We start from the raw sequence: 54883 nt of genomic DNA on the forward strand, positions 1-54883 counted from the left end.
GGGTCGCGTCCCGGTCGAACGACACCGGGCTGAACCGCTCCACCAATAGAGGATGAACTCCGTCGGCCGCGCCATTCTCACACTCGGTCACACCAGCATCATGAGCGGAAACACCTTGTTTCACAACCAATGTGGGCGTGTCTCAAACTATTGGTGCCCGCGCGAGCCGTTGGGCGAGATTTCGTCCTGGTATTCCTTGAGGGCGGTGAGTGCCTTGTGCTCGGCGGCGTGTTTGGCGTCGGCGAGGGCGGCTTGTTCGACGGCGGAGTCGGCGAACAGGAAGCTGCCGGTGCCGGGCGAGCCGGCGGAGCCGAGCTTGTTCATGCGCTTGGGCAGTGCGGCACCCTGGTATTCCAGCGGGATGGGGTGGCCGTGGTCGTCGACCGGTCCCAGGGGCTGGTGCAGTTCGACGTAGGCGCCGTGCGGCAGTCGCTTGATGATGCCGGTCTCGATGCCGTGCTCGAGGACGGCGCGGTCGCTGCGCTGCAGGCCGACGCACCAGCGGTAGGTCAGGTAGTAGACCACTGCGGGCAGGACGACCATGCCGATGCGGCCGATCCAGGTGGTGGCGTTCAGGGAGATGTCGAACTTGAGCGCGATGATGTCGTTCATCGCGGCCAGAGTGAGCACCATGTAGAACGCGATGGCCATGGCACCGATGGCGGTGCGGACCGGCACGTCACGCGGACGCTGCAGCAGGTTGTGGTGCGCATGATCACCCGTAACCCTGGCCTCGATAAAGGGATAAGCGATGAGCAACGTGAAGACCAGACCCATGATCAACGCCACCGCGACCACAGCGGGGATGGTGTGGCCGAAGGGGTAGAACTCCCAGGCCGGCCAGATACGGGCAAGGCCTTCGGTCCACATCATGTAGAAGTCGGGCTGGCTACCGGCGGACACCTGCGAGGGCTTGTAGGGGCCCAGTTCCCAGATCGGGTTGATCTGCAGCAGACCACCCATGATGCCGAGAACTCCGGTGACCATGGCGAAGAACGCGCCGGATTTGAAGGCGAAGACCGGCATGACGCGGACGCCGACGACGTTCTTCTCGGTGCGGCCGGGGCCGGGGAACTGGGTGTGCTTGCCGAACCACAACAAGATCAGGTGCGTGGCCACAAGGCCCAAAATGATTGCGGGAATGATCAATACGTGGAGCGCGTACATCCGTGGGATGATGGTCTGGCCGGGGAAGTCCCCGCCGAAGAGGGCCCAGTGCATCCAGGTGCCGATGACCGGAATGCCCAGGGTGATCGAGGACAGCGCGGCGCGCAGACCGATACCCGAGAGCAGGTCGTCGGGCAGCGAGTAGCCGAAGTAGCCCTCGAACATGGCCAGGATCAGCAGCAGCGCACCCGTCACCCAGCTGGCTTCCCGTGGCCGACGGAACGCACCGGTGAAGAACACCCGCGCCATGTGCACCATGATCGACGCGGCGAACATCAGCGCGGCCCAGTGGTGAATCTGACGCACCAGAAGGCCGCCGCGGACCTCGAAGCTGATGTCGAGTGCGGACTCGTAAGCGCGCGACATCTGCACACCGCGCAGCGGCTGGTAGACGCCGTTGTACGTGACTTCAGCCATCGACGGGTCGAAGAACAGCGTCAGGTAAACGCCGGTGAGCAGCAGGACCACAAAGCTGTACATGGCGATCTCACCGAGCAGGAAGGACCAGTGCGTCGGGAAGACCTTGTTCAGTTGCCGACGCACCGCCGCGGACGGGTGGTACCGCGAGTCGATCGCAGTCCCCTGGGCGGCGGCGCGATTCGACGCTGGCATGTGTCGTGGAGTTCGCGTGACCGTACCGGCCTTCATGTCCTGCCTCCTTTGATGAACGCCTTACCTCTGAGATGCATCTGGAGCCCGTTTTGTGACAGGTCCACAATGTGACGTGCATCACAAAGTTGGAGGCGCTACTTCTCGGCGAGCTGCTTGAAGTTGAGTAGCTGCCGTCGGGCCATCACGAGATCCCCCACACTGAGTAGGGGAGCGGCGAGCCGCCACGACTGTGGCGCAGTCACTTTCAGTACCAATCGAGTTCTGTGGTCGTCTAGCGGGGTGAGCCGATAGGACATGTGAGCGCCCATGATCTGCGCCGTCAACTGCGCTTGGTGGTCCACCGAGAGCACCTTGCCCAATGGCCGGCCGGCACTGGCGGTGAACGGATCACCGGGCCGGGGATCGTTCAGGTTGTGCAGCTTGCGCGGTGACTCCCGGCCCAGATTGTCGATCCAGTCGTAGGAGTACGGTGCCAGGCGCACTTGAACAACCCACGGCCACAACCGATCTGGTAGGGTGTTGACGGTGACTCCGCGCCACGCCTCGAGCGATGGGCTGGCGACGTAGCTGTCGCAGTCGTATCGCGCCATGGTTTCGGCGTCGGTGACGCCCCAGCGGTCACCGATCATCGGATGACCACCTTGTTCATCAGGTATGGAGCGGCCGTGCGATGGATGGGGCCGATGGCCCGCCAGATCACCGCCGCAGGCCGCTGCTGTTTGTAGTGCAGTGCGGTGATGAGTTGGCCTGTCGAGGCATCGACTCGCCGGAGGATCAGAGTTCCGTCCATCAGCGGCGATTCGGCCTCCAGGTGAACCGCATCGGGAGTCGACACCGCGATGCGCCAGCCGAGGATATGCTGCGGTGAGTCCGCCGGCCCGAGCCGGAATCGCAGTAACGCCTTGTGGGCGAACCGGATTCCCTCGCGGAGGGCTGGACTGGATTGTTCGAGCGCCTGCCGTGCCAGCGTTTCGGGCGTACGCGCGTCAGATTCAGCGACGGTGACTTCGAAGACGTCGAGGTAGTCAGCCTGCCGGAGGCTTGGGGGCAGAGCGGCGCTTGCCAGGCTCACCTGGCGCGCATGCCCAACTGCCAACTCCGTCGCCATGACTACGAGGCTAGGTACTCATTGGCCGCTTGTCAGGGGCCAGTTTCGTGGCGGAACCGGGTACCACTCGGGTGGGCACCGCGCTCTCATGGCAAGTTCAACGAGCGTCGGGACGGCGAGACGGCGGCGACCGCCGCGTGTGGTCCGGTGTGTAGACGCTTTGAGTCGGCAACGTCTTGCGGCATTGCAAAATTCGGAACGCGATGTACCAGGATCTTGGTGGCAGTTCTGTGGTTTTGGGACGGTGATGATCGCGTTGCCGGCTGTTGACGATCAAAACCGCGTCGTCCATCGCTCCTTTACGCAAGGTGTAGAACGACTTTCGGCATTGTCGTACTCGTCGCAGAATGCCGAGCTCCCCACGGGACGCATCAGGTCACCCGATGGGCTTCACCACGATCAGCCGCACTGTCACCGGTGTCCTGATGTAGGCCGAAAAACTCCTTGCTGTTCGAACATGTGTTCGATACAATTGGGCATGGGAATCACACCGGATCTCAACGCTCTTCTCGATCACCTGCGTGGCGTGGCCGTCCCCGACGACATGTCCCGGGACGACGCGGTGGCGGCCATGACGTGCGTGATGAAACTGCGCAATGTGATCGATCATCTGGCGGCGATGCTGACCGGGGTGTTGGACCGCTGCGGGGTGGCGGCCGCGCAGGGGCGGACGCCGCGGGAGTTGTTGATGGCGTTGGGGTGTGCGCCATCGGTGGCCGAGCGCTTTATCCGGGTATCGGGAGCCTTGTCGGCGTTGCCCACGCTCGCGGCGCATGCCGCTGATGGGGCGATCTCCGGGGAGCATGTGGATGCGATCGTCAAAGGCATCAACCACATCCGAGCCCGCGCACCCGGTGAGGTAGACGAGGAGACCCGGTTCGGGCAGGTGACCGATCTGTTGGGGCAGTTCTTCTCCGGCGCCACCCCCGCAGACATCGGGGCCCGCGCCCGCCGGTTGGGCAACCGGCATGCGGCCGCCGAAGGTGGCCTGCCGGCGGCCGAGGACCGGTCGGTCAACACCGCCGACCACCGCGTCACCAGCGACGGGCGGGTCCAGATCCGGGCGGACCTGGACGCCGAAGTCGGGGCCAAGTACATCGCGGCGATCGAACAAGGATCGGCGCCGCGGCCCGAACCCGACGGCAGCCCCGACACCCGCACGGCGGGCCGGCGGCGGGCCGACGCGCTGGAAGCGGTGCTGGACATCGCCGCCCGCGGCGGCGACACCGCTTACGCGCCGCGCACGCAGCTACTGGTGACCGTGCCCGCCGACGCCCCGGACCTGGCGGCGTTGGAATTCATCGGGTCGATCAGCACCATGACCCTGGAACGAATCTGCTGCGACACCACCGTCACCACCATGATCGTCGACGGCGAACACGTACCCCTCGATATGGGGCGGGAGAAACGTTTGTTCCCGGCGCACCTGCGCAAAGCGCTGTATTTGCGGGATCAGTGCTGCATCAAATGCGGCGCCCCACCCGGACGCACCCACGCCCACCACATCATCCACTGGACCCACCACGGTCAGACATCACTAGCCAACGGGTGCCTGCTGTGCCCGGCCTGCCACGCCAACGTCCACCACGACGGCTGGGACGTCGTCATGGGACTGGACAAACACCCCTGGCTCATCCCACCCGCGGCCGTCGACCCACACCGAAAACCCATCCCCGCCCACAACCGCCGCACCATGCGCCTCGACACAGCCGCCTAACACCTAAAGCATTGCGCACCTTGACAACTCAACAGTGTTCGGGGCCGGGTGTCGGCCCGCAGCCGGCCGCGGCGGCCCGGCCGTTGGTCAGCCACTCACCGCAGGAACTGACCCGCGTGGTTGGCCAGGTCGAGCACCGGCTGCGGGACGGCGCCCAGCGCCAGCGTCACAAAGGCGGTGAGCCCGATCATCGCGGTGCTCAGACTGCCCGACTGAACTTGCGGGCCGTCCTCGACCGCATCAGTGAAGAACATCAGGACGATCACGCGGACGTAGAAGTACGCGGCGACGGCGCTGACGATCACACCGATGACGACAAGCGATGCGGCACCACCTTCGGCTGCGGCTTTGAAGACGGCGAACTTGCTGACGAATCCACTGGTCAGGGGAATGCCGGCGAAAGCAAGCAAGAACAACGCGAACACGACACCGAAGAATGGATGCCGGCGTCCGAGTCCGGCCCACCGCCGCAGGTCATCTTCCTCGTCCCCGTCGGCGCGGCGCACCACACTCACGACCGCGAATGCGCCGAGCGTGCTGAAACCGTAGGCGAACAGGTAGAACAACGACGCCGACAGTCCGTTGTCGTTGAGCGCGATCACGCCGGTGAGGATGAAGCCGGTATGTGCCACCGAGGAGTACGCCAGCATGCGCTTGACGTAGTTCTGCGCGATGGCGATCACCGTGCCCACCGCCATGGACAGCACCGCGATGATCGACAGCACCGGCCGCCAATCATTGGCCAGCGCCGGCAGCGCCACGTAGCAGACCCGCAGCAGCGCGCCGAAGGCGGCGATCTTGGTGGCCGACGCCATGAAGGCCGTGACTGGTGTGGGTGCCCCTTGATAGACGTCGGGCACCCACGAATGGAACGGCACCGCACCGACTTTGAACAACAGGCCCACGCACAGGAGCGCGATGCCGATGAGCCCGAGGGAGGCCGGGCCGCGGCCGGCAGCGACGCCCGAGAGGCTCAGGCTGCCGGAGTAGCCGTAGAGCATCGCGACACCGAAGAGGAAGAACGCCGACGAAAATGCCCCCAGCAGAAAGTACTTCAGTGACGCTTCCTGCGACAGCAGCCGATTCCGGCGGGCCAGACCGCACATCAGGTACAGCGGCAGGGACAGCACCTCGAGCGCGACGAACATCGTCAGCAGATCATCGGACGCGCCGAACAGCATCATGCCGCCGAGCGCGAACATCGCCAGCGGGAACACCTCGGTCTGGGCGACACCGGTCTTGAGGGCGATCTGCTCGGCGGCGCTACCGGGCACTGTCGCGGCCTGCGGGGTGAACGCGGCCAGCCCACTGCCGTCCGAAACCCGTTGTGCCATCAGCAAGGTGGCCAACAGGCTGACCCCCAGCAGAGTGCCCTGCAGGAAGAGCGCCGGGCGGTCGATGGCGATGGCCCCGAGGACTGCAGGCCGGCCGATCGCCGAACCCAGGTGCAGCGCTTGGGAAACCACGGCCACCAGGGCCACCGCCTGGCCACCGATACTCAACACCACTTGGGCGCGGTACCGCGCCGGGCGCGGTGCGAAGGCTTCCACGAGCACACCTGCCAGCGCGATGCCGAACACGATCAGCATCGGCGACAGCAGGCCGTACTCGACGGACGGCGCGGGGATGGGCGTCACCGGGCGACCCCCTGGGCGGTACTCGACGAGGTATGTCCGACAGCCGGATTGATGACGTCCAACGCGGGCTTGGGGTAGACGCCGAGCACCAGCAGCAGGGCGACCAACGGCACGACCACGGCCAGTTCCCGCGGTACGAGGTCGCGCAGCTTGTCATTGCCGTCGGCGACGGGGCCCGTCATCATCCGCTGATACATCCACAGGATGTAGAGCGCGGAGAGCACCAGGGCCGTGGCCGCGACGGCGGTGACGGCCGGGTAGTGGATGAATGTGCCGACCAGAACCAGGAATTCGCTGATGAACGGTGCCAGGCCGGGCAGCGACAGCGTCGCGAGTCCGGCGATCAGGAACGTGCCGGCCAGTATCGGTGCGACGGTCTGCACACCGCCGTAGTCGGCGATGGCGCGAGACCCGCGGCGGGACACCAGGAATCCGGCGATCAGGAACAGCGCGGCGGTCGAGATGCCGTGGTTGACCATGTACAGCGCGGCGCCGGACTGCGCCTGCTCGGTCATCGCGAAGATGCCCAGAATGATGAAGCCGAAGTGCGAGATCGAGGTGTACGAGATCAGGCGCATGACGTCCGTCTGTCCGATGGCGACGATGGCCCCGTAGACGATGCCGATAACGGCCAGCGCAATGATCAAGGGCCGGAATGTCGCTGCGGACGACGGGAACAGCTGCAGGCAGTACCGGAGCATGCCGAATGTGCCCACCTTGTCGACGACAGCCATCATCAGGACAGCCGTGGCCGGCGTGGCGTGCACCGCCGCGTCGGGCAGCCAACGGTGCAGGGGCCACAGAGGTGCCTTGACTGCGAACGCGAACATGAACCCACCGAACAGCGCATTGGCTATCCCCGGGCTGATGTTGAGGGTGCCGTAGCGCACAGCGTCCGCGACGGCACGGAAGTCGAAGGAGCCGTGGTTGAAAGCGGGACTGTTGGCGGTGGCAACGTACAGTCCGATGACCGCGGCCAGCATGATCAGGCCGCCGAACAGGTTGTACAGCAGGAACTTCACCGCTGCTTTGGACGCGGCGGGCCGGTCCGCGCCGAAACCGCCGATGAGGAAGTACATCGGGATCAGCATGGCTTCGAAGAACACGTAGAACAGCAGGATGTCCAGTGACACCAGGGAGATCAGCACCATCGATTCGACGGCGAGGATCAGCGCGAAGTAGGCGTGGGTCGACTTGGCCTGCGCGCCGGCATCATTCGAGTCGCCGTCATTCCAGCCGGCGATGATCAGCAGCGGTACCAGGACAGCGGTCAGTGCGACCAAGACCAGGGCCACGCCGTCGACCCCGAGGATGTAGCCGGTGCCGAACGACGGTATCCACGGGTGGTTCTCGACGAACTGGTAGCGCGCCCCGGCCGGGTCGAAGCGCAGCGCCAGCACCAGCGCGATGACGAGCACCACCAGCGACACCGCCAGGGCCCCCCAGCGGGCGAAAGCCCGTGCGCCGGCGGGCAACAGGATCACTGCCGCACCGCCTGCCATCGGGACGGCCCACAACGCTGTCAGCCACCACATTCCGGTCACCACACCCTCACCGTGAGAATGGCGGCCGCAATCAATGCCGCTCCGGCCAACATGGACAGCGCATACGACCGGGCAAACCCGTTCTGCCAGCGTCGAAGATCCTGCGACCCGGTGCGGACCAGCGCGGCGAGCTCACGGGTGACGCCGTCGACCGCGACGTCATCGAAGTCGACAAGGTTCTCGGTGAGCCGCCGGCCCGGCACCATCAGCGCCCGCTCGTTGAACGCATCGCCGTACAGATCGTTGCGCGCGGCGACCGTCAACCCGGAGACGTTGACCGGGGCGCTGATCGGGACGGGTTGGCGCGCATACATCCGGTAGGCGATCGCGACGCCGACGCCGACCACCGCGAGCGTGACGACCGTGAGCAGCCAAGCGGGCACCGTATGCTCGGGCTCGTGGAAGCCGACGACCGGTTCGAGCCAATGCTCCAACTTCCCACCGACGGCGAGAAGCGCGCCCGCACCGATCGATCCGGCGGCCAGCACCACCATCGGCCAGCCCATGACCGACGGCGACTCGTGGGGATGCGCCTCGGCACGCCAGCGCTTTTCGCCGAAGAACGTCATCAGCATGACGCGGGTCATGTAGAACGCCGTGATGCCCGCGCCCAGCAGGGCGGCGCCGCCGAACAGCAGACCCTTGGCGCCGCCGGCCGCGAACGCGGTCTCGATGATGGGGTCTTTCGAGAAGAACCCGGACAGCGGCGGGATACCGACGATCGCGAGGTAACCCATGCCGAACGTGGCGAACGTGACGGGCATGGCGGTGCGCAGCCCGCCGTAGCGGCGCATGTCGGTCTCGTCGTCCATGGCGTGCATCACCGAACCGGCACCGAGGAACAGGCCGGCCTTGAAGAAACCGTGCGCCAGCAGATGCAGGATCGCGAGCGCGTAGCCGGCGGGTCCGAGACCCGCGGCCAGCATCATGTAGCCGATCTGGCTCATGGTCGACGCCGCGAGGGACTTCTTGATGTCGTCTTTGGCGCAGCCGATCACCGCGCCGAACAACAGCGTGACGGCCCCGACGACGGCGACCGCCAACCGGGCGTCGGCGGACTGGTTGAAGATCGGAGCCGACCGCACCACCAGGTACACGCCGGCCGTGACCATGGTGGCCGCGTGGATCAGCGCCGACACGGGGGTCGGGCCCTCCATCGCATCCCCGAGCCACGATTGCAGCGGTACCTGAGCGGACTTGCCGCACGCCGCCAGCAGCAACAGCAGACCGATGAGCGTGGTGGTCGCCGCTGGAAGAAGCGGCGCCTGCGCGAAAACACCCGTGTACGAGAGGGTTCCGGTGTGCGCGAACATCGCCGCCAGGGCCAGCGCCAGGCCGATGTCACCGACCCGGTTGACGACGAACGCCTTCTTGGCGGCCGTCGCCGCCGACGGCTTGTGCGACCAGAACCCGATCAGCAGGTACGACGCCAGGCCGACGCCTTCCCACCCGACGTACAGACCGAGATAGTTGTCGGCCAGCACCAGCAGCAGCATGGCCGCGACGAACAGGTTGAGATAGGCGAAAAAGCGCCGCCGGGCCGGGTCGTGCGCCATGTAGCCGATCGAATAGATGTGGATCAGCGCGCCGACCCCGGTGATGAGCAGGACGAAGCACACCGACAGCTGGTCCAGACGCAAGCCGAAATCGACCTGCAGTTGGGCCACCGGAACCCAGGAGAACAGCGTCTCGTGCACCAACCGGACGTCGTTGTCGCGACCGGACATTGCCGCGAACTGCGTGGCGCCGACGAGGAAGGCGCCGACCACCGTGGCGCAGCCGAGCAGATGCCCCCACGCGTCGGTGGCCTTGCCGCCGAGCAGCAGTATCGCCGCGCCGGCCAGCGGCAGCGCGATCAGCAACCACACCGATGTCGTCATGGTCACTGCTTCAACAGGTTCGCGGCGTCGACCGACGCCGATCGCCGGGTCCGGAATATGGTCATGATGATCGCCAGTCCCACCACCACCTCACACGCCGCCACGACCATGGTGAAGAACGCCACCACCTGACCGTCGAGCTCGCCATGCATCCGGGAGAACGTGACGAACGCCAGATTGGCCGCGTTGAGCATCAACTCGACGCACATGAACATGACGATGGCGTTGCGGCGCACCAGCACACCGGCTGCGCCGATGGTGAACAGCAGAGCCGACAGATACAGGTAGTTGGTGGGATTCACGAGATGTTCCCATCGTTGGTCGAGACACTGCGCCGCGGCAGGATGGCGCTGACGGACATGTCGGCGTCCGAGCCGTCGGGCAGCTTCGCCGGGATGTCGACGGCGTTGTGCCGCGCGTACACCCCGGGGTTGGGCCGTGGTGTCGGGTGCCCGCCGCCGGCGAACCGCTCGATTGCCAGCTCGCGCTGGGTCTTTCGGCGCTCGAACCGTTCGCGGTGGGTCAGCACCATGGCACCCAGCGCCGCGGTGATGAGCAGCGCGCTGGTGACCTCGAAGGCCCACAGGTAGCGCGTGAAGATCAGCACCGCCAGGCCCTGGACGTTGCCGGCCCGGTTGGCGTGCTCCAGCCCGACGAAGTTGGCCCCGAGGCTGCCGATCCCGGCGATCACCGCGATGCCGAATCCGATACCGGCCACGACGGCGGCAACGCGTTGTCCCCGAATGGTTTCGATCAGCGAGTCCGCCGAATCGACACCGATGAGCATGAGGACGAACAGGAACAGCATCATGACCGCACCGGTATAGACCACCACCTGCACGACGCCGAGGAACACTGCGTCCTGGGCGATATAGAGCACCGCGAGGCTGATCATGGTGCTGGCCAGGAACATTGCCGAGTACACCGCTTTGGGGGCGGCCACCATGGCGATGGCGCCGAGCACCGACACGGTACCGAGCACCCAGAACGTCACGGCCTCTCCGGTCACTTGGCCGCCTCGCGCCGCTTCAGGCCGTCCGCGGTGATGTTGCCGCGGTAGTAGTCCTCGTCGGTGCTGCCCTCGGCCATGGCGTGCGGCGGCGCGGTCATGTCGGGTTTCAGCGGCGCCAGGAGCTTGTCCTTGCCGTAGATCAGGTCGGACCGGTTGTCGTCGGCCATCTCGTAGTCGTTGGTCATGGTCAGCGCGCGCGTCGGGCAGGCCTCGATGCAGAGCCCGCAGCCGATGCACCGCAGATAGTTGATCTGGTACACCCGGCCGTACCGCTCGCCGGGCGAGAACCGTTGTTCCTCGGTGTTGTCGGCGCCCTCGACATAGATCGCGTCCGCGGGGCAGGCCCACGCGCACAGTTCGCAACCGATGCACTTCTCGAGGCCGTCGTCGTACCGGTTGAGCTGATGCCGGCCGTGATAGCGCGGAGCGACCGGACCGGGCTCCTCGGGATACTGCTCGGTGACCGGTTTCTTGAACATGGTCCCGAAGGTGACGCCGAAACCGGCGATGGCGTCGATGAACTTGGGCCTACCGGGCATGGTGAACCTCCTTGGCCGGGATGGGCGGCACCGGGAACGCGCCGGGCTGTGGTTCGGCGGCCGGGGCACTCGTGCGAGCCGACCTGCGCCGCACGGTATTCCACAGCGCGCCGGCGATGGCGACCACGGCGACGGCGCCGGCGATGGCCAGCACGACGGGCCAGCTGTCGTGACCCTGCAAACGCAGCGTGCGCACGATGCTGACGAGCATGATCCACGCCAGCGAGATCGGGATGAGCACCTTCCAGCCCAGCGCCATGAACTGGTCGTACCGCAGACGGGGCAGCGTGGCACGGAGCCACATGAACAGGAACAGGAACGCCCACACCTTGCCGACGAACCACAGCAGTGGCCACCAGCCGGTGTTGGCTCCGGGAATGAGGCTCAGCGGCCAGGGCGCCTGCCAACCACCGAGAAACAGCGTGGTGGCGAGGGCGGAGACCGTCGTCATGTTGACGTACTCCGCGAGCATGAACATCGCGAACTTCAGCGACGAGTACTCGGTGTGGAAACCGCCGACCAGCTCGCCCTCGGCTTCGGGCAGATCGAAGGGCGCCCGGTTGGTTTCGCCGACCATCGAGATCACGTAGATCAGGAATGACGGCAGCAGCAGGAAGACGTACCAGCGGCCCTGTTGTGACGCGACGATCTGCGACGTCGACATGGTGCCCGCGTACAGGAACACCGCGGCGAACGACAGGGCCATTGCGATCTCGTACGAGATGACCTGAGCGCTCGACCGCAACCCGCCGAGCAGGGGATAGGTCGAGCCGGAAGCCCAGCCCGCCAACACGATTCCGTAGACCCCGATCGAGGTGACCGCAAGGACGTACAACACCGCGACCGGCAGGTCGGTCAACTGCAGCGGCGTCTCGTGCCCGAAGACGTGGACCAGCGGCCCCATCGGGATGACGGCGAACGCCATGATCGCCGGGATCACCGAGATGATCGGCGCCAGCAGGTAGATCGGCTTGTCCACCCCGGCCGGGACCAGCCCTTCTTTGAGGGCGAGCTTGATGCCATCGGCGAGGCTCTGCAGTAACCCGAACGGCCCCACCCGGTTCGGCCCGATGCGCATCTGCATCCAGCTCAGGACTCGTCGTTCGAGCAGGATCGCGACGAGCACCGTCAGCACCAGGAACACAAAAATGCCAAGGGCTTTGGCGAGGACCAGCCACCACGGGTCCAGGCCGAACGAGGAGAGGTCGGGATAGTTCACGTTGCCGCCCCGCTGATCGAGACGACCGCGCCGGGGGCGACGCCGAGCGTGGCATGGACGGGCGAACCCGGCGAGTTCAGCGGCAGCCACACCACGCCGGTCGGCATGTCGGTGATCTCGAGCGGCAGGGTGATGCTGCCGCGATCGGTACTGACGGTGAGGGTTTCGGACGCGCCGACGCTCGCGGCCGTGTCGGGCGACAAGCGGGCCACCGCCGGACGCGCCGTGGCGGCCAGATGGGGTTCGCCGTCCTGCAGCCGGCCGGCGTCCAGCAGCATCCGCCAGCCGGCAAGAACCGCCTGACCGGGACCGGGCACGGGGTTCGGGGGCGCGGTGAATTCCGGTGCGGCGGGCCGTGGTCCGGTCCAGCACCCCAGTCGGTTCATCTCGTTGCGCACGGTCGCGACATCGCGCAGACCCAGATCGATGCAGTGCTCGTCGGCGAGCGCGGCCAGCACCCCCATGTCCGCTCGCGTGGCGGGCGGCAGCGCCGCGCCGAATGCGCGATGTCGGCCTTCCCAGTTCACGAAGCTGCCGGCTTTCTCGACGACGGGTGCCACCGGGAACACCACGTGCGCGAGATCGGTGACGGCGCTGCGACGTACTTCCATGCTCACCACGAACTTCGCGGCGCCGAGCGACTGCTGCGCCAGTGCTGGGTCGGGTAGATCGGCCAGCTCGACACCGGCGACCAGGACAGCCTCGAGCTCGCCGTCGGCTGCGGCGGCGAGGATCCCGGTGGTGTCGCGGCCCGGAGCGTCGGGCAGTTCGTCGACGTGCCAGGCGACGGCAACTTCCGTGCGTGACGGCACATCGGTCACCAAACGACCGCCGGGCAACAGATTCGGGGCCGCACCGGCTTCCAGTGCACCGCGCTCGCCGGCCCGCCGTGGTACCCAGCCGACGGCCGCGCCGGTCCGCTCGGCCAACCGGGCCACAGCGGAGAACCCGCCTGGGATACCGGCCAGCCGCTCACCGGTGAGGATGACCGAACCGGGCGGCAACACCTCGACGGCGTCGAGGGCGCGGGGTTCGCGGCCGGGTGCGGCGGAGATGAGGGTGCCGCCCATCTTCGCCAGACCGCGGCTCGCGAACGGCGCCACCGCAACAACTTTCAGACCGTGCTTGCGGAAGGCCTTGCGCAGCCGCAGGTAGATGATCGGCGATTCGTCTTCCGGCTCGAACGCGACGAGCAGCACGACGGGCGCCTGCTCCAGGTCGGCGTACGTCACCCGCATCGGCTGACCCGCGACGGACGCCGCCAGGAACTGGGCTTCCTCGTCGCTGTGCACCCGGTTGCGGAAGTCGATGTCGTTGGTGCCCAGCACAATCCGCGCGTACTTGGCATACGCATAGGCGTCTTCGGTCGTGAGTCGTCCGCCGACCAGCACGCCGGTCCGGGCCCCGGCCGCCGACAGGCCGCGCACCGCGACGGCGACGGCCTCGGGCCACGACGCCGGGCGCTGGGTGCCGTCGGCCTCGCGGATCAAGGGTGTGGTGATCCGGTCACCCTGCGTGGCGTAGGTGAAGGCCCACCGGCCCTTGTCGCAGTTCCACTCTTCGTTCACCTCGGGATCGTCACCGGCCAAGCGGCGCAACACCGTTCCGCGGCGATGATCGGTGCGCTGCGCACAGCCCGAGGCGCAGTGTTCGCAGACGCTGGGGGAGGAGACCAGGTCGAAAGGCCGGGCCCGGAACCGGTACGCAGTCCCGGTCAGCGCGCCGACGGGACAGATCTGCACGGTGTTGCCGGAGAAGTAGGAGTCGAACGGGTCATCGCCCCCGATACCGACCTGCTGCAGTGCGCCACGTTCCAGCAGTTCGATGAACGGGTCGCCGGCGACCTGATTCGAGAACCGCGTGCAGCGCGCGCACAGCACGCAGCGTTCCCGGTCGAGCAGGACCTGCGCCGACAGGTTGATGGGTTTGGGGAAGGTGCGCTTGACGTCCTCGAAGCGAGAATCGGCGCGGCCGTTGGACATCGCCTGGTTCTGCAGTGGGCATTCGCCGCCCTTGTCGCAGACGGGGCAGTCCAGCGGATGGTTGATCAGCAGCAGTTCCATCACGCCGTGTTGTGCCTTGTCGGCGGCCTCCGACGTCACCTGGGTACGCACGACCATGTCCGGGGTGACCGTGGTGGTGCACGACGCCAATGGTTTCCGCTGACCCTCCACCTCGACGAGGCACTGCCGGCAGGCGCCCACCGGGTCGAGCAGGGGGTGGTCGCAGAACCGGGGAATCTGCACCCCGATGAGCTCGGCCGCACGAATCACCAACGTGCCCTTGGGCACACTGATCTGCTGGTCGTCGATGGTCAGCGCCACCATCTCGACCGCGGCCGCGTCCTTCGCCGGCTCGGTGACCGTCATGCGCCCGCTCCTTCCGTGGCGAAGAGCGTGGCGGCGTGCGGGTCGAAGGGGCAGCCGCCATTCAGGTGCGCGACGTACTCGTCGCGGAAGTATTTGAGCGAGGACATGATCGGGCTCGCCGCGCCGTCGCCGAGGGCACAGAACGACTTGCCGAGGATGGCGTCGGAGATGTCGAGCAGTTTGTCCAGGTCGGCGGCGTGGGCCTGTCCGTTCTCCAGCCGGGCATAGATCTGTGCCAGCCAGTAGGTGCCCTCGCGGCACGGCGTGCACTTGCCGCAGGACTCGTGCGCGTAGAACTGGGTCCACCGGCGGACGGCCCGCACCACGCAGGTCGTCTCGTCGAAAATCTGCAGTGCCTTGGTGCCCAGCATCGAGCCGGCCCCGGCCATGCCTTCGTAGTCCAGCGGGACGTCCAGGTGTTCGGATGTGAGCATCGGCGTCGACGATCCGCCCGGCGTCCAGAACTTCAACTGGTGCCCGGCCCGCACCCCGCCGGCGTATTCCAGCAGTTCGCGCAGCGAAATCCCCAGGGGTGCCTCGTATTGTCCCGGCCGGGTGACGTGACCCGACAGCGAGTAGAGCGTGAAGCCGGGCGACTTCTCCGACCCCATGGACCGGAACCAGTCGACCCCGCCGCGGATCACCGACGGGACACTGGCGATCGACTCGACGTTGTTGACCACGGTCGGGCAGGCGTACAACCCGGCGACCGCGGGGAACGGCGGACGCAACCGGGGCTGGCCGCGCCGGCCCTCCAGCGAGTCGAGCAGCGCGGTCTCCTCGCCGCAGATGTACGCACCCGCCCCGGCGTGCACCACCAGATCCAGGTCGTAGCCGGTGCCGGCGATGTTGGTGCCGAGATAGCCGTTCGCGTAGGCCTCGGCGACCGCACCCTGCAGCCGGCGCAGCACCGGAACCACCTCACCGCGCACGTAGATGAATGCGTGGCGGGCGCCGATGGCGTACGACGCGATGATCGCGCCTTCCACCAGCGCGTGCGGCGAGGCCAGCATCAGCGGAATGTCCTTGCACGTCCCGGGTTCGGATTCGTCCGCGTTGACGACCAGATAGTGCGGACGGCCGTCGTCGGGGGAGATGAACGACCATTTGGTCCCCGTAGGGAAACCCGCGCCACCGCGTCCGCGCAGTCCGGAATCCTTGACCAGCGCAATGACTTCGGCGGGTTGCATCCGCAACACCGCCCGCAGCGCCTGGTAGCCGCCCTGCCGGACGTAGCTCTGCAGCGTCCACGACTGCGGCTCATCCCAGTGTCTGCTCAGCACCGGCGCGAGTGTCATTGCGGCGCCTCCATCCCGCGCTCCTGCGCGACGCGCAACCCGGCGAGGGTGGCCGCGCCCGGTTCGGAGTCGTTGCTGCCGGGGCGTTCATCGGGGAAGCCGGCGAGGATGCGTGCGGTGTCCTTGAAGGTGCACAGGGGCGCGCCCCGGGTCGGGGTGACCGGCTCACCGGTCCGCAATGAGTCGACGAGATCACGTGCGGAACCGGGTGTTTGGTTGTCGAAGAACTCCCAGTTCACCATGACCACGGGTGCGTAGTCGCAGGCGGCGTTGCATTCGATGTGCTCCAGCGTGACCCGGCCGTCGGCAGTGGTCTCGCCGGCGCCGAGACCCAGGTGGTCCTCCAGTGATTCGAGGATGGCGTCGCCGCCCATGATGGCGCACAGCGTGTTGGTGCACACCCCGACGAGGTACTCGCCTGTCGGGGTGCGGCGGTACATCGAGTAGAACGTCGCGACCGCGGTGACCTCGGCAGTGCTGAGGTCCAATTGCGCAGCGCAGAAAGCGATTCCGGCAGGGGTGAGGTAGCCGTCCTCGGATTGGACGAGATGCAGCAGCGGCAGCAGCGCGGAGCGGGCACTGGGGTAGCGGGCGATGATCGTCGCGGCGTCGGCGGCCAGGCGCTCGGTCACGTCAGGCGAATACGACTGCGGCCCTTGGCTGATCGGTGGGCCGGGCTCGTCCGGACGCGGCCCGAGACGCAGTTCGATAGCGGTCACCTGTCCACGCCTCCCATCACCGGATCGATCGATGCCACCGCGGCGATGGCGTCAGCGACCATGGAGCCCTCGCACATCACCGACACCGCTTGCAGATTGGTGAACGAGGGGTCGCGGTAGTGCACCCGGTAGGGCCGGGTGCCACCGTCGGACACCATGTGCACACCCAGCTCGCCGCGCGGCGATTCGACGGCGACGTACACCTGCCCGGCGGGCACCCGGATGCCTTCGGTCACGATCTTGAAGTGGTGGATCAGGGCCTCCATCGACGAGCCCATGATCTTGGCGATGTGTTCCTTCGAATTGCCCAGGCCGTCGGGGCCGAGCTTCAGGTCCGCGGGCCAGGCCAGCTTCTTGTCGGTGATCATCACCGGCCCGGTGACCTTGCCGAGCCTCTCGACACACTGCTCGACGATCTTGATGGACTCGTGCATCTCGCGGACCCGAATGATGTAGCGGCCGTAGGCATCACACTGGTCGTCGGTGATGACGTCGAAGTCATACGACTCGTATCCGCAGTACGGCTGCGCCTTTCGCAGATCGTGCGGCAGCCCCGTCGAACGCAGCACCGGTCCGGTGATGCCCAGCGCCATGCACCCGGTCAGATCCAGGTAGCCGACCCCCTGCGTGCGGGCCTTCCAGATGTAGTTCTCGTTGAGCAGATTCTCCATGTCGCGTAACCGCTTGGGCAGCAGCTTCAGCAGTTCCCGCAGTTGCGGCAGGGCCTCGTCGGGCAGGTCGGCGGCCAGGCCGCCGGGGCGGATGTAGGCGTGGTTCATGCGGAGCCCGGTGATGGTCTCGAAGATCGACAGCACCAGTTCGCGTTCCCGGAAGCCGAAGAACATGGCCGACATGGAACCCAGCTCCATACCGCCGGTCGCCAGCGCGACCAGGTGTGACGAGATGCGGTTGAGTTCCATCAGCAGCACCCGGATGATGCTCGCGCGCTCGGGAATGGCGTCGGTGACGCCGAGCAGCTTCTCGACGCCGAGGCAGTACGCCGTCTCGTTGAAGAAAGGCGACAGGTAGTCCATGCGGGTCACGAAGGTGACGCCCTGCGTCCAGGTCCGGTATTCGAGATTCTTCTCGATTCCGGTGTGCAGGTAGCCGATTCCGCACCGGGCCTCGGTGATGGTCTCGCCGTCGATCTCGAGGATCAGGCGCAGCACGCCGTGGGTGGACGGATGCTGCGGGCCCATGTTGACCACGATGCGCTCGCCGGCCACCGCGCTCTCCCGCGCCGCGGCCACGACGTCGGCCCAGTCTTGACCGCCGACGGTGACCACGCGTTCGCGGCCATCGGGTTCGTTGTCCTGAGTCATCAGTTGTAGGCCCGCCGTTCGTCCGGGGGCGGGATCTTCGCACCGTGGTACTCGACCGGGATTCCGCCGAGCGGGTAGTCCTTGCGCTGCGGGTGGCCCACCCAGTCATCGGGCATCTCGATCCGGGTCAGGGCGGGGTGGCCGTCGAAGATGATGCCGAAGAAGTCGTAGGTCTCCCGCTCGTGCCAGTCGGTCGTCGGGTACACCGAATACAGCGACGGCACATGCGGATCGGCGTCCGGGGCGCTCACCTCGACGCGGATGCGGCGGTTGTGGGTGATGGACATCAGCGGGTAGACGGCGTGCAACTCGCGACCGGTGTCGTCGGGGTAGTGCACCCCGGACACGCCCAGACACAGCTCGAATCGCAGCTGGTCGCGCAGTGCCTGGGCCACCGCGACCAGGTGTTCGCGGCGCACCTCGAGGGTCAGTTCGTCGCGGAAGACCACGACGCGCTCGATCGCGGCGCCGAACTCGTCGGGACCGAGGGTCGCCGCCAACGTGTCGACGACGTCGTCGAAGTAACCGCCGTAGGGCCGGGGTGAGCTGCCGGGCAGCGCCACCTCCCGGACCAACCGGCCGTAGCCCGACGTGTCGCCGCTGCCGCGCACACCGAACATGCCGCGCCGCGTCCCGATCACCTCGGGTCCCGTCTGGTCCGGCGCGTCCGTCATGACCGCAGCAGTCCCTTCAGCTCGATGGTGGGGCGGGCCTGCAGGGCGGCTTCCTCGGCCGCGGCGATCGCCTCAGCCCGGTTCACGCCCAGCGGCATCTCCTGAATCTTGGCGTGCAGCTTGAGGATTGCGTTGAGCAGCATCTCGGGCCGCGGCGGGCAGCCGGGTAGGTAGATGTCGACGGGCACGATGTGGTCGACGCCCTGCACCACCGCGTAGTTGTTGAACATGCCGCCGGAGGAAGCGCACACGCCCATGGCCAGCACCCATTTGGGTTCGGCCATCTGGTCGTACACCTGACGCAGCACCGGCGCCATCTTCTGGCTCACGCGGCCCGCGACGATCATCAGGTCGGCCTGGCGCGGCGTCGCAGAGAACCGCTCCATGCCGAAGCGCGCGATGTCGAAGCGCGGGCCCGCGGTGGCCATCATCTCGATGGCGCAGCAGGCCAGGCCGAACGTGGCGGGCCACAGCGACCCCTTGCGTACGTAGCCTGCGACCTTCTCGACAGTGGACAGCAGGATGCCGCCGGGCAGGCGTTCTTCGAGTCCCATGGGTCTGCCCTCAGTCCCAGCTCAGTCCGCCGCGTCGCCAGATGTATGCGTAGGCGACGAACACCGTCAGCATGAACAGCAACATCTCCACCACGGCGAATACCCCGAGCGATTCGAAGGAAACGGCCCAGGGATACAGGAAGACGATCTCGATGTCGAAGACGATGAACAGCATGGCGGTCAGGTAGTACTTGACCGGGAACCGCTGCCCGGTGGTCTCATGCCCGGGGGAGCCTGGGGCCATCGGCTCGATGCCGCATTCGTAGGCCTCCAGCTTGGCCCGGTTGTACCGGCGGGGGCCGATGACCAGCGCGATTCCGACCGAACCCACCGCGAACGCCGCGGCGATCGCGCCGAGTACCAGGATGGGGATGTAGACGTTCATGCGTTCGTCATGCCCTGTGTGGCTCCCTCGTCGAGCTGTCGATGTGAGCTGGCCCACAGCTTAGCTCGGTTAACGGAACGGCCGCCGCATTTTGGCTAGGATCATGATCAGTTCCTGACGTTCCCGCGTCTCATCGCCGCTGACGCGAAGAGTGAACGGCCACAGGCCATTTCGTGCTGGTTAACGCACGGTTTCACCGCTGTGGAGACAGCACCGCCACCACGGCCTCGCCGAGCCGGATCGGGTCGATCGGATGGGGCACTGCAGCCTCCGCGCGCGACCAGGAGGCCAGCCAGGCGTCGTCCGGGCGGCCGGTGAGCACCACGATCGGCGGGCAGTTCGCGACCTCGTCCTTGAGTTGCTTGGCGAGCCCCATCCCGCCGGCGGGTGTGGCCTCGCCGTCCAGGATCGCCAAGTCGATCCCGCCCGCGTCGACGGAACTCACCACGACGGGCGCCGTCGCCACGTCGAGATACGTCAGGTCGGGCAGGTCCGGGTGGATGCGCCGTCCCAGCGCCGTGCGCACCTGGTCACGGGTGTTCGGATTGTCGCTGTACACCAGGATCTTGAGCGCGGAGTCGGCCACGTGCTCAGGCTACGACAGTACGGCGATCAGGTAGGCCGGGTTCGGCTACTCGTCGGCATAGCCCGGATGGGCCACGTCCAGCCGATGCCGCACGAGCGCCCGCAGCACGGGCTCGAGTTCGGGGCCACGGTCGTCGAACTCCCCGTCGCGTATCGCGCGCGCCAGGGCCTGCTCGTCGTCGAATCCCAGCAGCCCCGGTTCTGCGCCGTCCTGAGACAGCTCGCGTTCGACGATCCGCAGCGCGTTCGCGGCCACGCGGGCATGGAAGTTCACCGCGCCATCGGTGGCCGCGCGTACCTCGGTCTCCAGGAACTCGGCCACGGCGGCGACCAGTTCAGCGGCGGTGGGACGGTAATGGCTCATCGGGCCGCCACGAGGTTGAGCAGGTCCCATTCGGTTTCACACACCCGCCGGCCGATGGTCGCCAACTCCACCGACCTGGCCTGTCCGGACAGGTGGCGCTGCGCCTGATACCGGCAGATGATGCCCCAGCGCAAGGTGGCGGACACCAGCCACCAGTGAAAGGCCTTGCGGTCCAGAGTGATTCCGCTGGAGTGCTCATAGGCGGTCAGGAAGTCCTCGATGCGGCCCAGGCCGCCGGCGTCCAGCGTCCGCGGCGCCCCGAAGCGCCAGGCCCGAATGCAGAACCAGGCCAGGTCCTCGGCGCGCGAGCCCAGATGGGTGAGCTCCCAATCCAGCACTGCCGCCAGCCGGCTGCCGTCGACGATCAGGTTGCCCATCCGGAAGTCGCCGTGCACCAACACCGCACCGCCGGTGTCCGCCGGCTGGTTGCGCGCCAACCAGCGGAAGGCCCACTCGAAAGTGGCTGTGGTGTCACCGATCTCGTCGAGTTCGCGCCGCCATGAACTCAGTTGGTCTTCGCTCGACAGCCCGATGCCGGTGGGGTCGGCGCGGTGGATCGCCGCCAGCGCTGCGGCGCATTGCCCGAGAAGGGTGGTCCGGCCGTCGTCGTCGAGTGCGCGCTGGATCTTGCGGACGATGGTCTCCCCGGGTACGAAATCGCACACCAGGAACGGACTGCCGAGGGCCTCCGGTGAGTTGCTGGCCGCCAGCACCCGGGGCACGGGCGCGCCCGTGGCCGCGGCCCGGGACAGCGCGGCGGCCTCGAGCTCCATGCCGGCGTGGATTTCGTCGGGCGGTCCGACCCGCAGGATCAATGGGCGGGCGTCGGCCGCGGTGGTCGCCGCGAACGCCCACGTCGCGCGGCTGGCACCGCCGGTGAGTTCCCGCAGGTTCTCGACGCTGACCTCGCCGAGCTCCGGTTCGAGCACCGCGGCGAGCGCTCGGGCCAATTCCGGCGCGTCGATCACTTGCGCCCGAACTTCAGCATCCGCTGCGCCACCCGGCGAATCTGAATCTCTTCCGCCCCTTCGGTGATCCGGTAGCGGCGGTGGTGCCGGTAGATGTGCTCGAACGGCTCGTGCCGGCTGTAGCCGACGCCACCGTGGATCTGCATGGCTCGGTCGGCCGCCTCGCATACCAGTCTGTTGGCGCGGTAATTGGCCATCGACACCTTGTCGGAAACCTCCATGTGGTGATCCCGATCGAGGTGCCAGGCGGCGTAATACACCAGCAGCCGGACCATCTGGGCCTCGGTCTGCAGCTCGGCCAGCGGCCACTGCACGGCCTGGTTCACCGCCAGGGGCTTACCGAAGACGACGCGCTCGCCGGCGTACTGCGCGGCCCGGTCGATGCAGTACTGCGCGGCGCCCAGACTGCTGGCGGCCTGACGGATGCGGTTCTCGTGCAGGAACGTCTGGCCGACCTCCAAGCCGTGGTCCACCTCGCCGAGCACCGCATCAGCCGGCACCCGAACATCGTTCAGTTCGACCTCGCCGTGGTCGCTCGGCATGTTGAACGTCCACCAGTAGTACGGCACGGTGAAACCGGGGGTGTCGGTGGGCACGAGGAACGCGGTGATACCGACCGCCTGCCCGGGATCCCCCGACGTGCGGGCGAAGATCAGGTCGTGGGTGGCGCGGTGCACTCCGGTGTTCCAGCGCTTGCGGCCGTTGATGATCCACCCGTCACCGTCCCGGACCGCCGTGGTCTCGAGCCAGGTGGCGTCGCTGCCGTGGTCGGGTTCGGTGAGCCCGAACGCCATCGACCGTTCACCGGTGATCATGGCCTCGACCCATTCGGCTTGCTGCGCCGGGGTGCCGAACCGGCTCATCATGATGACCTGCGGGAAGTTGCCGACGATCGATGACTCGTCCTGCAGGTCGTTGTGCAGGCCGAGGCCCTTGTGCGCCAGGTGTTCCCGGATGACGGCCATGTCCAGATTGGTGCCGTCGCGGCCACCGAACTCGCTGGGCAGGCCGTAGCGCAGCCATCCGGCTGCGTCGGCACGGCGGCGCATCTCGTCGAGCAGATCCTCCCATTCCCGGGTGGGCACACCGCCGTTCTCGAGGTCCGTACGGGCGAATTCCCGGCGCCGGTCGAAGTACTGCAGGTTCTCTCGTTCCAGCGGTTTGATCTCCGCCTCGATGAAGGCATCCATCTCTGCCAGCAGGCCCGGAAGGTGTTCCGGTAGAGCGAAATCCACGGTGATCTCTTTCGTCGGTCAGAAGCCGTACAGGGTTTTCTTCCAGATGGTCGACAGGGTGGTGATGGCGTCCTCGTCGCTGATCTGCAGCCCGGAGTCCGGGTTGCCGACCACCACGACGGTGAAGTTCTCGAACAGCAGCGAAATCGCCGCGGCGATGTGTTCGGGATCGAGGCGCTGCCCGGGGTGGATGCCCTGCGCATGGCCTTGCTCCGTGGCGTGGCGGACCGAATCGGCGACCAGGTCCATCCCGAAGCGCCGGAACTCGTTCTGTACCTTGGCGAAGCGCGGCTGCGTGGCGCCCAGCTGGGCGACCGCGATCATGATGCCGATGTTCTGCTTGAAGAGGTTCCAGTACCCCGTCACCACGGTGGTGAAGTACTCGGTGTCCTCGGGGGACTCCGGCAGCGGCACACTCATCCCCGACGGGGTGACGATGTCGTGCAGGAAAGACTCGGCCAGCTCGGCCAGCAGGTCCTCCTTGTCGTCGAAATAGCGGTAGAACACCGCCGACGACTTTCCGGCAGCCGACGTGATGTCGGCCAGCGTGGTGCCGTGAAAGCCCCGCTCGGCGAACAGCTTCCGGGCGGCGAGTTCGATGGCCTCGCGGGTCTGTCGGCCCTTGGCGGTCAAATTTGCGGTGGGCATGCTCAGCCCAGCAGCCGGTCGCCGGCGCGCAGCAGGGCGCTGGGCAGCTCATGGCCCACAACACGCTGCGCCACCATGGCCGCGTCGATCGCCAGGTCCAGGTCGATGCCGGTGTCGATGTCGCTGTCCCGCAACAGGTAGACCAGGTCTTCGGTCGCGATGTTGCCGGTCGCGCCGGGTGCGAACGGGCAGCCGCCCAGGCCGCCCACCGACGCGTCGAGTCGCGTCACACCGGCCTGCACGGCGGCGTAGGCGCTGGCCAGGCCGGAGCCCCGCGTGTTGTGGAAGTGCGCGCCGAGCGGCAGGTCTCCGATGACCGGGCGGACGCGGCTGATCAGGTCGCTGACACGCCGCGGGGTGGTGGTGCCGATGGTGTCGGCGATGGCCACCCGATCCGCCCCGAATTCCATTGCTGCCGCGGCGATATCGACCACCCGGCCCGGGTCGGTCGGTCCGTCGAAGGGGCAGTCCCAGGCGGTGGCGATGATGACTTCGGCGCTGGCGCCGCTGTCGTGGGCCAGGCCGACGATGTCGGAGATCAGGGCCGTCGAATCGGCCGTCGAGCGCCCGACGTTCGCCCGGCTGTGCCCGTCCGCGGCGGACACCACGTATTCCAGCGACCGCATGCCGGCCGCCAGCGCACGGCCGGCGCCGCCGGCCCCCGCCACGAGCGCGGAGAACTCGACGTTGGGAAAAGCGTCCAGCGCCGCGGCCAATTCGGCGGCATCGGCCAGTGCGGGCACCTTGGACGGTGAGACGAATGCGGTGGCCTCGACCTCCTGCACACCGGTGGCAACGATGGCCTCGAGCAGTTCGAGCTTGGCGGACAACGGAATCGGGTCTTCGAGTTGCAGGCCGTCGCGCAGGCAGACCTCGCGGACGGTCACGTGGGCCGGCAGGTCGGTCACAACACACCCTCCTCGCGCAGTGCCGACAACTGCCCGGCATCGAGACCGAGGAGACGGCCGAACACCTCCGCGTTGTCCTGGCCTGGCCGCGCCGAGCCACCGTTGCGGATGGTGCCGGGCGTGTCCGAGAGCACCGGGACGACGCCGGGACCCTTCACATTGCGTTGCACCCGTTCGTCCCAGTGGTCGGCAATCATGTTGCGTGCCTGCAGTTGTGGGTCTTGTACCACCTCGGCGACAGTGTTGATGGGCCCACTGATCACGCCGGCCTCCGACAGGGTGGCGATGATGTCGTGGGGCTCCCGCTGCGCTGCCCAGTCGCCGATGATCTTGTCGAGTTCGTCCTGGTTGCGGCCACGCGCCAGATGGTCGGCGAACCGTTCGTCGGTCGCCAGTTCGGGCCGGTCCATGGCCTGACAGAGCCGCCGGAACACCGTGTCCTGATTGGCCGCGATCACCACCCAGCTGCCGTTCGCGCTCTGGTAGATGTTCGACGGCGCGATACCTTCGAGCCGGGTGCCCGACGGTCCGCGCACCACGCCGCCGATGTCGTAGTCCGGAATGGTGGATTCCTGGATGGCCAAACAACTTTCGGTGAGTGCCGTATCCACGACCTGGCCCTCGCCGGTGACACTGCGCCGGTACAGTGCGGCGAGCGCGCCTTGCGCGGCGAACATGCCGGCGAGGCTGTCGCCCAGCGACAACGCGAGTCGCGGCGGGGGACCGCCGGGGAAACCGTTCATGTGCCGCAGCCCGCTCGCCGCCTCGGCGACCGACGCGTAGCCGGCCTTCCCGGCGTCGGGACCCGTCTGGCCGTAGCCCGACACCCGCACCAGGATGATGCCCCGATTGCGTTCGCGCAGAACGTCGTAACCCAGGTTCCATTTCTCGAGCGTGCCGGGCCGGAAATTCTCCACGATCACATCGGACTGCTCGACGAGGTCGAGGAACAGCTCCCGGCCGCGCGCGGTGCGCAGGTCGAGCGTCACCGCTTTCTTGTTGCGCGCGTGGACCGTCCAGAAGAACCGGTGGCCGTCGAGCTCGGCCTGGCCCCAGGTCCGGAGCGGATCGGGGGCCGACGGCAACTCGATCTTGAGGACCTCGGCGCCCATGTCGCCGAGCAGCCGGCCGGCGAACGGACCGGAGATCAAGGTGCCGAGTTCGAGCACCCGGATGCCGTCCAGAGCACCCGTCGTCACAGCGAAAACCCCCGCTGGTGCAGCCAGTCCGTGCAGATGCCGACGGCCTGCCGCAGCGTGCCGCGCTGATCCGGTCCGGAGTAGTAGTGGTTGGCGCCGGGAATCTCGTGCATCTCCTTGTCCGGATGCCCGATCGCCTCGTAGAGCCGCCGCGTGTGGCTGGGCGTGCAGGCGTCGTCGGCGAGGTTGCCGATCACCAGTGTCGGCACCGCGATGTCCGGACCCGCCTTCACGGCGTCACCGTTGGCGTCGTCGTAACTCCACTGCGACAGCCAGCTGCGCAACGTACAGAATCGGGCCAGGCCGACGGGGCTCATGTTCACCACTCGAGGATCCCCCAGATAGCACTGTCCCGGGGTGCGTTCGTTGGGATCGACCGTCGGGTCGAGCCAGCGCGGGTCGGCCATGGTGCCGTGCACGACGAACGCGAACTCGTCATCGGGCCGCCCCGCCGCCTTGAGCTCGGCGAGCTTTTCCTTGACCCACTTGGTGATTCGCCGGTTCCGGGCGATCTGTGCCTCGTGGTACCGCTGCAGGAACTCGGGGGAGTACGGCGGTTGGTTGGGGTTGTCCGGGTTGTAGAGATCGAGTTCGGGATCGCGCTTCGACGGGTCGTTCTCATCGAGGATCGAGGCGTCCATCCACTCGGTCATGGTGCCGTGGCGGCTGATGTGGGCGGCCAGCAGCATGAGACCGTCCGCCGGGATCAGGCCCAGCTTCGTCAGGTCCGGCCCGTCCCCGGAGGGACTGGCCGTCACCGTCGGGTGCTGCGCCTGCTGCTGGTAGAAGACCGACAGCGAGCCGCCGCCGCTCCACCCGGCGAGGACCACCTTCGCGTAGCCCAGCCGGTTCTTGGCATCCTTGATGCACTCACCGAGATCCTCGACCACCTTCTCCATCAGCAATGCCGAGTCGGTGCCGCGGAAGCGGCTGTTGCAGTAGATGACGTGGTGGCCGGCGCGCGCCAGTGCGTTGATCATCGGCAGGTAGGCGCCGCCCCCGATGGGGTGCATGAACACCAGCACCGTGTCACTCGGCTTGGCTTTCGGCTTCAGCAGGTAGCTTTCCAGCACCACCAACTCCGCCACGCCGCCGTACACATCGCGCACTGCCGAGTTGTTCTGGTACGCAACCAGATACGGGATGCGGTCGTAGTCGTGCTTGACGGGTGCTTCGGCGGTTGTCATCAGTGCTCTCTCTTCTTCGCGCAAGCGCTCATCAGTGCTGCCCCAGATCATTGGCAAGGATTTCGGCGGAGGGTGTGAGACGTCGGCGCGTATCGATGGCGATCACCGACCAGTCGACGCGGTCGTACTGGTCGAACTTGCGGCGGGCGCGCTCCCGCGCCGCTTCCGGTGCGCCGTGGTGAACACCTTGGGGCGCATGGGAGATCAGGCCCGGCGGCATCGGGATGCCGTACAGCGAGCCGGAGTGGAAGAACGCGATCTCGTCGTAGTCGACGTTGCGGTGGTACCAGGGGGTGCGCTCGGTACCCGGCACGCTCTCGGCCGGCTTGGGTAGGAAGTTCATCACGTAGACGCCGGTCGCCTGCATGAACAGGTGCACGGTCGGCGGCAGGTGCACGCTCTCGGACGTGATGACGGTGTAGTCCTCGATGTTGAAGGTGAACGGGAAGTTGTCGCCCCGCCAGCCCTCCACATCGAGCGGATTGTGTTGGTAGATGAGCGAGGTGGTCCCAACCCCATCGACCGGGGCGTGGTACATCCGCACCTCGTACTCTCCGTCTTTTTGCGGGCCGTCGCCAGTTTCAAGCGGCTCGGGTTCGGGGATGGTGACCTGCGCCGGGTCGAACGGGAAGTGTCGTCCCAAGGTCCCGGCCGGCGGCACCCGGAAGTCATCGGTGGCCTGGATCATGAGCCACGTCGACTCGTCATCCGGCACCTGCCGGAACGTGCACGCCTTCGGGATGTAGACCCAGTCGCCCTCGCGGTACCGCAGCGGCCCGAATTCGGTCTCCAGCAGCCCGGAACCCTTGTGTACGAACAGGAGTAGATCACCGTCGACGTAGCGGACGAAGAACGGCATCTCGGTGCTCCGCCGGCTCAGCAGCACCTGGCAGTCGGCGTTGGAGAACATCAGCAGGGGAGCGCCCGCCGCGTCGGTCGCATCCGAGGGCTTCAATTCGGAGGACAGCACGTCTGTGGGCCGGAGCGGGCCGACGGTGCGGTATGCGGTGGGGTCGTTGCGCCGGTACATGTTCGCGGTACGCCCGACGAAGCCGCCGCGCCCGAGTTCGTCGTCCTTGAGCCCATCGAGGTCGGCGTGCACTCGCTTGGGAGTTTTGCCTTTGCGCAGGTGGACGAATGATTCCATGCTTGCTCCTGTACGTGGCCCTGGAACTAAAAATAACGTTAGTTTTACTTATGGACCGATGTCAATGACCCGACGGAGATTGGCGCGGCCTAACCGTCCAGGTCGACGCGCACGGTCAGCAGGTTGGTGCCGAACGTGCGTACCCCGAAGCTGTTGAACTGCGGCAATTCGCGAAGTCGCGCGGCCGCGTCATCGTCGGGTACCAGGTGCGCAGTCCCGCTGTGCCATCTGCCATGCAACCGCACCCGAACCCGGGGATCAGCCTGGATGTTGCGGATGTACTGGGACTTCTCACCGAATTCCGAGACGAACCAGAACTGCCCGTCGACGATCTTGCCGCCCAGCGGAGTGCGACGGGGTTCACCGGACTTGCGCCCTGTGGTCTCGAGTAGCGTCTGAAACGGCAACCGCCGCATGACGGGATTGGCGATCCGCTTCTGGAAGAAGTTGGTGAAAGCGGGCTGTGGGTTTGGCATCTGGCTATTTCACACCCTCGTGTTCATCAGATCATCGACGTCCGCGGGATCTTCATCCCGAGCGTGAGTGCGCCGGCCAGTTCCCGGCTGGTGTCGTAATCGAAGACGACGTGCCCGGCCAACACGTCGACGTCGCGCTTGAACCGCTGCATCGGGCTGGCCAGGAAATGGATGCTGGCTCCGCCGGCGCCCATCAGGTCACCGATCACCGCCCGCGATTCGGCCACGATGTGCGCGGCCGTCAGCCGGGCCTGTGCGCGCACCGGCTTCTCCACGGGATCGCCGGCGACGACGATCTCCTCGATCTCCCCGACGGTGTCGGCGAGCAGTGCGCGCAGTGACCGCAACCGCACCTGTGCTCCGGCCAAGTGCGCCTGGGCGATTGGCTTGTCCTTCTGCATGACGCCCTCGTACGGCAGCACCCGCTCGGCCAGCCGTTGCGCGTAGTTCTCGGTGACCCTCTCGGCGCTGCCCAGGGCGGGCATGGCGGCGAGCAGGGCCAGCGCCGGCACCATCGGCCAGCGGTAGGTGGCGCTGTCATGCAGTCCGGCGCCGGGCGCGGTGCCGGCGTAGATGTCGGTCACCTTGACCAGTCGGTGCTCGGGCACGAAGACGTCCGTGGCGACGACGTCGTTGGATCCGGTGGCTCGCATGCCGTCGGTGTGCCAGACGTCCTCGACGGTGATGGCACTGATCGGCAGGAGCGCCAGGGCGGGGTAGATGCCGTCATCGGGCCCGCAGAGCGCGGCGACGATGATCCAGTTGCCGTGCATCACCCCGGTGGCCCAGGACCAGCGCCCGGACAGTCGGATGCCGCCGTCGACCGGCAGTCCTCTGCCGGTGGGGGCCAGCGGTGCGGGCGCCAGGAAGGGGCGGCTCTCGAACGCCTCCTGCTGGGCCTGCTCGCCGAACAGCGCCAGCATCCAGTTGTGCAGTGTGAGGAAGCCGATGGTCCAGGCGCTCGAGGTGCAGCCGTGGGCAAGTCGGCGTACCGGGTCGAGGATGTCGGGGAACGGCGCCTGCTGTCCGCCGAAACGCGCGGGCACCAGAAGTTCGGTGAACCCGGACGCGATCAGGTCGCGCACGGTGTCGTCCGGAAGGCGCCGGAGTTTTTCGGCCTCGGCGGCGCGTTCGCCGAGCGCGGTCACGAAGCCATCGGTTATGCCGGCCTGCGTACTCAACATGAGCGGACCGTACCATACCTTTTGGTATGGAGATCAGGTCGCGAGCATCAGGTCGAGGAATCGTTCGCTGCGGGCGGCCAACCGCGGATGGGGGGAGTCGCCGGAGAGGTGTAGGAACCCGATGCCGACCGCGAAGGTGGCGTCGGCCCGCAGCTCCGCCTCGTCGCCGTCGAAGCCGTAATCCTCGAACGCGCGCCGAACCGCGGCGAGAATGCGCCGATCCGCGGCGCGCACACTCTCGGCGACCGCCTCATCCGAGCGCGCCCACTCCCGCATGGCCCGCTCCAGCGTCCAGTGCCGGGGGCTGACCAGCGAGTTCATCATCTGGATCAGTCGGTCCCGCGGCGGCAGGGCGCCGATTTCGTCGATCTGGCTGCGGTCGGCGTCACGGAGCTCGCCCCAGCCCTGGACGAGGGCGGTCCGGTAGGCGGCGATGTTGGCGAAATGCCAGTAGAAGCTGCCTTTCGTGACGTTCAACCGGGCGCACAGGCGATCGATCTTCAGCGCCTTCAGGCCCTCTTCCGCCAGGATCGCGTAACCGGCCGCGCGCCAGTCGTCGATACCCAACCGGCTGCCCGGCCGGGTGTCCGCCAGGTCGTCGACGTCGTTCCGATCGCTCGTCACAAACGGCAGCCTACGGCCGGATGAACGGCTCCCAGCAGAGCCGCCGGGTGATAGCTGAACGATACGAAGTCCGCAACAACCTGGTCTCAAGCGCGATTCGGGGGTTCCTCGGCGTGTCGGGTGCGTGTTTTACTGCCCACAGACAACTGAATCATTCGGTGTGTTCAGTTCCCGTACCAGGCTGAGCTCACCGCACGCGGCTGCGGGAATCGCGGCCGTGCCACCAACGCCATCCGATCGCGTGGAGTGGGCACTTTACCCGGTACCCGACACTGAAATGGGATTGTGAATGTTCGTTGACAAGATTCGCGGCCGTTGGGCACGCAGGGTCGCCGGCGCCGTCTCGGCCGCCGTCCTGCTCCCCGGTCTTATCGGACTTGCCGGCCAGACAGCGACCGCCGGCGCGTTCTCGCGCCCCGGCCTGCCGGTCGAATACCTCCAGGTCCCGTCACCTGCCATGGGACGCGACATCAAGGTCCAGTTCCAGAGCGGTGGTAACGGGTCGCCCGCGGTGTACCTGCTCGACGGCCTGCGTGCGCAGGACGACTACAACGGCTGGGACATCAACACCGCCGCCTTCGAGTGGTACCTCAACTCCGGTCTGTCGATCGTCATGCCGGTCGGCGGCCAGTCCAGCTTCTACAGCGACTGGTACAAGCCGGCGTGTGGCAAGGCGGGCTGCTCCACCTACAAGTGGGAGACCTTCCTGACCCAGGAGCTGCCGCAGTGGCTGGCGGCCAACCGCGAGGTCAAGTCGACCGGGATGGCGGCAGTCGGTCTGTCGATGGCTGGTTCGTCCGCGATGACCCTGGCCATCTGGCACCCCGAGCAGTTCATCTACGCCGGTTCGATGTCGGGCTTCCTGAACCCGTCCGAGGGCTGGTGGCCGTTCCTGATCAACGTCTCGATGGGTGACGCCGGCGGTTACAAGGCCGACGACATGTGGGGCTCGACGGGCGACCCGAACAACGCCTGGCAGCGCAACGACCCGATGGTCAACATCGGCAAGCTGGTTGCCAACAACACCCGCCTGTGGGTCTACTGCGGTAACGGCAACCCGAGCGAGCTCGGCGGCGACAACGTGCCGGCCAAGTTCCTCGAGGGCCTGACCATCCGCACCAACCGCACCTTCCAGGACAACTACCTGGCCGCGGGCGGCAACAACGCGGTGTTCAACTTCCCCGACAGCGGCACCCACGACTGGGGCTACTGGGGCCAGCAGCTGCAGGCCATGAAGCCTGACCTGCAGCGCGTGCTGGGCGCGAACGCCTCCTCGTAACCACGACAGCAAAAGGCCCCGGGAGCAATCCCGGGGCCTTTTGCTTGTCACGGTGCCGGCGGAGCGCCCGTCACTTGAGCTGTGCCGACGACAGGCCCAGCAGGCGTCGCGCCACAACGAGCTGCTGAATCTGCTGCGTGCCCTCGAAGATGTCGAGAATCTTCGAGTCGCGGGCCCACTTCTCGAGCAGGGTCTGCTCGGAATAGCCAGTGGTACCGGCCAATTCGACGGCCTTGAGGGTCACGTCGGTGCCCATGCGCCCGGCCTTGGCCTTGCTCATGGACGCTTCCTTGGAGTTCGGAATCTTGTTGTCGGCCTGCCAGGCGGCGCGCAGCGACAGCAGGTACGCGGCCTCCCAGTCGGACTCCATCCGCAGGAACTCGGCGGCCGGTGCGCTCTGGGCGTGGGCCGGCTTGTCGTACGAGATCTCGATGCCCGCGTCGGTCAGGATCGCCCGCAGCTCCTCCAGGGCGGCACGGCCCACGCCGATCGCCATGGCGGCCACCATCGGACGGGTGTTGTCGAAGGTCTCCATGACCCCGCCAAAGCCCTTGTCCACCTTGACCTCCGGATCACCGAGCAGGTAATCCTTCGGGACCCGGCAGTTGTCGAAGCGGATGACCGCGGTGTCGGAGGCCTTGATGCCCAGCTTGTGTTCCAGGCGCTCGACGATGACGCCGGGGTGCTCGCGCGGCACGACGAACGACTTGATGGCGGCCCGGCCGAGCGACTTGTCGACCGTGGCCCACACCACGATGTGGGTGGCGCGCGAACCGGCGGTGACGAAGATCTTCTCGCCGTTGATGACGTACTCGTCACCGTCGAGCACGGCGGTGGTCGTGACCGCCGCGGAGTCGGAACCGAAGCTCGGCTCGGTGATGGCCATGGCGGCCCACACCTTGCCCCACTTGGACAGCTGTTCCTTGGTGGCGACCGCGGAGATGGCGGCATTGCCCAGGCCCTGGTAGGGCACGGTCAGCAGCAGGGCGACGTCGCCCCAGCTGACCTCGAGCGCGTTCAGCAGCGCAGACATGTTGGCGCCGTTGACGTTTGCGTGCTTGCTCTTGGACTCGTTCGCCGAGAAGCCGGCGCCGGCCACCGAGACGGTGTTCGACTCCTGCACGCCCTCGAACAGGCTGGCAAGGGTGTCGAGTTCCGACGGGTAGGCGTGCTCGGCGAGGTCGTACTTACGGGAGATGGGGCGGAGCATCTCGGCGGCGCCCTGATGTCCCTTTTCCGCGACAGCCTTCAGCTTGCGGGGCAGTTCCAAATTGATTGCCATGATTGGTCTTTCGGGTGAGTGGGAAGAGTTCTGCGATTCGGGCGACTACAGGACGACAACACCCTCGGCGACGCCGAGTGCCCGCAGATCGCGGTACCAGCGCTCAACCGGGTGTTCCTTGGTGTAGCCGTGGCCACCGAGCAGCTGCACGCCGTCGAGGCCGATCTGCATGCCCTTGTCGGCGGCGAACCGCTTGGCCAGCGCGCCTTCCCGCAGGAAGGTCATGCCCTGCTCGGCACGCGACGCACCGCGCCAGACGATCAGGCGCAGGCCGTCCAGTTCGATGGCGATGTTGGCGCACATGAAGGCCACCGCCTGGCGGTTGGCGATCGGCTCACCGAACGCCTGGCGCTCCTTGACGTAGGGCACCACGTAGTCGAGCACCGCGTGCGAGGTGCCGACTGCCAGTGCGGCCCAACCCAATCGGGACAGCGCGATGGCTTCGGAGTAGTCGTTGTCGGTCGCTTCGTCCTCGCCGAGGCGGTTGGCGAGCGGGACTGCGACGTTGTTCAGCTCGATCTTGCCCAGGGCCGCGGCACGGATGCCCATGCTCGGGTCGGCCGTGATCGACAGTCCCTCGGAGCTGGACTCGACGATGAACAGCGCCGGCTTGCCGTCGAGCTGCGCACCGATGATGAACAGCTCGGCGTCGGCAGCGGCCGGAACCAGCGACTTGACGCCGTTGAGGCGGTAACCGCTGGGGGTGCGGACCGCAGTGGTCCGCAGCGCGGTCGGGTCGAACAGCGCGTGCGGCTCGGCGATCGCGACGCACGCCTGCGGGACGTTCTCACCGGCGAACGACGGGAGATACGTGGCCTGCTGACCGGCGCTGCCCCAACGGGTCAGGGCCGACGCCACGCCGCCGGGCGCCAGGATCGGCAGGGCCAGACCCATGTCGCCGTACGCCAGGGCCTCGGCGACCAGTGCCGTGGTGACGGTGTTCTGAGAGGCGGCGATGCCGTCGAACTCCTCGGGCACGTTGATGGCGGTGATGCCGAGTTCGGCGGACTTGGCGATCAGGTCGGCCGGGTAGGTCGCGGCGGCGTCGGCGTCATGTGCGGCCGGCCGCAGGATCTCCTCGGAGAACTCGCGGACGGTCTCCACGATCATCTGCTGGTCTTCGTCCGGGTTCAGGTCGAAGTAGTCCGAGCCGCCCGGCTTCAGGCGGGTCGGGGCGCCGTTGATCCCGGGAATGCGCTTGAACGTCCGGCCCGCGGCGCCGGCGGTGGAGAACGCCGTCTTGATGCCGTACTTCAGGCCGCGGTTCATTGGATCCCGCAGGTTGTACTTGTCCAGGAACTCCTGGCCGACAAAAGGCGTGATCAGCGCCAGACCGATGTCGGTCGCTGTCCGCTTGTGTCGCTGGAGTCCGATGGCGCTCTCCGGGCCCTTGCGCACAGGGCGCTGGGCGGAGCCGGCTTTTGTGCCGTTCTGAGGAAGGGTGTTGGTCATTTCGACAGCCTCGCGTCGTTGGGGCAGTGCGCTATGACCGTATCTTACTCCGGAGTAAGGTACGACGCTCGTGTTATCAACTTCACATTCGAGGACTCGGTGGCTGATGCACGAAAACCCGCGCTGAACGCGGGTTTTCGGGCACAGATTCCGTAATCAGGAGAGGGCGGCGAGCACTTTTTCGTGCAATAGACCGTTGGTCGCGACCGCGCTGCCGCCGTGCGGCCCGGGTGTGCCGGCCAGGTTGGTGAACGACCCGCCGGCCTCCCGGATGACGACGTCCAGCGCCGCCAGATCCCAGAGCTTGACCTCCGGTTCGACGGCGATGTCGACCGCGCCCTCGGCCAGAAGGCAGTAGGACCAGAAGTCGCCGTAGGCCCGCACCCGCCACACCGCATCGGTCAGTGCGACGAACGCGTCGCGCCGGTCTTCCCAACCGGTGGTCAAATCCGAGTAGGACAGGCTCGCGGCGTCCAGTGCGTCGACGCCCGACACCGAGATGGGGCGCGTCCGCCCGCCGAACGAACTGAACGCACCATCGCCGGTGCCGGCCCACCACCGGCGTCCGAGGGCCGGGGCGCTGACGACACCGACGACCGGCACACCGTCCTCGAGCAACGCGATCAACGTCGCCCACACCGGCACGCCACGGACGAAATTCTTGGTGCCGTCGATGGGGTCGATCACCCACTGCCGGCCCGCGAAAACCGCTGTGCCCCCGTACTCTTCGCCCAGCAACGCATCGTCCGGCCGGGCCGCCGCCAGCGTCTCGCGCAGCACCCGTTCCACGGACTGGTCGGCATCGGTCACCGGCGTCAGATCCGGCTTGGTCTCGATGCGCAGATCCAGCGCGCCGAAGCGGTCCAGCGTCACGGCATCGGCCTGATCGGCCAGGGCCAAGGCCAAAGTGACGTCGTCTCGGCGGGACGCGCAATCCGCTGCGCTACTTGCTTGGGTGGCACTCATGAGTGCAGTCCTACCATGAGTACGTGTGGGAATTCGTCGTGCTCATCGTCTTGCTCGGAGCGCTCGTGTTGCTGGCCGCCCCATGGCTGCGGCGGACGCGGAGCGGGGAGAGCGGGACGTTGTTGATCACCGGCGTCAGTCCCCGCCCCGATGCCACGGGGGAGCAGTTCGTCACCGTCGCCGGCGTCATCAACGGCCCCAGTGTCAACGAGCATGAGGTGTACGGCCGGATCGCCATCGATGTGGCCGAGTGGCCCGCGGTGGGTCAGTTGGTGCCCGTCGTCTACTCGCCCAAGAATCCCGACAACTGGAACTTCGCGCCCCACGCTCCGCAGGCGTAGTCCGCCGGCCTGCCGGCCCTGTCCCTCATAACGGTCCGGCCGTTTGCTCAGCTTCGGCTGAAATTTCCGGCGATTGGGCCATTTCGGGTATTTCCCTGTGCTAATAGATTCACTGTGCGATGGGCCAGCTATCGCATCGAGCTTGCTGGGCTAGTGGCGCACAGCGCTCGGATCCGACCATCGGACAGAGTTTTCCGCAGAAGGGGACCAGAACGCACATGCCCGAGTCTCAGATGTTGTCGACCGGTAGCGCCATCAAGATGATCGGGGTGGGCCTGGCGGCGGGCGGATTGATGCTCCTCGCGCCGGCCGGCCTGGCATCGGCCGACGGCGGGCCACTCGACGGGTTGGGTGGCGCGCTGACCAACGAGGTCGGTTTTGCCCAGCACTTCACCACCCACAACATCGGGGGACTCGAGGGCATCGCCGCGATCAACGCCGGCGGACTGCAGGCCGGCGTGGGGTCGCTGAGCTCGGGCGTGCTGTCGGGGTCGACGGCCACGTCGTCCCTGCTCAATTCAGGCGGCAACCTGACGACATTCGCGGTGCAGGGCATCCTGCGGCCCGGCCACTAGGCAGCCGGGGGAGCGCAGCGGAAGCGCACCGCTGGTCAGCCGTGCGCGACCCGCAGCATGTGGGCCACATCTGTCAGCTTCACCCGCGGCCGGTTCTGGCCTTCGCCGGCCGACCGTTCGTGCGCGTCGATCAGGCGCCAATGGTCGTTGGTCACCAACGCGGGCTGCCGCGACAGGAACCAGGCCTCCAGATCCTCGGTGTGCGTGGACCCGAAGTCGGCCAGCTCGGCGCCGCAGATGTCCGCGATCAGGGTGTTGACGGTGTCCTGCGAGTCCTTCTTGTTGCTGCCGATCACACCCGACGGCCCGCGCTTGATCCAGCCGACGACGTACTCGTTTCGGCTGCCCTCGACCCGGCCGTCGGTGTGCGGGATGGTCGCCGCACGCTCGTCGAACGGCAGGCCCGCGGTCGGGACGCCGCGGTAACCCACGGCACGCACCACCAGCTGCGCCGGCAGTTCTTCGCGATGACCGCTGTCCTTCGCGACGATCCGGCCGCCTTCGTCGACCAAGTCGTTGTGGCCCAACACGATCGACTCGACACGATCGGTGCCCTTGATCTCGATCGGCGACGTCTGGAACTTGAACACGATGCGGCGCTCGCGCCCGAGGGCCCCGCGTTCGGCGTAGCCGCGCAGAATCTTGATGTTCTGCCGCACGGTCTTGCCTGCCGCCTCCAGGTCGGCGTCGGTGATGCCGTCGACATCGGCCGGATCCACGATCACGTCGACGTCGGCCATGGCTGCCAAATCACCGAGCTCACGCAGTTCCAGCGTCGTGAACGGAGCCTGCAGTGGGCCACGCCGGCCGATGATCACGACCTCGCGGACGCCGCGGGCACCGAGGGCCGTCAGCGCGTGGTCGGCGATGTCGGTGGCCGCCAGCTCGCCGGGATCGCTGACGAGGATGCGGGCCACGTCCAGCGCCACGTTGCCGTTGCCGACGACCACGGCCCGGTCCTGCGTGACGTCGGGGTTCATGGCCGCGAAATGCGGATGCGCGTTGTACCAGCCGACGAAATCGACGGCGGCCACGCTGCCTTCCAGTTCCTCACCGGGGATGCCGAGCGGCCGGTCGGACTGGGCGCCGATGGCGTAGATGACGGCGTCGTACCGCTCCGAGAGCTCGGTGGCCTGCACGTGCTCACCGACGGTGATGTTGCCGAAGAAGCGGAACCGCGGGTCGTCGGCGATCTTGTCGAACTGCGCCGTCACCGTCTTGATCTTCGGGTGGTCCGGAGCCACGCCGGAGCGCACCAGACCCCAGGGGGTGGGCAGCATCTCGAGCATGTCGATGCGCACGTCGACCGGATCATCGGCGGCGGCCTTGGCATCGGCGAATTTCAACAGTGACGCGGCAGCGAAAAACCCTGACGGGCCGGATCCGACAACCGCCACATGGTAAGGGCGCATATGTATGGTTTGCCTTCTTGTTCTGCTCAGTGCGCGCAAGGGGCTGTCGCGACGCGGCCGAGCGGGCCTACAGGGCGATGCTAAACCGGTCTAAGCGATCAGGGCTCGCAATGTGAAAGTCCGTCTCACTGGTCGGTACCCTCATCCTTTGTGGACCTCGACCGTCAAGCCGACATTGCCGCCCTCGACAGCACCCTGACCACTGTGGAGCGGGTGCTCGACGTCGAAGGTCTGCGCGCGCGAATCGCCAAACTCGAAGACGAGGCGTCTGACCCCAAGCTGTGGGACGACCAGGCCAACGCCCAGAAGGTGACCAGCAGCCTGTCGCACGCACAGGGTGAGCTGCGCCGGGTCGAGGAGCTGCGCGGTCGGGTCGAGGACCTGCCCGTGCTCTACGAGCTGGCCGAGGAGGAAGAAGGCGCGGCCAAGACCGACGCCATCGCCGACGCCGACGCCGAACTGGCCAAGTTGCGTGAGGACATCGAGGCGCTCGAGGTTCGAACGCTGCTGTCGGGGGAATACGACGAGCGGGAAGCTGTCGTCACCATCCGCTCCGGCGCCGGTGGCGTCGACGCTGCCGACTGGGCCGAGATGTTGATGCGCATGTACATCCGCTGGGCCGAGAAGCACGGGTATCCGGTCGAGGTTTTCGACACGTCGTACGCGGAGGAGGCGGGCATCAAGAGCGCGACGTTCGCGGTGCACACCCCGTTCGCCTACGGCACGCTGTCGGTGGAGCAGGGCACCCACCGTCTCGTGCGGATCAGCCCCTTCGACAACCAGAGTCGCCGTCAGACGTCGTTCGCCGACGTCGAGGTGCTGCCGGTCGTCGAGACCGCCGACTCCATCGACATCCCCGAAGGCGACGTCCGGGTCGACGTCTACCGGTCCAGCGGCCCGGGCGGTCAGTCCGTCAACACCACCGACTCGGCGGTCCGGCTCACGCACATCCCGACGGGCATCGTCGTGACCTGTCAGAACGAGAAATCGCAGCTGCAGAACAAGGTTTCCGCGATGCGAGTGCTCAGCGCCAAGCTGCTGGAACGCAAGCGCCAGGAAGAGCGCGCCGAGATGGACGCGTTGAAGGGCGACGGCGGCAGCTCCTGGGGCAACCAGATGCGCTCGTACGTGCTGCACCCCTACCAGATGGTGAAAGACCTGCGCACCGAGTTCGAGGTCGGTAATCCGGCCGCGGTGCTCGACGGCGACATCGACGGCTTCCTCGAAGCCGGGATCCGCTGGCGCAACCGAAAAGAAGATGACTAACTTTTTCTCTCTCCAAGCCGCGAGCCAACCGCAATCGCTCGGTTGGTGGGCGCAGCAATGGCATGACTTCTGGCGCGGCTCGATCGGCGAGTGGATCATCACCCGCGGGCTGCGGATCGTCATGCTCGTCATCGCGGCGATGCTCATCGCGCGGTTCGTCGGCTGGCTGACGCACCGCGTCACCGCCCGCATCGACGAGCGTTTTCAGGAGAGCGACGCGCTGGTCCGGTCGGAGACCACCAAGCACCGGCAGGCCGTCGCCTCGGTGATCTCGTGGGTGACGATTGCGCTGGTGTCGGTGGTCGTGTTGGTCGACGTCATCGAAATCCTCGGCATCCCCATCGGTTCGCTGGTCGCGCCCGCCGCCGTGCTGGGCGCCGCGCTCGGCTTCGGTGCGCAGCGCATCGTGCAGGACCTGCTGGCCGGGTTCTTCATCATCACCGAGAAGCAGTACGGGTTCGGTGACCTGGTGTCGCTCACCGTCACCGGCATCGCGGTGCCGGCCGAGGGCACCGTCGAGGACGTGACGCTGCGCGTCACCAAGCTGCGCTCCAGCGACGGCGAGGTGTACACGATTCCCAACGGCCAGATCGCCAAGACCGTCAACCTGTCGAAGGACTGGGCGCGTGCGGTCGTGGACATCCCGGTGCCCACGACAGCGGACCTCGGCAAGGTCAACGACGTGTTGGGCCGGGTGTGCGAACGCGCGATGGAGGACCGCCAGCTGCGCACGCTGCTGCTCGACAAGCCCCAGCTGATGGGTGTGGAGAGCATCGAGCTGGACACCGTGAACCTGCGGATGGTGGCGCGGACGCTGCCCGGCAAGCAGTTCGAGGTCGGCCGGCGACTGCGCGTGATGGTCGTCTCCGCGTTCGGACGGGCCGGCATCGAGAGTCCTGCCGACCACGAGCCCGAAGTGGAGGCCATGGTGCATCCCGCCACGGTCGGCGGCGCCGCGGAACAGACCCAGGGTCCGGGGGACGAGCAGTGATGAACGCCCTCTCCCGTATCGCCGTCAAACGCGCCGACCGCTCCTGGCCCACCTACATCCTGGGCCGGGTCCGGACGTCCACGGTCGGCCTGATCGTGGCGTTCTTCGTGGCGTACTGGCTGCACCAGACCTACGCGCCACCGCCACCGCCGCCCCCGCAACAGCCCGCGGTGGTGCCGCCGGGCTTCGTGCCCAACCCCGAGTACACCTGGGTGCCGCGTACCGACGTGAACACCCGACCGAAGACGACGTACCGGCCGACGCCGACGGAGACCACCGAGACGCCGACGACCACCACGACCACGACCTCGAGCACGCCGACCACGACCACGACGACGGCGCCGCCCACCACGACGGTCATCACGCCGGCGCCGGGCCTGCCGCCCGTCACGCTGCCGTTGTTGCCCGGCATGGCCCCGGCACCGACGCCGGCACCCGCGCCGTCCCCGCCACCGGGACCGCTCCCGGCCGCGGCACCGGCGGATGGCCCGGTCACGACCACGATCATTTCGCCCGGCGCGGCACCCGCGCCGAGCTAGCGGCATCAGCCTCAGCCGTCACACCTGAGCGTCCGACTACACTGGCGTGCCGTGATGATCACCCTCGACCACGTGAGCAAGAACTACAAGTCTTCGGCACGCCCAGCCCTGGACAACGTGTCGCTCAAGATTGACAAGGGTGAGTTCGTCTTTCTCATCGGTCCGTCCGGTTCCGGGAAGTCGACGTTCATGCGTCTGCTGCTCGGTGCCGAGGTGCCGACCTCGGGCGACATCCGCGTCTCGAAGTTCCACGTCAACAAGCTGCCCAGCCGGCACATCCCGAGCCTGCGCCAGGTCCTCGGCTGCGTGTTCCAGGATTTCCGGCTGCTGCAGCAGAAGACGGTGTTCGAGAACGTGGCGTTCGCGCTGGAGGTGATCGGCAAGCGCCCGGACACCATCAACCGCATCGTGCCCGATGTGCTGGAGATGGTGGGCTTGTCGGGCAAGGCCAACCGGCTGCCCGGCGAGTTGTCCGGTGGCGAACAGCAGCGGGTCGCGATCGCCCGGGCCTTCGTCAACCGGCCGCTGGTGCTCCTTGCGGACGAACCCACCGGCAACTTGGACCCCGAGACGAGCAACGACATCATGGACCTGCTGGAGCGGATCAACCGCACCGGTACGACGGTCGTGATGGCCACCCACGACCATCACATCGTCGACTCGATGCGTCAGCGCGTCATCGAACTCGAACTCGGCCGCCTCATCCGTGATGAGCAGAGCGGCGTCTACGGAATGGATCGCTAAGTGCGCTTCGGCTTTCTCGTCAATGAAGTCCTGACTGGATTTCGTCGCAACGTCACCATGACGGTCGCCATGATCCTGACGACCGCCATCTCCATCGGCCTGTTCGGCGGTGGTCTGCTGATCGTCCGCCTGGCCGACCAGTCCAAGCAGATCTATCTGGACCGCGTGGAGAGCCAGGTCTTCCTGACCGACGACGTCTCGTCCAACGACCCCAACTGCGACGCCGACCCGTGCAAGTCGCTGCGCAAGCTGATCGACGACCGCAAGGACGTCAAGTCGGTGCGGTACATGAACCGGGACCAGGCGTACGACGACGCCGTCCGGCGCATCCCGGCGTTCAAGGACTACGCGAGCAAGAAGGCGTTCCCGGCGTCGTTCGTCGTCAAGCTCGACAATCCCGAGCAGCACAAGGGATTCGAGGACGCGCTGCGCGGCCGTCCGGGCGTGCGCCAGGTGACCGATCAAAAGGAACTGGTCGACCGGCTGTTCGGCATCCTCGACGGCATCAGTGCGACAGCCTTCGCGGTGGCGCTCGTGCAGGCCATCGCCGCGACCTTGTTGATCGCCAACACGGTGTTGATCGCCGCACGCACCCGCAGCACCGAGATCAGCATCATGAGGCTGGTGGGCGCCACCCGGTGGTACACCCAATTGCCGTTCTTCGTCGAAGCGTTGATCGCCGCGTTGGTCGGTGTGGTGCTTGCCGTGGTCGGGTTGATCATCGTGCGGGCGATGTTCCTCGAGGACGTGCTCAACCAGTTCTATCAAGCCGGCCTGATCGCCAAGGTCGACTACGCCGACGTCCTCGTGTTCTGCGCGCCGTGGATGCTGCTGCTGGGGCTCGGCATGGCGGGCCTCACCGCGTACGTCACGCTGCGCGCGTACATCCGGCGGTAGCGATGGCAAAGAAGAAGGACGACAAGGACAAGTCGGGCAACAACTCCGTCGTCGCCACCAACCGCAAAGCGCGACACAACTATTCGATCATCGACACCTACGAAGCCGGCATCGCGCTGGTCGGCACCGAGGTGAAGAGCCTTCGCGAGGGCCTGGCATCGCTGGCCGACGCGTTCGCCACCGTCGACGACGGCGAGGTGTGGCTGCGCAACCTGCACATCGCCGAGTACCACCACGGCACCTGGACCAACCACGCGCCGCGACGCAACCGAAAGCTGTTGTTGCACCGCAAGCAGATCGACACGCTGGTCGGCAAGCTGCGCGACGGCAACTTCACGCTGGTTCCGCTGAAGCTGTACTTCTCCGACGGCCGGGTCAAGGTGGAACTGGCGCTGGCCCGCGGTAAGGAAGCGCACGACAAGCGCCACGACATCGCCAAGCGCGATGCGCAGCGCGAGATCACCCGTGAGATGGGCCGCCGCTTCAAGGGCAAGATCTGACCGGGGTTCTGCTCGCGCTGCTGTCGGCGCTGGGCTACGGCATCAGCGATTTCGTCGGTGGGATCGCGGCACGGCGCGTCGCGGCACTGCGGGTGGTGCTGGTGTCATACCCCATCGCCGGGGTACTGCTGACGGTGATGGCATGCGTTGTCGGCGGCCAGGTTTCGTCGAACGCGGTGCTCTTGGGTGTGTCGTGCGGCGTGCTGCAGGCGTTCGGAATCTGGTGGTTCTACGCCGCGTTGGGTTCCGGACCGATATCCGTCGTCTCGCCGTTGACCGCGATCCTGGTGTCGGCAGGGCCGATCGCCGTCGGCGTCGCCATGGGGGAGCGGCCCAGCGGGCTGGCGATCGCCGGGATCGCGCTGGCGTTGGTCGCCGTCGCGCTGGTGAGCGCGCAGGCCACCGATGAGGACGAGACGCCGCACCGGTTCACGGCCAAGGTCGCCTGGCTGACCGTCGGCTCTGGATTGACCTTCGGGCTCAGCTTCGCCGTGATCCACCAGGTGCCGCACGACGCGAAGCTCTGGCCGTTGGTGTTCGCCCGCTTCGCGGCCACCGCGGTCGTGATGATCGCCGCGGTGGTGACCCGCAATTTCGCACTGCCGGCCGGACATCCGCTGAAGCTCGCCCTCATCGCGGCGGGACTCGACGTCATCGCGAACGTCGCGATGCTGCTGGCGCTGCAGGCCTCGATGCTGTCGTTGGCGAGCGTGCTGATCTCGCTCTATCCCGCGGCGACCGTCGCCCTGGCCATGGTGGTGCTCAAAGAGCGGGTTCGGGCCTGGCAGGCCGTCGGCATGGTGCTGGCGTTGGGCTCGGTCGCGATGATCGCCGCGGGATAGCCGGCAGCACTACAGCTGGTTGATCCGGATCAGGTTGCCCGATGGATCGCGAAATGCGCAGTCGCGCACGCCATAATCCTGGTCGGTCGGTTCCTGCAGCACGTCGGCCCCCGCCGCTTCCAGGCGCGCGAACAACGCGTCCAGGTCATCGGTGGCCAAGGTGACGGCGCCGTAGGAACCCTTGGCGATGAGCTCCAGGATGGTGCGACGCTCGTCGTCGGTGATGCCGGGGTCGGCGGCCGGCGGGTGCAGCACGATCGACGTGCCCGGCTGTCCGGGCGGGCCGACCGTGATCCACCGCATGTCTTGGTAGCCAACGTCTTTGCGCACCTCGAAACCGAGATCGTCGCGGTAGAACTTCAGCGCGGCCTCGGCGTCGGTATGGGGCAGGAATGCGTAGTGAATCGAGATGTCCATGCCCGTCACGGTAGTGGCGGTCAGTGCGGCGGTGCTTCTTGATTCCTGATCGGTCTGGTGACCTGCCGGGCCAGACAGGCGGGAATGCCGTCGGCCGCCTGCGAATGGTCGCGGCGGTACACACTCGGCGCCACCCCGACGAGCTCGGTGAACCGCGTACTGAACGTGCCCAGTGATGAAAAGCCAACGGCGAAACAGACATCCGTCACGCTGAGGTCGCCGCGACGCAGCAGCGTCATCGCCCGCTCGATGCGCCGCGTCATCAGGTACGAGTAGGGCGATTCCCCGTAGATGCGCCGGAACTCGCGGCTCAGGTGACCGGCCGACATGTGCGCGCCACGGGCCAGGTCTTCGACATTGAGCGGCTTGGCGTACTCCCGGTCGATCCGGTCCCGCACCTTGCGGATCACCGTGATGTCCCGCAGGCGTTGCGCCTCGGCCCGGTCGTCCCCCATATGGCCATCGTCGCATGACCGAATTGGGACGCATCGCGCAATTCCCGGTGCGGACGGGTCCGCTCGTCGTACGGTCAGCCGGTGAGCAGCTCAACGCGACCCGTGACCGTCCTGGAAAAATCCGACGTCTTGCCCGCCCTCTTCGGGGTGTGGGACGACCTCGACAAACTGCTGGCCACCATCTCCGAAGCAGAGCTGCTGACCACGCAGACCGAGCTCCCCGGCTGGCATGTCCGTGATGTCGTCGCGCACATCATCGGCACCGAGCTCATGCTCAAGGGCGAACCGGTGCCGGAGGCCGACATGGACGTGTCCGAACTCGACCACGTGCACAACCCCATCGGTGTGATGAACGAATGCTGGAACCGGTCGATGGCCGCGCTCTCGAGCGCCGAGCTGTTGGAGAAGTTCCGCGCCGTCACCGACGAGCGGCGGGCCACCTTGACCGCGATGTCGGACGAAGAGTGGAACACCCCGACGATGACGCCGGCCGGACAGGACAGCGTCGGTCGCTTCATGCGGATTCGGACGTTCGACTCGTGGATGCATGAGCAGGACATCCGGGAATCCGTCGCCCGCCCGGCGCCGGACGCGGCATTGCAGAAGCCGGAAGCGCAGCTGTCGCTCGACGAAATCGAGACGATGATGGGCTTCGTCGTCGCCAAGCGCGGGGGAGCGCCGGCCGGATCGCGGATCGCCATCGAGCTGACCGGACCCATGGCGCGCACCATCCGGGTCGCTGTCGGTGAGCGGGCGGCCGTCGTCCAAGACTTCGGCGGCGCCGAGCCGACCACGGTGATACGGATGGACGGCTGGCAGTTCACGCGGCTGTGTGGCGGGCGTCCGCTGGGCGCGGTGCGCCCGGTCGCCATCGAGTTCGAGGGCGACGCCGAGGTCGGACGGCGCATCGTGGAGAACCTCGGTTACGTCATCTGACCTGGTCGGACGGCAGCACCGGGCCTCGTATACGCGCTCGGAATAATGGCTTGGCGTTCGCCGTTGGGTCTGGCGTAAGATTGTTGGTCCTGCCGAAAGTCGGCGGGGGTGCGAGGGGCTGAACGGTTTCGACTTCGCGCATCGAATCAAGGGAAGCGTGCCGGTGCAGGCAAGAGACCACCGTAAGCGTCGTTGTAACCAATTAAGCGCCGATTCTCATCAGCGCGACTACGCCCTCGCTGCCTAAGTAGCGACCGCGTGTCTGTCAGACCGGGAGCGCCCTCGGCCCGGACCCTGGCATCGACTAGAGGGACCCACCCACGGGGCCGGTCGCGGGGCCCGTGGGGACATCAAACAGCGACTGGGATCGTCATCTCGGCTTGTTCGCGTGACCGGGAGATCCAAGTAGAGGCATAGCGAACTGCGCACGGAGAAGTCTTGAGGGAATGCCGTAGGACCCGGGTTCAATTCCCGGCAGCTCCACCAGAAAGGCCCGGCTCGAATACGAGCCGGGCCTTTTCGTTTGACTGCGTCGCTGGGGTCTTGCCGGCAAGCCCCGGGCTCAGACGTTACGGATGTCGGGTTTGAGCAAGTGGGGTTCGGTATCGGTGTCGTCGATGCCGAAGCTGATGATGCGACGTGGCGTGATGCGGATGATCGCCGAATCGAGGGCATCTCCGGCGGGGCCGCGCTGTCCTGGCGTTGCCACGGCCTGCTCTGCGGTGCCGCGAATCTCCAGGCAACGCACGCGCCACGGGTCGCGAGAGGCGATGTCGTCGACGACGAAGGCGACCTTGTCGTGGTGGGCGAGGTTGCGGAACTTCCGGCTCTTGGCCATGTTGTAGCCAGAGATGTCGATGGTGCCGAGTTCTTCGTTGTAGGTGAAGCCCACCGGGCTGACCTGCGGTGTGCCGTCGGGCTGGATCGTGGCGAGTCGCCCGAGGTCTGCCGCCTTCATGAATTCGATTTCGTGTGGTTTGAAGGACATGCATGCCACGCTAGAACCTCAACTTAGGTTCAGGTCAAGCCCCGCATCACCGCACGCTTCGTAGTTTCGATACCGCCATGTGGCGACCTGCATTCCGTATTTCCGTGACAGAAACTGAAACACGTTCTAGTCTCTGGGCATGGGTAACCTGGAGGCGATCGCTGACATTCAACGACTCAAGTACCGGTACTTCCGGTCCTTGGACCTCAAGGAGTGGGACACCTTCGGGGACTGCCTCACGGCAGATGTCGTCACCCGCTATGGCACACACGCGATGGGTGAGCCGGTGCACTACGAGGGACGCGACGCCGTCGTCGACTTCATGCGAACCAACCTCGACAACGGCATCGTCACGACCCATATCGCCAGCCACCCCGAGATCGAACTCGACTCCGACACCACGGCGCACGGGTCGTGGGTGTTCGAGGACACCGTGATCGTGCCGGGGCACGCGATGATCCGCGGCTCGGGCTACTACTCGGATACCTACCGCAAGGACGAGGACGGTGTGTGGCGGATCGCCGGCACCGGGTACCAGCGCATCTACGAGGCGCTCACGTCGCTGGAAGATATGCCGAGTTTCAAGCTGCTGGCGAACCGCTGGGCCTAGTGCTCGCGCGTCGCGGCGCTCAGTTCGTCACGTTCAGCACGAAGTTGGCATCGGTCTGATTCGGCACCTCGGGCGGTACTTGCGCGGTGCCGTCACCGCGGGCCTTGCTGTACTTGCCGCTGCCTCCGACGATCGAGACAGGCAGGGTTTCGCCCTTGCTGAACACGGCGGCGCGGTCGGCCAGCATCTGGATCGAAATCTGACCACCCTCGAGGATGAAGGTCTCGGTGCACGAGACGTCACCTGCCGTGGCATCGCCGCTGACGGTTGTGCACACTCCTGCCGTCCGCCCGAGCGTCGTGCCACCCTGGCGATCGATAACGTCGCCGGAGAAGATGAACTGGTCGCCGGGACCCTCGCCGGGGGTTCCGAGATCCACGCTGGTCTGCCCGGTGTCGTGCTCGTAGAAATGCAGCGTCGTGACCGCCGATGCCGGGTCCTTCCCATTTCCTCCGGAGGAACAGGACATCGTCAGCAGCAGGACCGGGATCAGCACGGCCGTCGTAGTACGCAACATGTTCATGTCGCTTCCGCTCGGAGGGGTGAATAGCTACCGATGTCCGCAAACCATCGGCTGACCGGCGAGACCTCCTCACCCATGCAATCAGCTGCGAGTTCCCTGTGAGGAACAGTTGCCTGCTGAGCATCCCACGCGCGGCGGGCAATTGATAGCAAACGATTCAGCATTCGACGCGCGCGGGCAAAGTTAGGCTTGCTCCGATGTGCACTCGAGTCATCTGGCCTGACGCAGGCGATGCGGTCCTGGTCGGCCGCAACATGGACTTCCACCGCGACCTCATGACCAACCTGTGGAAGCAGCCGCGCGGCGTGAGCCGTGACGACGGCGTCACCGGCAAGCTCACCTGGACCTCGAAGTTCGGCAGCGTGATCGCGACCGCCTTCGACATCATCTCGGTGGACGGCATCAACGAAGCCGGACTGGCCGGGCACGTGCTGTGGCTGGCCGAATCCACCTACGGCACACCGGATGACACCCGGACCCAGTTGAGCCAGGCGATCTGGCTGCAGTACTTCCTCGACAACTTCGCGACCGTGGCCGAGGCCGTCGCGTGGATCGACGAGACCGACGTGCAGGTGGTCCAACTGGACGACCCCACCGGTGGCGACCCGCCCACGATTCATCTGGCACTCGACGACGCCACCGGCGACTCGGCGATCATCGAGTACCTCGACGGCCGGCCGAAGGTCTACCACAGCAAGGATTTTCGGGTGATGACGAACTCGCCCACCTTTGATCAGCAGCTCGAGCTGGTGAAGAAATTCGAGGGCCTGGGCGGTTCGGAGCCGCTGCCGGGTTCCACGTTGGCGTCCGACAGGTTCGCGCGCGCCAGCTATTACGTCGGCCGGCTGCCCACTCCGTCCGGTCAGGTCGAAGCGATCGCGAGCATGTTCTCGGTGATCCGCAACGCCGCCCAACCCTTCCGGATACCGGATCCGGGCAAGCCCGACGCGTCGCAGACCATCTGGCAGGTGGTCATGGACCTCACCAACCGGCGCTACGTCTACGAATCCACCACGCGTCCCAACATCGTGTGGGTCGACCTGGCGGACCTCGACTTCAGTGTGGGCAGCCCGCAGCTCAAACTCGATCTGATCGGCGACCTCGCCGTCGAGGGCGGTATCGCGGGAAACGTCAGCAGCAAGTTCAAGGACGTAGGGCCCATGACCTTCCTGTCGTTGCCACTACTGCGCGAACTCGAGAAGGCGAACACGGCGGATTGACCGGCACGTCCGCTATTGCCATGACGTGCCGTTGACGCTCTGACACGCTGTCCGGATGGACCTCGTGTGGGGTGTCGTCGCGCTGACCGTCGCGACGTTAACGGTGCTGCTGGCGGTGCGCCGCGTTGTGATGGCCGTCAGCGGCCTGGTGTTCGCGCGCTATGTCGCCGTCGGCGGGCTGGCGGCGTTCACCGTGCACCGCGACGCCGTGGCCGATGACACCTACCGCGTGCGGTTCGAGGTCGGTGGGCCCGCGGTGTTTCACAACGTGACGGTGCAGCTGTTCGGTAGGCCCGAAGGCGCGGCACCACCACCACCGGCGTTGCGCCACACCATGATTGCCGGCGACGATCCGATCGACTGGACCTTCCGGCTTCCCGACGCTGCGGCCGCGCAGACGTGGGTGGTTGTCACCTGGGTCCGGCCGTACCTGCAGGGCGTCGAATCCGAGCCGCTCGCGCACTGGCTGCAGGCCGGCCGGCTGTACGAATGGCGTTGGTACTCAGAGACGAACCGCTATGTGCGGACGGTCCTGCGATTCGTCGCTCGACGGTGGTCCGTGGGCGGGGAGTCGTTGCGCGAGTTGCCGCTGTACGGGCGGTGGCGGCGTACCTCGTCGAACAACAGCGCCGATCTGTTGGGCCCGGCGGCCACCGCGCCACCGAGAACCTAGACATCGCGGCAACTGCTCGAGTACCGACGCCATTGACGAATTCGTGGCGATGACGATCGCGCCAGTGCCAGGATGGCCTCATGACCGTCGTTCTGGTGCATGGCAACCCGGAGACCGATGCGATCTGGGGACCGTTGGTCGATGCGATCGGTCGCGACGACGTGGTGCGCTTGTCGCCACCGGGATTCGGTGCTCCGCTGCCCGCCGACTTCTCGGCCACCTACCTCGCGTACCGGGACTGGCTCGAGGCCGAGCTGGACGCCATCGGGGAGCCGGTCGACCTCGTCGGCCACGACTGGGGCGGCGGCCACGTCCTGACTGCCGTCATGCACCGGCCCGAACTCGTCCGCAGTTGGGTGACAGACGTCGTCGGGATACTTGACCCGGACTACGTCTGGCACGACCTGGCCCAGGTGTGGCAGACGCCGGGGGAGGGCGAGCAGCTGGTCGAAACGATGCTCGGCGGCAGCGTCGAGGACCGTGCCTCCCAGATGGTCGCCCTGGGCATGCCGCTGGATGTCGCGACGGCCCTCGCCGCTGCGCAGGGCCCGGAGATGGGCCGGGCGATCCTGGCGCTGTACCGCTCGGCGCGCCAACCCGCGATGGCGGAGGCCGGGCGTCACATCGAGACGTTGCGGGCCAGGCCGGGCCTTGCGCTGCTGGCCACCGATGACCCGTACATCGACTCCGACGAAATCCGTTACCGCGCAGCCGAACGCGCGGGCGCACGCACCACGGTGCTCAACGGGCTCGGGCACTGGTGGATGTTACAGGACCCGGCGCGCGGCGCGGCCGCGCTCACCGAATTCTGGGCCACGCTCGACTGAACGCCAAAACCCAACCGGCTCAGGGCAGTACGGTGTGCAGCAGCATCACGTTGTACGCCGACCACAGCGACAGCGTGAAGTACAGGTCCCGACCGGTGGACCACGGGTGCAGGTACGGCGCGTAGACCCCACCCGGGAACTGCTGCGACGACACCACCAATTGCTCTGGGCCCCAAGGCCCTTGCGGCGTCGGGGCGGTACGGATCACCACGTCGGACAAGTTGTTGCAGTACATCACCAGGTATTGCTTGAGATAGGTGTTGTACTGCACCGACATCTCACCGACCGGGCCGGGAATGATCGGCGAGGCCGCAGCGGGGTTGTTGGGCACCCACGACTGGCTCTCGTTGTTCCAGTATTCGTACTTGCTCATGTCCGGCAACAGGTTCTGGGGCACCCGGGACACGTAGGCGTTTCCGACTCGGCCAGAAGGGGTTCCGTAGGAATAGATGTAGCCGTCGCTGCCCTTCAGGAAGGCGCCCTGCTGGAAGTTCTCGTTCCCCGGCAGGTACGCCACGCGCGGCACACTGTCGGGTGCCATCGGCCGGACGCTGCTGGGGTACACACCCCAGTTCTGGCCGTTGTCGTTGGAGACGGCGATCGCCGAGTAGTTCGTCGTCCACGCGCCGGCGCTGTCCCAGTTCTTGATCGACATGAAGCTGGCGTACTGCGTCTTGCCCACGGAGACACCGGAAGTCGGGATGATGCCCTTCTCGACAGGCGCCCACCGGATGGTCGGGATGGTCTGCTTGGCCAGATTCGGCTGCCACTCGGGTGAGCCCGAATAGGGGTTGGTCACCGAGCCGGGTGGGATGTGGATGCCGTGCGACAACGTGCGGTCGTTGGTGCGGAACATGGTGTTGTAGCGCCATTGCTGATTCGGGGTGGCGCAGTAGCCGTAGGTGTCCCCGAACATCATCAGCACCTGGTTGTTCACCGGGTCGCCGTTGTCCCACATGATGCCGAGGTCGGTGCCGGAGATGCCGAACCGCTGCAGGGTGTCGCCACCCGCGCTCTGGTCGCCGGTCACCCAGCCCACCAACGACGTGGTGCCCGCGTCGATGGCGGGCGCCGGCTCCGCTCCGGGCTGAGGTTGCGCCGCGGCGGGGGCGGGTTGTGCCGCGCGCGGTTGGACCGGCGGCTGCGGCACGCGGGGCTTGCCGGGCAGTACGCCGGCCTGCTGTTGCACGGTGCCCTGGGTGAAGGCGCTGAGCAGCGACCGGGACAACTTGCCCAGGGTCGGCAGCGGGGCCTTGTCGTTCGCGTTGCTCGGTCGGTGGCCGCCCGATGGCGGCCGCATGACGCCGCTCGAGGGCACGCCGTTCGGCGGCAGGACGCCCGCATTCGGGCCGGTGCACGGTTCGGCGGCTGCGCGCGGCGGCGCGATGCCGACTGCTCCACCGAGAACGACGGCAGCCGTCAAAGCCACCGATGCAATGCGAGGACGCGGCGACACGGTCACACCTTTCGGATGGCAGGCGGCGCTCGGACGCCAGCGAGGGGCTGTTGTGACCATAGTTAGCAATGAGGCTGTTGAGGCCCCCGCTGTGCGGATGGGTACCCATCTGTAACCACGTCGCGATCGTTCACCTGGCGTTTGCCTGGCGAAGGTGACCCGCGTCGCAGCCTGAACGCAGCGCTGGTGCCGCGCCGCCTGAGCGTCGGCCGACCTAGACTCCAGCCATGACTGTCGCCCAACGGGAACGCGCCGCACTCGTCGAATCCCTCCGCGAGCACGGCCCCGATGCACCCACGTTGTGCGAGGGCTGGACCGCTCGTGATCTGGCCGCGCACCTGGTGGTACGGGAACGTCGGCTCGACGCTGCGCCCGGAATTCTGGTGCCGCAACTGGCCGGCTACACCGAACGAGTACAGGCGCAGGTGACCGCATCCACCGACTGGGAGAAGCTGGTCGACATGATTGCGGCGGGCCCGCCGCTGTACTCGCCGTTCAAGCTGCTCGACCCGTTCGTCAACGTGGCCGAGATGTTCATTCACAACGAGGACGTGCGCCGGGCCCAGCCGACGTGGGAGCCGCGGGAGCTCGACGACCGGCTGGTGTCCGCGTTGGCGGGGCAGGTCGCGACCATGGCGCGCATGGGGATCAAGAACGCCCCGGCGCGGATCGTGCTGGTGACACCGGACGGTCGCCGCCTGGCCGCGGCCGGCCGCGGCGCCGAGGTGACGGTGACCGGCGCGCCCGGCGAGCTGCTGCTCTTCGCGGCAGGCCGCGGCCCGGCTCAGGTGGCCTTCACCGGACCTGACGACGCCGTCGCCGCGGTCCGGGGTTCGAACCGCGGATTCTGACGTTCAGCGTCCAGAAAGCACAACGCGGCTCGATCCCGAAGGATCGAGCCGCGTCGAGTTGGCTTCTGCTCAGAAGTTGTTGCAGGTGTTGGCCACGTTCAGCACCAGGTCGGTGTACTGAGCGGCACCCGGGGTGTTGTACGCCCGCGTGATCAGGGCCTTGCGCTGCTGCGGACCGGAGGCGATCAGCTGGTGCAGGTAACCGACGCCGATCGGGTTCGCCTGCAGCTCGGCGGCCGCACCCGGGTCGAGGGCGGTCAGAGCGGCGATCACCTGCGGGTAGGTGCAGGTCGAGTACATGATCGGGGTGGGGTCCGGCTGAGCGGTGGCGACTGCGCCGCTGGCCATGACAGCGACCAGTGCCGAGCCCGCGCCGACCATCATCCGAGTGGTGAAAGACATTGTGTATTCCCCTCCCGCACCAGCTAACCGATGCGACCAAAGTGATTGATGACTACGTTAGCAGTTCTATCGACCGTCTGTGGCTGAGCGTTACAGCGTCCGAACAAGCAGTCCGCACGGGTTCTGGATGTGTCGGCGGCCGTAGCGGTGACGGTCCGGTGGGCAGGTAATCGACCAGGTGCCGACACCCTGATGTAGGCAAACCTAACCTAAACAAAATCGGGTAGGCTCCCCGCTGAAATGACCGAGATTGATCAGGGGCCGGTGCTACCGCGCGAGTTGACCTCACTGTCCGCTGAAGTGCGAGCGGTGGGCGCACCACCCGTGCCGCGGCTGGCAAGCCCGTGGGCGGTGCGCCTTGTCGACGCCGATGCCGACGCCGAGATGCTGTCCGAATGGATGAACCGGCCGCATCTGGCGGAGGCCTGGGAGTACGACCGACCGCCCGAGTGGTGGCGGCGGCACCTGCAGGCGCAACTCGACGGTGAGTACTCGCGGCCGCTACTGGTCAGCTACCAGGACAAGGCCATGGGCTACCTGGAGCTGTATTGGGCCGCCAAGGATTCCATCGCGCCTCGATACGATGCCGATCCCTACGATCTGGGGCTGCACGCCGCGATCGCGGACGAGCGCTTCGTCAATCGTGGGCTGGGACCGCTGTTGATGCCCCAGGTGTTGGCGAGTCTGTTCGAACTGGTGCCGTCGTGCCGTCGGGTGATGTTCGATCCCGACCATCGCAACACCGGCGCGCGACGGCTCGTCGAGCATGGCGGCGCCGAATTCCTCGGCGAACATGACATGGCCAACCGCAGGATGGCGCTGTACGCGTTGGCGCGCCCATCCAGCTGACGCCGAACCCGCCCTGTATATAGAGGGAGTGGCAAAAAGGCTTCTGCTGTTGCTGGCAGTGCTCGCCGTTGTGGGGGTGTGCGCGGGACCGTGGTTCTACCGAACCCAGATGGAAGGCGCACCGGCGCCGGCCCTGAGCCTGCCGTCCACGCACCGTCCGGCCAGCACGAACCTCGACGGTAAATGGATCGTTGCCGCGGGCCCCGACGACGAGGCCAACCGTTCCCAGGCGGGTTACCGCGCCCGGCAACAACTGCTGTGGGAAACCGTGACCGTGACCGGACGGACCAACTCGGTCAGGGGTGACGCCACGGTTACCGGTGGCACGCTGCAGGCGGCGAGCTTCGTCGTCGACGTGGCAACCATGCAGTCGCCGCACCGCGGCCGCGACGACAGGTTCCGCGGCACCGACGTGATGGATGCCGCCAAGTTCCCGACGGCCAAACTCGCGGTCCTCGATCCGGTCGATCTGTCGTCGGTCTCCGGCGACGGCATGCCCACGACAATGGAGGTTTCGGCGCAGCTGACGCTCAAGGGCGTCGCCCGCCAGGTCGCGGTACGGCTGGATGTGCAGCGGTCGGGCAACGGGGTTGTGGCCGTGGGCCAAATCCCCGTCACCTTCGCCGACTACGGCATCGTCCCGCCGGCGCCACCGGTGGGACTGCTCGCCGTCGATCCCATCGTCACCATCGAGTTCCTGGTGAATCTGGTCAAGCGATGAACGGTGACGACGTCACCGCGTCGTATCCCTCGTAGTCGGGCCGCATTCCCGCCGCCACGAGCTCCCAGAGCACCTCGTCGGTGCCGCCGCCGACCCGGGCGAGCTTCATGTCGCGCCACCACCGGCCCAACGGTGTCTCGTCCACCAGATATCCGGCCCCGCCGAAGATGTGCATGCATTCGTCGACGACCTCGACACCGAGCCTCGCCGCGGTGACCTTGATGGCCGCGGCCGCACGCAGATCCATGCGCCCCTGCGCGGCCAGGCCCGCCAGGCCGTAGCGCAGCAGATCGACCCGCGCGTGCAGGTCGGCCAGTCGCATCCGCAATGCTTGATGCTCGTACAAGGTATGGCCGAACTGGCGCCGTTTCATCATGCGGGCCAACGTGATTCCGATGATCCTGCGGCAGTTGGCCTCGATCTGACCGGCGACGGAAAGCCGCTCCTGCGCCAGTCCCCAGGAGATGGCGGCCAGGCCGGTACCCGCCCGCGCCACCAGAGCGTCGGCCGGCACCCAGGTGTCGATATGGACCGCCGCGGTATCGAGGGGCCCGGCGCCCACCTTGCGATAGGGCGTGCGTACCTCGA

59 protein-coding genes, 1 other RNA gene and 1 pseudogene (2 of these 61 only partly in view) are annotated in these 54883 nt (G+C 66.8%); 20 read left to right on the forward strand and 41 right to left on the reverse strand.

Translation table 11 applies throughout. The features are described from left to right. The 4 genes from ACJH6H_RS02985 to ACJH6H_RS03000 form a co-directional block, all read right to left on the reverse strand. Positions 1-43, reverse strand: the start of a protein-coding gene (locus tag ACJH6H_RS02985) for a nitroreductase family protein (RefSeq protein ID WP_318984243.1). Its footprint begins 479 nt before the window's first position; 43 of the gene's 522 nt are visible here — the first part of the coding sequence; the start codon lies at positions 41-43; its stop codon lies beyond the left edge, outside the window. Positions 44-147: 104 nt separating this feature from the next. Further along, complete coding sequence (locus ACJH6H_RS02990; protein ID WP_406774190.1) at positions 148-1779, reverse strand: cytochrome bc complex cytochrome b subunit; 1632 nt, start codon at positions 1777-1779, stop codon at positions 148-150. A gap of 134 nt (positions 1780-1913) precedes the next feature. Next, the gene (locus ACJH6H_RS02995; RefSeq protein ID WP_318984245.1) at positions 1914-2408 is read right to left on the reverse strand and encodes a polyketide cyclase; all 495 of its coding nucleotides are present in this window, start codon (positions 2406-2408) and stop codon (positions 1914-1916) included. Further along, entirely contained in the window at positions 2405-2887 is a 483-nt protein-coding gene (locus ACJH6H_RS03000; protein ID WP_406774191.1) for a hypothetical protein, read from the reverse strand. The genes ACJH6H_RS02995 and ACJH6H_RS03000 overlap by 4 nt, the downstream gene beginning before the upstream one ends. A 478-nt stretch (positions 2888-3365) precedes the next feature. Here ACJH6H_RS03000 and ACJH6H_RS03005 point away from each other — a divergent pair, with 478 nt between their 5' ends. Next, positions 3366-4604, forward strand: coding sequence for a DUF222 domain-containing protein (locus tag ACJH6H_RS03005; RefSeq protein ID WP_406774192.1), 1239 nt, complete (start codon positions 3366-3368; stop codon positions 4602-4604). A 95-nt stretch (positions 4605-4699) separates the two neighbouring features. Here ACJH6H_RS03005 and nuoN read toward each other — a convergent pair whose 3' ends face one another. The 26 genes and pseudogenes from nuoN to ACJH6H_RS03135 all read right to left on the reverse strand — a co-directional run bounded on the left by nuoN (position 4700) and on the right by ACJH6H_RS03135 (position 30281). Beyond that, positions 4700-6232: an NADH-quinone oxidoreductase subunit NuoN gene (nuoN, locus tag ACJH6H_RS03010; protein WP_212814728.1), complete on the reverse strand. Its 1533-nt coding sequence runs from the start codon at positions 6230-6232 to the stop codon at positions 4700-4702. A 5-nt stretch (positions 6233-6237) separates the two neighbouring features. Continuing rightward, positions 6238-7776 carry an NADH-quinone oxidoreductase subunit M gene (locus tag ACJH6H_RS03015; RefSeq protein ID WP_212814729.1) on the reverse strand — a complete coding sequence of 513 codons (1539 nt, stop codon included), beginning with the start codon at positions 7774-7776 and terminating at the stop codon, positions 6238-6240. Between the two features lie 5 nt (positions 7777-7781). Further along, entirely contained in the window at positions 7782-9665 is a 1884-nt protein-coding gene (gene nuoL, locus ACJH6H_RS03020; protein WP_406774193.1) for an NADH-quinone oxidoreductase subunit L, read from the reverse strand. A 2-nt stretch (positions 9666-9667) separates the two neighbouring features. Beyond that, a complete protein-coding gene (gene nuoK, locus ACJH6H_RS03025; protein ID WP_061002954.1) occupies positions 9668-9967 on the reverse strand; it encodes an NADH-quinone oxidoreductase subunit NuoK in 300 nt (99 codons plus the stop codon). Continuing rightward, the gene (locus ACJH6H_RS03030; protein WP_212813593.1) at positions 9964-10674 is read right to left on the reverse strand and encodes an NADH-quinone oxidoreductase subunit J; all 711 of its coding nucleotides are present in this window, start codon (positions 10672-10674) and stop codon (positions 9964-9966) included. Before ACJH6H_RS03030 ends, nuoK begins: the two co-directional genes overlap by 4 nt. Further along, positions 10657-11216 (reverse strand): annotated as a pseudogene (gene nuoI, locus ACJH6H_RS03035) (NADH-quinone oxidoreductase subunit NuoI); the annotation flags it as partial. The gene ACJH6H_RS03030 and the pseudogene nuoI, both read right to left, overlap by 18 nt. Further along, a complete protein-coding gene (gene nuoH / locus ACJH6H_RS03040; RefSeq protein WP_406774194.1) occupies positions 11206-12435 on the reverse strand; it encodes an NADH-quinone oxidoreductase subunit NuoH in 1230 nt (409 codons plus the stop codon). The gene nuoH and the pseudogene nuoI, both read right to left, overlap by 11 nt. Continuing rightward, entirely contained in the window at positions 12432-14804 is a 2373-nt protein-coding gene (locus ACJH6H_RS03045; RefSeq protein WP_346416834.1) for an NADH-quinone oxidoreductase subunit G, read from the reverse strand. Before ACJH6H_RS03045 ends, nuoH begins: the two co-directional genes overlap by 4 nt. Further along, on the reverse strand, positions 14801-16102 hold the full coding sequence (gene nuoF / locus ACJH6H_RS03050) for an NADH-quinone oxidoreductase subunit NuoF (protein ID WP_346416833.1): 1302 nt from the start codon (positions 16100-16102) through the stop codon (positions 14801-14803). The genes ACJH6H_RS03045 and nuoF overlap by 4 nt, the downstream gene beginning before the upstream one ends. Then, the gene (gene nuoE, locus ACJH6H_RS03055) at positions 16099-16821 is read right to left on the reverse strand and encodes an NADH-quinone oxidoreductase subunit NuoE (protein ID WP_212813603.1); all 723 of its coding nucleotides are present in this window, start codon (positions 16819-16821) and stop codon (positions 16099-16101) included. Before nuoE ends, nuoF begins: the two co-directional genes overlap by 4 nt. Continuing rightward, a complete protein-coding gene (nuoD, locus tag ACJH6H_RS03060; protein WP_212813605.1) occupies positions 16818-18143 on the reverse strand; it encodes an NADH dehydrogenase (quinone) subunit D in 1326 nt (441 codons plus the stop codon). The genes nuoE and nuoD overlap by 4 nt, the downstream gene beginning before the upstream one ends. After that, a complete protein-coding gene (locus tag ACJH6H_RS03065) occupies positions 18143-18817 on the reverse strand; it encodes an NADH-quinone oxidoreductase subunit C (RefSeq protein ID WP_212813607.1) in 675 nt (224 codons plus the stop codon). The genes nuoD and ACJH6H_RS03065 overlap by 1 nt, the downstream gene beginning before the upstream one ends. Next, positions 18814-19371: an NADH-quinone oxidoreductase subunit B family protein gene (locus ACJH6H_RS03070; RefSeq protein ID WP_029119553.1), complete on the reverse strand. Its 558-nt coding sequence runs from the start codon at positions 19369-19371 to the stop codon at positions 18814-18816. Before ACJH6H_RS03070 ends, ACJH6H_RS03065 begins: the two co-directional genes overlap by 4 nt. A 10-nt stretch (positions 19372-19381) precedes the next feature. After that, the gene (locus ACJH6H_RS03075) at positions 19382-19756 is read right to left on the reverse strand and encodes an NADH-quinone oxidoreductase subunit A (RefSeq protein ID WP_043400785.1); all 375 of its coding nucleotides are present in this window, start codon (positions 19754-19756) and stop codon (positions 19382-19384) included. A gap of 193 nt (positions 19757-19949) precedes the next feature. Further along, the gene (locus ACJH6H_RS03080; RefSeq protein ID WP_135357290.1) at positions 19950-20342 is read right to left on the reverse strand and encodes a response regulator transcription factor; all 393 of its coding nucleotides are present in this window, start codon (positions 20340-20342) and stop codon (positions 19950-19952) included. Positions 20343-20387: 45 nt separating this feature from the next. Further along, entirely contained in the window at positions 20388-20705 is a 318-nt protein-coding gene (locus ACJH6H_RS03085) for a DUF6285 domain-containing protein (protein WP_244872836.1), read from the reverse strand. Next, positions 20702-21673, reverse strand: coding sequence for a phosphotransferase family protein (locus ACJH6H_RS03090; RefSeq protein WP_244872837.1), 972 nt, complete (start codon positions 21671-21673; stop codon positions 20702-20704). Before ACJH6H_RS03090 ends, ACJH6H_RS03085 begins: the two co-directional genes overlap by 4 nt. Beyond that, positions 21670-22908, reverse strand: a complete 1239-nt coding sequence (locus ACJH6H_RS03095; protein WP_212813609.1) for an acyl-CoA dehydrogenase family protein — start codon at positions 22906-22908, stop codon at positions 21670-21672. Before ACJH6H_RS03095 ends, ACJH6H_RS03090 begins: the two co-directional genes overlap by 4 nt. Before the next feature lie 18 nt (positions 22909-22926). Continuing rightward, positions 22927-23556, reverse strand: coding sequence for a TetR/AcrR family transcriptional regulator (locus ACJH6H_RS03100; protein WP_212813611.1), 630 nt, complete (start codon positions 23554-23556; stop codon positions 22927-22929). A gap of 2 nt (positions 23557-23558) precedes the next feature. Further along, the gene (locus tag ACJH6H_RS03105) at positions 23559-24464 is read right to left on the reverse strand and encodes a hydroxymethylglutaryl-CoA lyase (protein ID WP_212813613.1); all 906 of its coding nucleotides are present in this window, start codon (positions 24462-24464) and stop codon (positions 23559-23561) included. Continuing rightward, entirely contained in the window at positions 24461-25663 is a 1203-nt protein-coding gene (locus tag ACJH6H_RS03110) for a CaiB/BaiF CoA-transferase family protein (protein WP_212813615.1), read from the reverse strand. Before ACJH6H_RS03110 ends, ACJH6H_RS03105 begins: the two co-directional genes overlap by 4 nt. After that, a complete protein-coding gene (locus tag ACJH6H_RS03115; RefSeq protein ID WP_212813617.1) occupies positions 25660-26850 on the reverse strand; it encodes a S9 family peptidase in 1191 nt (396 codons plus the stop codon). Before ACJH6H_RS03115 ends, ACJH6H_RS03110 begins: the two co-directional genes overlap by 4 nt. Positions 26851-26881: 31 nt before the next feature. Continuing rightward, positions 26882-27997: a homogentisate 1,2-dioxygenase gene (locus ACJH6H_RS03120; RefSeq protein ID WP_212813618.1), complete on the reverse strand. Its 1116-nt coding sequence runs from the start codon at positions 27995-27997 to the stop codon at positions 26882-26884. 89 nt (positions 27998-28086) lie between these two features. Continuing rightward, positions 28087-28473, reverse strand: coding sequence for a nitroreductase/quinone reductase family protein (locus ACJH6H_RS03125; RefSeq protein WP_212813621.1), 387 nt, complete (start codon positions 28471-28473; stop codon positions 28087-28089). 26 nt (positions 28474-28499) lie between these two features. Further along, positions 28500-29657, reverse strand: coding sequence for an acyl-CoA dehydrogenase family protein (locus ACJH6H_RS03130; RefSeq protein WP_212813623.1), 1158 nt, complete (start codon positions 29655-29657; stop codon positions 28500-28502). 33 nt (positions 29658-29690) lie between these two features. Then, positions 29691-30281 carry a TetR/AcrR family transcriptional regulator gene (locus ACJH6H_RS03135; protein ID WP_212813625.1) on the reverse strand — a complete coding sequence of 197 codons (591 nt, stop codon included), beginning with the start codon at positions 30279-30281 and terminating at the stop codon, positions 29691-29693. A 289-nt stretch (positions 30282-30570) separates the two neighbouring features. On the opposite strand from ACJH6H_RS03135, the gene ACJH6H_RS03140 reads away from it, so the two are divergent. Continuing rightward, positions 30571-31560: an esterase family protein gene (locus ACJH6H_RS03140; RefSeq protein ID WP_212813627.1), complete on the forward strand. Its 990-nt coding sequence runs from the start codon at positions 30571-30573 to the stop codon at positions 31558-31560. Between the two features lie 70 nt (positions 31561-31630). Here the strand turns inward: ACJH6H_RS03140 and ACJH6H_RS03145 are convergent, their stop codons facing one another. The 3 genes from ACJH6H_RS03145 to hisN all read right to left on the reverse strand — a co-directional run bounded on the left by ACJH6H_RS03145 (position 31631) and on the right by hisN (position 35260). Next, positions 31631-32842, reverse strand: a complete 1212-nt coding sequence (locus tag ACJH6H_RS03145) for an acyl-CoA dehydrogenase family protein (RefSeq protein ID WP_020102696.1) — start codon at positions 32840-32842, stop codon at positions 31631-31633. 45 nt (positions 32843-32887) lie between these two features. Beyond that, positions 32888-34294 (reverse strand): acyl-CoA dehydrogenase family protein, encoded by a 1407-nt coding sequence (locus tag ACJH6H_RS03150; RefSeq protein ID WP_212813629.1) that lies wholly within the window; start codon positions 34292-34294, stop codon positions 32888-32890. Positions 34295-34450: 156 nt separating this feature from the next. Beyond that, a complete protein-coding gene (gene hisN / locus ACJH6H_RS03155) occupies positions 34451-35260 on the reverse strand; it encodes a histidinol-phosphatase (protein ID WP_212813631.1) in 810 nt (269 codons plus the stop codon). A gap of 44 nt (positions 35261-35304) precedes the next feature. On the opposite strand from hisN, the gene ACJH6H_RS03160 reads away from it, so the two are divergent. Continuing rightward, positions 35305-35601 carry a hypothetical protein gene (locus ACJH6H_RS03160; protein WP_371824577.1) on the forward strand — a complete coding sequence of 99 codons (297 nt, stop codon included), beginning with the start codon at positions 35305-35307 and terminating at the stop codon, positions 35599-35601. A gap of 218 nt (positions 35602-35819) precedes the next feature. After that, positions 35820-36176 carry a hypothetical protein gene (locus ACJH6H_RS03165; protein WP_212813633.1) on the forward strand — a complete coding sequence of 119 codons (357 nt, stop codon included), beginning with the start codon at positions 35820-35822 and terminating at the stop codon, positions 36174-36176. A 35-nt stretch (positions 36177-36211) separates the two neighbouring features. On the opposite strand, the gene ACJH6H_RS03170 is transcribed toward ACJH6H_RS03165, so the two are convergent. Next, on the reverse strand, positions 36212-37588 hold the full coding sequence (locus ACJH6H_RS03170) for an FAD-dependent oxidoreductase (RefSeq protein ID WP_212813635.1): 1377 nt from the start codon (positions 37586-37588) through the stop codon (positions 36212-36214). 150 nt (positions 37589-37738) lie between these two features. On the opposite strand from ACJH6H_RS03170, the gene prfB reads away from it, so the two are divergent. From prfB to ACJH6H_RS03205, 7 genes are read left to right on the forward strand one after another with little or no spacing between them, the layout of a single operon-like run. Next, positions 37739-38854 (forward strand): peptide chain release factor 2, encoded by a 1116-nt coding sequence (gene prfB / locus ACJH6H_RS03175; RefSeq protein WP_053855950.1) that lies wholly within the window; start codon positions 37739-37741, stop codon positions 38852-38854. Next, positions 38847-39845: a mechanosensitive ion channel family protein gene (locus tag ACJH6H_RS03180; protein ID WP_212813637.1), complete on the forward strand. Its 999-nt coding sequence runs from the start codon at positions 38847-38849 to the stop codon at positions 39843-39845. The genes prfB and ACJH6H_RS03180 overlap by 8 nt, the downstream gene beginning before the upstream one ends. Next, on the forward strand, positions 39845-40384 hold the full coding sequence (locus tag ACJH6H_RS03185) for a hypothetical protein (protein WP_212813639.1): 540 nt from the start codon (positions 39845-39847) through the stop codon (positions 40382-40384). Before ACJH6H_RS03180 ends, ACJH6H_RS03185 begins: the two co-directional genes overlap by 1 nt. Positions 40385-40438: 54 nt before the next feature. Further along, positions 40439-41128, forward strand: a complete 690-nt coding sequence (gene ftsE / locus ACJH6H_RS03190) for a cell division ATP-binding protein FtsE (RefSeq protein ID WP_020102687.1) — start codon at positions 40439-40441, stop codon at positions 41126-41128. After that, a complete protein-coding gene (ftsX, locus tag ACJH6H_RS03195) occupies positions 41129-42025 on the forward strand; it encodes a permease-like cell division protein FtsX (RefSeq protein WP_212813641.1) in 897 nt (298 codons plus the stop codon). It abuts the gene before it with no gap. A 2-nt stretch (positions 42026-42027) separates the two neighbouring features. Continuing rightward, positions 42028-42525, forward strand: coding sequence for an SsrA-binding protein SmpB (smpB, locus tag ACJH6H_RS03200; protein WP_212813643.1), 498 nt, complete (start codon positions 42028-42030; stop codon positions 42523-42525). Continuing rightward, positions 42522-43367, forward strand: a complete 846-nt coding sequence (locus tag ACJH6H_RS03205) for a DMT family transporter (RefSeq protein ID WP_212814730.1) — start codon at positions 42522-42524, stop codon at positions 43365-43367. Before smpB ends, ACJH6H_RS03205 begins: the two co-directional genes overlap by 4 nt. Positions 43368-43376: 9 nt before the next feature. Here the strand turns inward: ACJH6H_RS03205 and ACJH6H_RS03210 are convergent, their stop codons facing one another. Together ACJH6H_RS03210 and ACJH6H_RS03215 are read right to left on the reverse strand one after the other, a co-directional pair. Then, on the reverse strand, positions 43377-43784 hold the full coding sequence (locus ACJH6H_RS03210) for a VOC family protein (RefSeq protein WP_029119569.1): 408 nt from the start codon (positions 43782-43784) through the stop codon (positions 43377-43379). Positions 43785-43804: 20 nt separating this feature from the next. Next, positions 43805-44239 carry a helix-turn-helix transcriptional regulator gene (locus ACJH6H_RS03215; protein WP_020102682.1) on the reverse strand — a complete coding sequence of 145 codons (435 nt, stop codon included), beginning with the start codon at positions 44237-44239 and terminating at the stop codon, positions 43805-43807. 81 nt (positions 44240-44320) lie between these two features. Between ACJH6H_RS03215 and ACJH6H_RS03220 the strand changes: the two genes are divergently transcribed. Both ACJH6H_RS03220 and ssrA read left to right on the forward strand, forming a co-directional pair. Then, positions 44321-45175, forward strand: a complete 855-nt coding sequence (locus ACJH6H_RS03220) for a maleylpyruvate isomerase family mycothiol-dependent enzyme (RefSeq protein ID WP_212813645.1) — start codon at positions 44321-44323, stop codon at positions 45173-45175. A gap of 114 nt (positions 45176-45289) precedes the next feature. Then, positions 45290-45661, forward strand: a transfer-messenger RNA (tmRNA) gene (gene ssrA, locus ACJH6H_RS03225). A gap of 76 nt (positions 45662-45737) precedes the next feature. On the opposite strand, the gene ACJH6H_RS03230 is transcribed toward ssrA, so the two are convergent. Then, positions 45738-46163 carry a PPOX class F420-dependent oxidoreductase gene (locus ACJH6H_RS03230; RefSeq protein ID WP_212813648.1) on the reverse strand — a complete coding sequence of 142 codons (426 nt, stop codon included), beginning with the start codon at positions 46161-46163 and terminating at the stop codon, positions 45738-45740. A 139-nt stretch (positions 46164-46302) separates the two neighbouring features. On the opposite strand from ACJH6H_RS03230, the gene ACJH6H_RS03235 reads away from it, so the two are divergent. Continuing rightward, a complete protein-coding gene (locus ACJH6H_RS03235; protein ID WP_212813650.1) occupies positions 46303-46773 on the forward strand; it encodes a nuclear transport factor 2 family protein in 471 nt (156 codons plus the stop codon). A 19-nt stretch (positions 46774-46792) separates the two neighbouring features. Here the strand turns inward: ACJH6H_RS03235 and ACJH6H_RS03240 are convergent, their stop codons facing one another. After that, positions 46793-47296: an allene oxide cyclase barrel-like domain-containing protein gene (locus tag ACJH6H_RS03240; RefSeq protein ID WP_212813652.1), complete on the reverse strand. Its 504-nt coding sequence runs from the start codon at positions 47294-47296 to the stop codon at positions 46793-46795. A gap of 197 nt (positions 47297-47493) precedes the next feature. On the opposite strand from ACJH6H_RS03240, the gene ACJH6H_RS03245 reads away from it, so the two are divergent. The 3 genes from ACJH6H_RS03245 (at position 47494) to ACJH6H_RS03255 (ending at position 50016) form a co-directional block, all read left to right on the forward strand. Beyond that, the gene (locus ACJH6H_RS03245; protein WP_212813654.1) at positions 47494-48516 is read left to right on the forward strand and encodes a linear amide C-N hydrolase; all 1023 of its coding nucleotides are present in this window, start codon (positions 47494-47496) and stop codon (positions 48514-48516) included. 55 nt (positions 48517-48571) lie between these two features. Beyond that, positions 48572-49189, forward strand: a complete 618-nt coding sequence (locus tag ACJH6H_RS03250) for a hypothetical protein (RefSeq protein ID WP_212813656.1) — start codon at positions 48572-48574, stop codon at positions 49187-49189. Positions 49190-49269: 80 nt separating this feature from the next. Beyond that, positions 49270-50016, forward strand: a complete 747-nt coding sequence (locus ACJH6H_RS03255; RefSeq protein WP_406774195.1) for an alpha/beta fold hydrolase — start codon at positions 49270-49272, stop codon at positions 50014-50016. A gap of 19 nt (positions 50017-50035) precedes the next feature. Here the strand turns inward: ACJH6H_RS03255 and ACJH6H_RS03260 are convergent, their stop codons facing one another. After that, positions 50036-51472: a DUF4185 domain-containing protein gene (locus tag ACJH6H_RS03260; RefSeq protein ID WP_406774196.1), complete on the reverse strand. Its 1437-nt coding sequence runs from the start codon at positions 51470-51472 to the stop codon at positions 50036-50038. A 227-nt stretch (positions 51473-51699) separates the two neighbouring features. On the opposite strand from ACJH6H_RS03260, the gene ACJH6H_RS03265 reads away from it, so the two are divergent. Then, positions 51700-52323, forward strand: coding sequence for a TIGR03085 family metal-binding protein (locus ACJH6H_RS03265; RefSeq protein ID WP_406774197.1), 624 nt, complete (start codon positions 51700-51702; stop codon positions 52321-52323). 69 nt (positions 52324-52392) lie between these two features. Here the strand turns inward: ACJH6H_RS03265 and ACJH6H_RS03270 are convergent, their stop codons facing one another. Further along, complete coding sequence (locus tag ACJH6H_RS03270; RefSeq protein WP_020102663.1) at positions 52393-52725, reverse strand: hemophore-related protein; 333 nt, start codon at positions 52723-52725, stop codon at positions 52393-52395. A 240-nt stretch (positions 52726-52965) separates the two neighbouring features. Between ACJH6H_RS03270 and ACJH6H_RS03275 the strand changes: the two genes are divergently transcribed. Beyond that, positions 52966-53574, forward strand: coding sequence for a GNAT family N-acetyltransferase (locus ACJH6H_RS03275; RefSeq protein ID WP_318986043.1), 609 nt, complete (start codon positions 52966-52968; stop codon positions 53572-53574). A gap of 28 nt (positions 53575-53602) precedes the next feature. Further along, entirely contained in the window at positions 53603-54295 is a 693-nt protein-coding gene (locus ACJH6H_RS03280; RefSeq protein ID WP_318986044.1) for a YceI family protein, read from the forward strand. Here ACJH6H_RS03280 and mbtN read toward each other — a convergent pair. Further along, positions 54285-54883: the 3' portion of a mycobactin biosynthesis acyl-ACP dehydrogenase MbtN gene (gene mbtN / locus ACJH6H_RS03285; protein ID WP_318986045.1), read on the reverse strand. Its footprint extends 571 nt past the window's final position; the window shows 599 of its 1170 coding nt (coding positions 572-1170); its start codon lies beyond the right edge, outside the window; its stop codon occupies positions 54285-54287. The two genes, ACJH6H_RS03280 and mbtN, sit on opposite strands and share 11 nt — an antisense overlap.

Origin of the sequence: Mycobacterium sp. SMC-21 (assembly GCF_045310825.1) — a bacterium.
Taxonomy (GTDB): domain Bacteria; phylum Actinomycetota; class Actinomycetes; order Mycobacteriales; family Mycobacteriaceae; genus Mycobacterium.

Excerpts from the sequence above, each read along its gene's own strand:
- ACJH6H_RS03015 (WP_212814729.1), bottom strand. The coding sequence starts at position 7,776 with ATGTGGTGGCTGACAGCGTTGTGGGCCGTCCCGATGGCAGGCGGTGCG.
- ACJH6H_RS03125 (WP_212813621.1), bottom strand. The coding sequence starts at position 28,473 with ATGCCAAACCCACAGCCCGCTTTCACCAACTTCTTCCAGAAGCGGATC.
- ACJH6H_RS03130 (WP_212813623.1), bottom strand. The coding sequence starts at position 29,657 with ATGTTGAGTACGCAGGCCGGCATAACCGATGGCTTCGTGACCGCGCTC.
- ACJH6H_RS03215 (WP_020102682.1), bottom strand. The coding sequence starts at position 44,239 with ATGGGGGACGACCGGGCCGAGGCGCAACGCCTGCGGGACATCACGGTG.
- ACJH6H_RS03165 (WP_212813633.1), top strand. The coding sequence starts at position 35,820 with ATGCCCGAGTCTCAGATGTTGTCGACCGGTAGCGCCATCAAGATGATC.
- ACJH6H_RS03270 (WP_020102663.1), bottom strand. The coding sequence starts at position 52,725 with ATGTCTTTCACCACTCGGATGATGGTCGGCGCGGGCTCGGCACTGGTC.
- ACJH6H_RS03100 (WP_212813611.1), bottom strand. The coding sequence starts at position 23,556 with ATGCCCACCGCAAATTTGACCGCCAAGGGCCGACAGACCCGCGAGGCC.
- ACJH6H_RS02990 (WP_406774190.1), bottom strand. The coding sequence starts at position 1,779 with ATGCCAGCGTCGAATCGCGCCGCCGCCCAGGGGACTGCGATCGACTCG.
- ACJH6H_RS03150 (WP_212813629.1), bottom strand. The coding sequence starts at position 34,294 with ATGACCAACACCCTTCCTCAGAACGGCACAAAAGCCGGCTCCGCCCAG.
- ACJH6H_RS03275 (WP_318986043.1), top strand. The coding sequence starts at position 52,966 with ATGACCGAGATTGATCAGGGGCCGGTGCTACCGCGCGAGTTGACCTCA.
- ACJH6H_RS03230 (WP_212813648.1), bottom strand. The coding sequence starts at position 46,163 with ATGTCCTTCAAACCACACGAAATCGAATTCATGAAGGCGGCAGACCTC.
- nuoL (WP_406774193.1), bottom strand. The coding sequence starts at position 9,665 with ATGACGACATCGGTGTGGTTGCTGATCGCGCTGCCGCTGGCCGGCGCG.
- ACJH6H_RS03140 (WP_212813627.1), top strand. The coding sequence starts at position 30,571 with ATGTTCGTTGACAAGATTCGCGGCCGTTGGGCACGCAGGGTCGCCGGC.
- ACJH6H_RS03240 (WP_212813652.1), bottom strand. The coding sequence starts at position 47,296 with ATGAACATGTTGCGTACTACGACGGCCGTGCTGATCCCGGTCCTGCTG.
- ACJH6H_RS03075 (WP_043400785.1), bottom strand. The coding sequence starts at position 19,756 with ATGAACGTCTACATCCCCATCCTGGTACTCGGCGCGATCGCCGCGGCG.
- ACJH6H_RS03145 (WP_020102696.1), bottom strand. The coding sequence starts at position 32,842 with ATGGCAATCAATTTGGAACTGCCCCGCAAGCTGAAGGCTGTCGCGGAA.
- ACJH6H_RS02995 (WP_318984245.1), bottom strand. The coding sequence starts at position 2,408 with ATGATCGGTGACCGCTGGGGCGTCACCGACGCCGAAACCATGGCGCGA.
- ACJH6H_RS03120 (WP_212813618.1), bottom strand. The coding sequence starts at position 27,997 with ATGGAATCATTCGTCCACCTGCGCAAAGGCAAAACTCCCAAGCGAGTG.
- ACJH6H_RS03170 (WP_212813635.1), bottom strand. The coding sequence starts at position 37,588 with ATGCGCCCTTACCATGTGGCGGTTGTCGGATCCGGCCCGTCAGGGTTT.
- hisN (WP_212813631.1), bottom strand. The coding sequence starts at position 35,260 with ATGAGTGCCACCCAAGCAAGTAGCGCAGCGGATTGCGCGTCCCGCCGA.
- ACJH6H_RS03180 (WP_212813637.1), top strand. The coding sequence starts at position 38,847 with ATGACTAACTTTTTCTCTCTCCAAGCCGCGAGCCAACCGCAATCGCTC.
- ACJH6H_RS03085 (WP_244872836.1), bottom strand. The coding sequence starts at position 20,705 with ATGAGCCATTACCGTCCCACCGCCGCTGAACTGGTCGCCGCCGTGGCC.
- nuoF (WP_346416833.1), bottom strand. The coding sequence starts at position 16,102 with ATGACACTCGCGCCGGTGCTGAGCAGACACTGGGATGAGCCGCAGTCG.
- ACJH6H_RS03250 (WP_212813656.1), top strand. The coding sequence starts at position 48,572 with ATGGACCTCGTGTGGGGTGTCGTCGCGCTGACCGTCGCGACGTTAACG.
- ACJH6H_RS03210 (WP_029119569.1), bottom strand. The coding sequence starts at position 43,784 with ATGGACATCTCGATTCACTACGCATTCCTGCCCCATACCGACGCCGAG.
- smpB (WP_212813643.1), top strand. The coding sequence starts at position 42,028 with ATGGCAAAGAAGAAGGACGACAAGGACAAGTCGGGCAACAACTCCGTC.
- ACJH6H_RS03070 (WP_029119553.1), bottom strand. The coding sequence starts at position 19,371 with ATGGGACTCGAAGAACGCCTGCCCGGCGGCATCCTGCTGTCCACTGTC.
- ACJH6H_RS03265 (WP_406774197.1), top strand. The coding sequence starts at position 51,700 with ATGACTGTCGCCCAACGGGAACGCGCCGCACTCGTCGAATCCCTCCGC.
- ACJH6H_RS03045 (WP_346416834.1), bottom strand. The coding sequence starts at position 14,804 with ATGACGGTCACCGAGCCGGCGAAGGACGCGGCCGCGGTCGAGATGGTG.
- nuoD (WP_212813605.1), bottom strand. The coding sequence starts at position 18,143 with ATGACTCAGGACAACGAACCCGATGGCCGCGAACGCGTGGTCACCGTC.
- ACJH6H_RS03245 (WP_212813654.1), top strand. The coding sequence starts at position 47,494 with ATGTGCACTCGAGTCATCTGGCCTGACGCAGGCGATGCGGTCCTGGTC.
- ACJH6H_RS03255 (WP_406774195.1), top strand. The coding sequence starts at position 49,270 with ATGACCGTCGTTCTGGTGCATGGCAACCCGGAGACCGATGCGATCTGG.
- ACJH6H_RS03005 (WP_406774192.1), top strand. The coding sequence starts at position 3,366 with ATGGGAATCACACCGGATCTCAACGCTCTTCTCGATCACCTGCGTGGC.
- ACJH6H_RS03235 (WP_212813650.1), top strand. The coding sequence starts at position 46,303 with ATGGGTAACCTGGAGGCGATCGCTGACATTCAACGACTCAAGTACCGG.
- ACJH6H_RS03115 (WP_212813617.1), bottom strand. The coding sequence starts at position 26,850 with ATGACAACCGCCGAAGCACCCGTCAAGCACGACTACGACCGCATCCCG.
- ACJH6H_RS03065 (WP_212813607.1), bottom strand. The coding sequence starts at position 18,817 with ATGACGGACGCGCCGGACCAGACGGGACCCGAGGTGATCGGGACGCGG.
- ACJH6H_RS03000 (WP_406774191.1), bottom strand. The coding sequence starts at position 2,887 with ATGGCGACGGAGTTGGCAGTTGGGCATGCGCGCCAGGTGAGCCTGGCA.
- ACJH6H_RS03185 (WP_212813639.1), top strand. The coding sequence starts at position 39,845 with ATGAACGCCCTCTCCCGTATCGCCGTCAAACGCGCCGACCGCTCCTGG.
- ftsE (WP_020102687.1), top strand. The coding sequence starts at position 40,439 with ATGATCACCCTCGACCACGTGAGCAAGAACTACAAGTCTTCGGCACGC.